Annotated in this window: 44 protein-coding genes and 6 pseudogenes (1 of these 50 running past the window's edge); 16 read left to right on the top strand and 34 right to left on the bottom strand. The window is 62.9% G+C overall.

Features of this window, described 5'->3' with window-relative positions:
• Window positions 1-93 precede the first annotated feature (93 nt).
• Window positions 94-389 (bottom strand): annotated as a pseudogene (locus HDG37_RS30120) (transposase); the annotation flags it as partial.
• A 70-nt stretch (window positions 390-459) separates the two neighbouring features.
• Between HDG37_RS30120 and HDG37_RS39640 the strand changes: the two are divergent.
• Window positions 460-579: pseudogene (locus HDG37_RS39640) on the top strand (LysR family transcriptional regulator); the annotation flags it as partial.
• A 42-nt stretch (window positions 580-621) separates the two neighbouring features.
• Here HDG37_RS39640 and HDG37_RS30125 read toward each other — a convergent pair.
• The 5 genes from HDG37_RS30125 to nirB are packed head-to-tail and all read right to left on the bottom strand — an operon-like array spanning window position 622 to window position 7,902.
• The gene (locus HDG37_RS30125) at window positions 622-876 is read right to left on the bottom strand and encodes a hypothetical protein (protein WP_184054054.1); all 255 of its coding nucleotides are present in this window, start codon (window positions 874-876) and stop codon (window positions 622-624) included.
• 16 nt (window positions 877-892) lie between these two features.
• The gene (locus HDG37_RS30130; RefSeq protein ID WP_184054056.1) at window positions 893-3,700 is read right to left on the bottom strand and encodes a nitrate reductase; all 2,808 of its coding nucleotides are present in this window, start codon (window positions 3,698-3,700) and stop codon (window positions 893-895) included.
• Between the two features lie 13 nt (window positions 3,701-3,713).
• The gene (locus tag HDG37_RS30135) at window positions 3,714-4,985 is read right to left on the bottom strand and encodes an NAD(P)/FAD-dependent oxidoreductase (RefSeq protein WP_184054058.1); all 1,272 of its coding nucleotides are present in this window, start codon (window positions 4,983-4,985) and stop codon (window positions 3,714-3,716) included.
• Entirely contained in the window at window positions 4,982-5,329 is a 348-nt protein-coding gene (gene nirD / locus HDG37_RS30140) for a nitrite reductase small subunit NirD (protein WP_090812420.1), read from the bottom strand. The genes HDG37_RS30135 and nirD overlap by 4 nt, the downstream gene beginning before the upstream one ends.
• Window positions 5,330-5,361: 32 nt before the next feature.
• Complete coding sequence (gene nirB, locus HDG37_RS30145) at window positions 5,362-7,902, bottom strand: nitrite reductase large subunit NirB (RefSeq protein WP_184054060.1); 2,541 nt, start codon at window positions 7,900-7,902, stop codon at window positions 5,362-5,364.
• A gap of 759 nt (window positions 7,903-8,661) precedes the next feature.
• On the opposite strand from nirB, the gene cobA reads away from it, so the two are divergent.
• Window positions 8,662-9,474, top strand: coding sequence for a uroporphyrinogen-III C-methyltransferase (gene cobA, locus HDG37_RS30150; protein WP_184054062.1), 813 nt, complete (start codon window positions 8,662-8,664; stop codon window positions 9,472-9,474).
• Window positions 9,475-9,724: 250 nt separating this feature from the next.
• Here the strand turns inward: cobA and HDG37_RS30155 are convergent, their stop codons facing one another.
• The 3 genes and pseudogenes from HDG37_RS30155 to HDG37_RS30165 form a co-directional block, all read right to left on the bottom strand.
• Window positions 9,725-11,125 (bottom strand): MFS transporter, encoded by a 1,401-nt coding sequence (locus HDG37_RS30155; protein WP_090812418.1) that lies wholly within the window; start codon window positions 11,123-11,125, stop codon window positions 9,725-9,727.
• Between the two features lie 23 nt (window positions 11,126-11,148).
• A complete protein-coding gene (locus HDG37_RS30160; protein ID WP_090812417.1) occupies window positions 11,149-11,847 on the bottom strand; it encodes a methyl-accepting chemotaxis protein in 699 nt (232 codons plus the stop codon).
• Window positions 11,848-12,545: 698 nt separating this feature from the next.
• Window positions 12,546-13,157, bottom strand: a pseudogene (locus tag HDG37_RS30165) (transposase); the annotation flags it as partial.
• 59 nt (window positions 13,158-13,216) lie between these two features.
• Here HDG37_RS30165 and HDG37_RS30170 point away from each other — a divergent pair.
• Window positions 13,217-13,427 (top strand): annotated as a pseudogene (locus tag HDG37_RS30170) (transposase domain-containing protein); the annotation flags it as partial.
• Window positions 13,428-13,813: 386 nt separating this feature from the next.
• Here the strand turns inward: HDG37_RS30170 and HDG37_RS30175 are convergent.
• From HDG37_RS30175 to HDG37_RS30255, 18 genes and pseudogenes are all read right to left on the bottom strand, one after another.
• Entirely contained in the window at window positions 13,814-15,448 is a 1,635-nt protein-coding gene (locus tag HDG37_RS30175; RefSeq protein ID WP_184054064.1) for an NADP-dependent glyceraldehyde-3-phosphate dehydrogenase, read from the bottom strand.
• 191 nt (window positions 15,449-15,639) lie between these two features.
• The gene (locus tag HDG37_RS30180) at window positions 15,640-16,668 is read right to left on the bottom strand and encodes a hypothetical protein (protein WP_260335139.1); all 1,029 of its coding nucleotides are present in this window, start codon (window positions 16,666-16,668) and stop codon (window positions 15,640-15,642) included.
• Window positions 16,669-16,831: 163 nt separating this feature from the next.
• Window positions 16,832-18,313 carry a glucose-6-phosphate dehydrogenase gene (zwf, locus tag HDG37_RS30185; protein ID WP_090812414.1) on the bottom strand — a complete coding sequence of 494 codons (1,482 nt, stop codon included), beginning with the start codon at window positions 18,311-18,313 and terminating at the stop codon, window positions 16,832-16,834.
• A 5-nt stretch (window positions 18,314-18,318) separates the two neighbouring features.
• Entirely contained in the window at window positions 18,319-19,251 is a 933-nt protein-coding gene (locus HDG37_RS30190; RefSeq protein WP_184054066.1) for a carbohydrate kinase, read from the bottom strand.
• Window positions 19,238-20,875 (bottom strand): glucose-6-phosphate isomerase, encoded by a 1,638-nt coding sequence (pgi, locus tag HDG37_RS30195; protein ID WP_184054068.1) that lies wholly within the window; start codon window positions 20,873-20,875, stop codon window positions 19,238-19,240. The genes HDG37_RS30190 and pgi overlap by 14 nt, the downstream gene beginning before the upstream one ends.
• Before the next feature lie 31 nt (window positions 20,876-20,906).
• On the bottom strand, window positions 20,907-21,854 hold the full coding sequence (locus tag HDG37_RS30200; protein ID WP_090812411.1) for an ABC transporter substrate-binding protein: 948 nt from the start codon (window positions 21,852-21,854) through the stop codon (window positions 20,907-20,909).
• A 104-nt stretch (window positions 21,855-21,958) separates the two neighbouring features.
• Complete coding sequence (locus HDG37_RS30205; protein ID WP_184054070.1) at window positions 21,959-22,996, bottom strand: ABC transporter permease subunit; 1,038 nt, start codon at window positions 22,994-22,996, stop codon at window positions 21,959-21,961.
• Window positions 22,997-23,037: 41 nt separating this feature from the next.
• Complete coding sequence (locus tag HDG37_RS30210) at window positions 23,038-24,588, bottom strand: sugar ABC transporter ATP-binding protein (RefSeq protein ID WP_184054072.1); 1,551 nt, start codon at window positions 24,586-24,588, stop codon at window positions 23,038-23,040.
• Window positions 24,575-25,825, bottom strand: coding sequence for an ROK family transcriptional regulator (locus HDG37_RS30215; RefSeq protein WP_184054074.1), 1,251 nt, complete (start codon window positions 25,823-25,825; stop codon window positions 24,575-24,577). Before HDG37_RS30215 ends, HDG37_RS30210 begins: the two co-directional genes overlap by 14 nt.
• Window positions 25,826-26,771: 946 nt before the next feature.
• Entirely contained in the window at window positions 26,772-27,419 is a 648-nt protein-coding gene (locus HDG37_RS39650) for an aminotransferase class V-fold PLP-dependent enzyme (protein WP_311541626.1), read from the bottom strand.
• A gap of 26 nt (window positions 27,420-27,445) precedes the next feature.
• Entirely contained in the window at window positions 27,446-27,955 is a 510-nt protein-coding gene (locus tag HDG37_RS39655; RefSeq protein ID WP_260335142.1) for an aminotransferase class V-fold PLP-dependent enzyme, read from the bottom strand.
• A 232-nt stretch (window positions 27,956-28,187) separates the two neighbouring features.
• A pseudogene (locus HDG37_RS30225) lies at window positions 28,188-29,166 on the bottom strand (M14 family metallopeptidase).
• Window positions 29,163-30,635 carry an NAD-dependent succinate-semialdehyde dehydrogenase gene (locus HDG37_RS30230; RefSeq protein WP_090812476.1) on the bottom strand — a complete coding sequence of 491 codons (1,473 nt, stop codon included), beginning with the start codon at window positions 30,633-30,635 and terminating at the stop codon, window positions 29,163-29,165. The pseudogene HDG37_RS30225 and the gene HDG37_RS30230 overlap by 4 nt, the downstream one beginning before the upstream one ends.
• A gap of 19 nt (window positions 30,636-30,654) precedes the next feature.
• On the bottom strand, window positions 30,655-31,737 hold the full coding sequence (locus tag HDG37_RS30235) for a tartrate dehydrogenase (protein WP_184054076.1): 1,083 nt from the start codon (window positions 31,735-31,737) through the stop codon (window positions 30,655-30,657).
• A gap of 265 nt (window positions 31,738-32,002) precedes the next feature.
• A complete protein-coding gene (locus HDG37_RS30240) occupies window positions 32,003-32,500 on the bottom strand; it encodes an Lrp/AsnC family transcriptional regulator (RefSeq protein ID WP_184054078.1) in 498 nt (165 codons plus the stop codon).
• Window positions 32,501-32,544: 44 nt separating this feature from the next.
• Window positions 32,545-33,954, bottom strand: a complete 1,410-nt coding sequence (locus tag HDG37_RS30245; protein WP_184054080.1) for an aspartate aminotransferase family protein — start codon at window positions 33,952-33,954, stop codon at window positions 32,545-32,547.
• A gap of 150 nt (window positions 33,955-34,104) precedes the next feature.
• Entirely contained in the window at window positions 34,105-35,031 is a 927-nt protein-coding gene (locus HDG37_RS30250; protein WP_184054082.1) for a glyoxylate/hydroxypyruvate reductase A, read from the bottom strand.
• Window positions 35,032-35,035: 4 nt separating this feature from the next.
• Window positions 35,036-35,917: a GNAT family N-acetyltransferase gene (locus HDG37_RS30255; protein WP_184054084.1), complete on the bottom strand. Its 882-nt coding sequence runs from the start codon at window positions 35,915-35,917 to the stop codon at window positions 35,036-35,038.
• A gap of 226 nt (window positions 35,918-36,143) precedes the next feature.
• On the opposite strand from HDG37_RS30255, the gene HDG37_RS30260 reads away from it, so the two are divergent.
• From HDG37_RS30260 to HDG37_RS40470, 10 genes are all read left to right on the top strand, one after another.
• Window positions 36,144-37,622, top strand: coding sequence for an aldehyde dehydrogenase (locus tag HDG37_RS30260; protein ID WP_184054086.1), 1,479 nt, complete (start codon window positions 36,144-36,146; stop codon window positions 37,620-37,622).
• A gap of 434 nt (window positions 37,623-38,056) precedes the next feature.
• A complete protein-coding gene (locus tag HDG37_RS30265) occupies window positions 38,057-38,725 on the top strand; it encodes a haloacid dehalogenase type II (protein WP_184054088.1) in 669 nt (222 codons plus the stop codon).
• Between the two features lie 53 nt (window positions 38,726-38,778).
• Complete coding sequence (locus HDG37_RS30270) at window positions 38,779-40,053, top strand: FAD-binding oxidoreductase (protein ID WP_184054090.1); 1,275 nt, start codon at window positions 38,779-38,781, stop codon at window positions 40,051-40,053.
• A 57-nt stretch (window positions 40,054-40,110) separates the two neighbouring features.
• Entirely contained in the window at window positions 40,111-41,709 is a 1,599-nt protein-coding gene (locus HDG37_RS30275) for an ABC transporter substrate-binding protein (RefSeq protein WP_184054092.1), read from the top strand.
• 78 nt (window positions 41,710-41,787) lie between these two features.
• Window positions 41,788-42,744: an ABC transporter permease gene (locus tag HDG37_RS30280; protein WP_184054094.1), complete on the top strand. Its 957-nt coding sequence runs from the start codon at window positions 41,788-41,790 to the stop codon at window positions 42,742-42,744.
• Entirely contained in the window at window positions 42,741-43,697 is a 957-nt protein-coding gene (locus tag HDG37_RS30285; protein WP_184054096.1) for an ABC transporter permease, read from the top strand. Before HDG37_RS30280 ends, HDG37_RS30285 begins: the two co-directional genes overlap by 4 nt.
• Window positions 43,697-45,526, top strand: coding sequence for an ABC transporter ATP-binding protein (locus tag HDG37_RS30290; RefSeq protein ID WP_184054097.1), 1,830 nt, complete (start codon window positions 43,697-43,699; stop codon window positions 45,524-45,526). Before HDG37_RS30285 ends, HDG37_RS30290 begins: the two co-directional genes overlap by 1 nt.
• 238 nt (window positions 45,527-45,764) lie before the next feature.
• On the top strand, window positions 45,765-46,499 hold the full coding sequence (locus HDG37_RS30295; RefSeq protein ID WP_184054098.1) for a cupin domain-containing protein: 735 nt from the start codon (window positions 45,765-45,767) through the stop codon (window positions 46,497-46,499).
• Window positions 46,500-46,501: 2 nt separating this feature from the next.
• Window positions 46,502-47,827: an FAD-binding oxidoreductase gene (locus tag HDG37_RS30300; protein ID WP_184054099.1), complete on the top strand. Its 1,326-nt coding sequence runs from the start codon at window positions 46,502-46,504 to the stop codon at window positions 47,825-47,827.
• Between the two features lie 411 nt (window positions 47,828-48,238).
• On the top strand, window positions 48,239-48,490 hold the full coding sequence (locus tag HDG37_RS40470) for a DUF2848 family protein (protein WP_409260254.1): 252 nt from the start codon (window positions 48,239-48,241) through the stop codon (window positions 48,488-48,490).
• 153 nt (window positions 48,491-48,643) lie between these two features.
• On the opposite strand, the gene HDG37_RS30310 is transcribed toward HDG37_RS40470, so the two are convergent.
• The 7 genes and pseudogenes from HDG37_RS30310 to HDG37_RS30340 form a co-directional block, all read right to left on the bottom strand.
• Entirely contained in the window at window positions 48,644-49,504 is an 861-nt protein-coding gene (locus tag HDG37_RS30310; protein WP_184054101.1) for a transposase, read from the bottom strand.
• Between the two features lie 128 nt (window positions 49,505-49,632).
• Window positions 49,633-50,043 (bottom strand): annotated as a pseudogene (locus tag HDG37_RS30315) (transposase); the annotation flags it as partial.
• A 269-nt stretch (window positions 50,044-50,312) separates the two neighbouring features.
• The gene (locus HDG37_RS30320) at window positions 50,313-51,278 is read right to left on the bottom strand and encodes a branched-chain amino acid ABC transporter permease (RefSeq protein WP_184054102.1); all 966 of its coding nucleotides are present in this window, start codon (window positions 51,276-51,278) and stop codon (window positions 50,313-50,315) included.
• The gene (locus HDG37_RS30325; protein WP_184054103.1) at window positions 51,275-52,168 is read right to left on the bottom strand and encodes a branched-chain amino acid ABC transporter permease; all 894 of its coding nucleotides are present in this window, start codon (window positions 52,166-52,168) and stop codon (window positions 51,275-51,277) included. Before HDG37_RS30325 ends, HDG37_RS30320 begins: the two co-directional genes overlap by 4 nt.
• Window positions 52,165-52,899, bottom strand: a complete 735-nt coding sequence (locus tag HDG37_RS30330; RefSeq protein ID WP_184054104.1) for an ABC transporter ATP-binding protein — start codon at window positions 52,897-52,899, stop codon at window positions 52,165-52,167. Before HDG37_RS30330 ends, HDG37_RS30325 begins: the two co-directional genes overlap by 4 nt.
• Window positions 52,896-53,654, bottom strand: coding sequence for an ABC transporter ATP-binding protein (locus HDG37_RS30335; protein ID WP_184054106.1), 759 nt, complete (start codon window positions 53,652-53,654; stop codon window positions 52,896-52,898). Before HDG37_RS30335 ends, HDG37_RS30330 begins: the two co-directional genes overlap by 4 nt.
• A gap of 138 nt (window positions 53,655-53,792) precedes the next feature.
• Entirely contained in the window at window positions 53,793-55,067 is a 1,275-nt protein-coding gene (locus HDG37_RS30340) for an ABC transporter substrate-binding protein (RefSeq protein ID WP_184054108.1), read from the bottom strand.
• Window positions 55,068-55,815: 748 nt separating this feature from the next.
• Between HDG37_RS30340 and HDG37_RS30345 the strand changes: the two genes are divergently transcribed.
• The 3 genes from HDG37_RS30345 to HDG37_RS30355 all read left to right on the top strand — a co-directional run.
• Window positions 55,816-56,010 carry a hypothetical protein gene (locus HDG37_RS30345; protein WP_184054110.1) on the top strand — a complete coding sequence of 65 codons (195 nt, stop codon included), beginning with the start codon at window positions 55,816-55,818 and terminating at the stop codon, window positions 56,008-56,010.
• A gap of 374 nt (window positions 56,011-56,384) precedes the next feature.
• Window positions 56,385-56,984, top strand: coding sequence for a TetR/AcrR family transcriptional regulator (locus tag HDG37_RS30350; RefSeq protein ID WP_184054112.1), 600 nt, complete (start codon window positions 56,385-56,387; stop codon window positions 56,982-56,984).
• A gap of 83 nt (window positions 56,985-57,067) precedes the next feature.
• A protein-coding gene (locus HDG37_RS30355) for an oxidoreductase (protein ID WP_184054114.1) crosses the window boundary here: on the top strand, window positions 57,068-57,671 show its 5' portion. 209 nt of this gene lie beyond the right edge of the window; the window shows 604 of its 813 coding nt (coding positions 1-604); the start codon lies at window positions 57,068-57,070; its stop codon lies off the right edge, out of view.

Here is a 57,671-nt window from a genome sequence, read left to right on the forward strand (position 1 = left end):
ACGGCGTCAGTGTTCTCCCGTGCGCCTGCTGCGTCGTTAGCTCCGGATCGTGGCGAGGCATCTCGTGTGTCACTGTGCTCGGCGCCGTCGGCGCGCTCGATAAAGATAGACCCACTTGCCGCGCAGCTTGAGGTAAGTCTCGTCGACACGCCACGTTTGGCCAGTAGGCCTACCAAAGCGGTTCCACCGTTTGACGAACTCCGGCGCAAAGCGCCGCACCCAGCGCAGGATCGTCGTGTGCGCCAGCGACAGACCCGTTCCGCCATCATTTCGACCAGATCGCGCAGGCTAAGCTTGTAGCGCAGGTACCAGCGAACACACAGAATGATCACATCGCGGTCAAAGTGACGGCCTGCGAACAGTTCGTCAAGGCTCTTCGGCTTGCTCATCGTCGGCTCTCAATTCGTTCAGCCCGATACCTTAACCGATTTGCCCCCGCGCTATTTGCACCAGAGCCGCCATGCGCAGGGCTCGCCCGAAATTGCTGCGCTGGAGGTCGTACTTGCGCGGAGCGCCAAATCGAAGCGGCCGCCATGCGACTTTCTCGCCGAAAAGATCATGTCGGAGCTGCGGCGTTAGTCGCACAGCGCAGCGTGTCGATACCGCTCCCCTTCAACGCAATCAATGGCGATGCGAACACGGCGTGCCAGGGTGCGCCGGCCCCACGGCTGCGCCCGACTTGCGGGTGCGGCGCCGCGCACGGTCATACCGCTCTCCTTCGCTCGGATGTGAGGCGCGAAGATTCGCCGTATGTCGCAGGTGTCCCTCTCCGACACCTTCTGAACCTGACGGCGTGACGTTGGTGTCGTCATGGCAAGCGAAGAAAGGATCGCCAGGTTTGATCACGGCCAGCATGGTTTTAAGTCTCTTCAGCATGAAACGTTAGTCTCCTTCAGGCGATGCTCAATCGCGCCAGTTCGGTGTCCACCAGCAGCTTCTTCAGTTCCGGCACGCAGGACCCGCAGTTGCCGCCGGCTTTCAGGCACGCGGTAATCTCCGCGGCGGTCTTCAGTCCCTGCTCGCGAATTGCTGCACAGATCGTATTGCGCCCAACACCGAAGCACGAACAGACTGTGGGTCCCGTATCGGTGCCCTTACCGATCGGTTGGCCAGGCAGCAGGCCAATGCGGTCCGCCTCGTCGAGCCGGTCCTTCGCAAACAGGCTCGCGAGCCACGCGCGCGCCGGCAATTCGGATTGCGCCGACAGGAAAATGCAGTTCTCGATACGGTCGTCGACCAGATGAACCGCGCGATACACGCCCGCGGCACGGTCCTCGTATTCGAGCCAGTCGGCATGAGCATCGTCGATGCCGAACAGCGCGCGCGCCCAGACGCCAGGATCACCGTGATCGGCGAGCGGGTTGCGGCCCGCGAGTTCGTAGCGCACAAACTGCGTGCCGTGAATGCGTGTCCAGTACGTCACGCTGTCCAGCACCGGAATGTGCCGGCTCAGTGAGAAACCGTGCCAGGCAACGTGGAACCTGTCGACCCGAACCGGAGTGTGTTTGAACTCAGGCTCGCCAGAAACCGGATCGACTTCGGGATTCACCACCGCACCCACGCGTGCATCGGAGGCAACCTGATCGTTCCAGTGAATGGGGATGAACACGCTGCCGCGCGGCATGCCGCCGCCGTATTGCACGCGTGCGACCATCGCACCCCAGCGACTCGACACGCGCGCGAGGTCGCCTTCACGCACGCCGCACGACAGTGCATCCTGCGGATGCATGTCGACAAACGCCTCCGTGACATGACTGGCAAGTTTCACCGACTTGCCCGTTCGGGTCATGGTGTGCCACTGGTCGCGCACCCGGCCGGTATTCAACGTCAGCGGATATTCGTCATCCGGCGCATTGACCGGGGCGCGGGGTGGCGTGGCGACGAAACGCGCCTTGCCGTCCACGTGGCTAAAGCGACGGTCACCAAAAAGACGCGCGGTGCCCGCCAATGCCGCGTCTTTCTGCGTGAGAACGGGCCACTGGATAGGCTGCAACGCAGCGTAACGTTCGCGACCGAGGCCAACAAGACCAGCCAGGTTGAACGCGCGACGCAGGTCGCCGTCGACAAGTTCGTCGCCGGTTCCGTCAGCGCTCTGGCGACCCTCGTTACGCCACGCACTCAGCCGCGCATGCTCATCGAAAATCTCGTACTGGCTGGAGAACTCGAAGCCCGGATAGCCCATCCGCTGTGCAACGTCGCAGATGATCCGCCAGTCCGCGCGTGCTTCTCCGGGCGCCGGAAGAAACGCACGCTGGCGCGAGATCCTGCGCTCGGAATTGGTGACGGTGCCGTCCTTTTCTCCCCAGCCGAGCGCCGGCAGCAGGATATGCGCAAACGCATTGGTGTCCGTGTTCTCGACAATGTCGGAGCAGACGACGAGTTCACAGCGCGCGAGCGCGCGCTTCGCCTGGTCGCCGTCGGGCAGGCTGACGACCGGGTTCGTGCCCATGATCCAGACCGCCTTGATCCGGCCGTTCCCGATCGCCTCGAAGAGTTCGACCGCCTTGAGTCCTGGCCGCGAAGCGACGACGGGCGATCCCCAGAATGTCTGGACCAGTTCGCGATGCCGCGGGTTGTCGAGTTCCAGATGGGCGGCCAGCGTGTTCGCCAGACCACCGACCTCACGCCCACCCATCGCATTCGGCTGTCCGGTGAACGAGAACGGCCCCATGCCTGGTCTGCCGATACGGCCCGTCAGCAGATGACAATTGATAATGCTGTTGACCTTGTCCGAGCCGGAGCTCGACTGGTTCACTCCCTGCGAATACACCGTCACCACCCGCTCGGTGCGCGCGAAGAGTCGATAGAACTCGAGGAGATCGTGCGGATCGACCTTGCAGGCCTTTGCACATTGCGCGAGGTCGAACGCGGTTGCTGCGCCGGTTGTAGCGGCATCGAGCGCCTGCGCATAGCCGGCCGTATGCGCGTCGACGAACTCCGCATCGATCGCGCCGTGTTCCGCGAGAAAACTGAGCAAACCGTTGAACAGCCAGACGTCGGTGCCCGCGCGCAGCGGCAGGTGCAGGTCAGCCATTTCGCAGGTCGCGGTATAGCGCGGGTCGATCACGACGACCTTCATATCGGGGCGCGTCTCCTTGATCCTGATGATCCGCTGGAACAGGATCGGATGGCACCACGCCGTATTCGAACCGACCAGCACGACGAGGTCCGCCAGTTCGAGATCGTCGTAGCACACCGGCACCAGGTCTTCGCCGAAGGCCCGTTTGTGACCGGCGACGGAGGACGACATGCACAGGCGTGAATTGGTGTCGATATTCGCGCTGCCGATATAGCCCTTCATCAGTTTGTTCGCGACGTAATAGTCCTCAGTCAGCAACTGTCCTGAGACGTACAGGGCGACAGCATCCGGGCCGTGTTGATCGATAATCCGGCGAAAGCCGTCAGCGACCGTGTCGAGCGCATCGTTCCATGACACGGGGCGCAACGCGCCGCTCGCCGGCTCGCGCAGCTTCGGATGGAGCAGCCGTCCATCGAGTCCGATGGTTTCGCCGAGGGCTGAGCCTTTCACGCACAGCCGACCGAAGTTCGCCGGGTGGAGTTCGTCACCGGTGATGTCGTGCTGGCCGTCTGGGCGCGCGCTCGCGCGTACGCCGCAACCGACGCCGCAGTATGGACAGGTGGTCCTGACAGCGTCGCGGCTACCGTCAGGCGTACTGGAAATGACGATGGGAAGACTCACGTTGGGTTCCGGTTCAGGCGGGCTGAGCCTCGCAGAGGGCCCGGCCAAATAGCAGCTGGCTGCGCAGCGGAGAAATGTCGGTGCGGTTCTGGATCAGTTCGAAATACCACGCGCCCTCCCTGACGTCGCCATAGAGGACTGCGCCGATCACCCGGTTATCCTCGATCACGAGGCGCTTGTAGACGCCGCGTCGCGGATCGCGCAGCACCAGGTCTTCACTGTCCGGACCGCCGGTGAAGTCGCCAGCGGAATACAGCTCGACGCCGGTGACTTTCAGCCTGGTCGCCGTCGCGCTCTGCACGTAACGGCGGTGGCCGGCGCCCGCCAGGTGGGCGCCGCACACGCGCGCCTGGTCCCAGATCGGCGCGACAAGACCGAAGGTTGCCGTCCGGTGCTGCACGCATTCGCCGACGGCGTAGACACGCGGATCGTAGGTCTGCAGCGTGTCATCGACGACAATCGCACGCTCGCAGTGCAGCCCGGCCTGTTTCGCGAGGTCAATATTCGGGCGCACCCCGACCGCCATGACAACCAGGTCGGCGGGGATCTCCGCACCGTTGTCAAAACGCACTGCAGTCACACGATCCGGCCCGACGATTTCGACGGTGTTGGCGTTCAGCAGGAAACGCAACCCTTTGCGCTCCAGCGTCTGCTGCAGCAGGGCCGCCGCGCTCCGGTCGAGCTGGCGCTCCATCAGGCTGTCCATGACGTGCACCACCGTGACCGACATGCCCTGGCGCATGAGCCCGTTCGCGGCCTCCAGCCCGAGCAGACCGCCGCCGATCACCACTGCGTGACGGTGACTGCGCGCTGCGGCGAGCATTGTTTCGACGTCCTGGATGTCGCGAAAAGCGATCACCCCGGGCAGCTCGTGACCCGGCACCGGAACCACGAAAGGCTTGGAGCCGGTCGCGATCAGCAATCGGTCGTAGCCCACCTCGAAGCCGCTTTGCGAGCGCACGATGCGGCGCCTGCGATCGATCGCGGCCACCGGGTCGCCAGCATGCAGCTGGATACCGTTGTCTGCATACCAGTCACGCGTGTTGAGGATGATGTCGTCGACACTCTTCTCGCCCGCCAGCACCGGTGAGAGCAGGATGCGGTTGTAGTTGCCGTACGGCTCGGCACCGAATACGGTGATGTCGTAGAGGCCCGGTGCGAGCTTCAGCAGTTCCTCGACGGTGCGCATGCCCGCCATGCCATTGCCGATGACAACGAGGCGCGGGCGCGAAGGCGCGTCGAACGCTGCGCCTCCTGAGGTCTGCGCGTCGATTGGGTGTCTCATGCCGCGACCCACACCTTGCCGCTCTCGACACGCACCGGGTAGGCGCTGACGGAATGCTCGGGCGCCTCGAGGCACTCGCCGGTGCGCAGATCGAAATGATGCTTGTAGATCGGCGAGGCCACCACGATGCGCTCGCCGAGGTTGCCGATCAGCCCACGCGAGAGCACCGCCGCGTGCGAACCCGGATCGAAGTTGTCGATTGCGAACACGCTGCCCTCACCGTGCGCGACATGAAATACCGCTACCTGCTCGCCGTTGACGAGCGCACAGACGCCCGTATTGGGAACAATGTCGTCGAGCGCGCACACGGGCATCCAGGCTTGCGGAGTTTGATCGTTACTCATGCTGGCTTCCTCACGGTCAGGGTGGTGGATGGTCAGACGGTCTCGGCGACCACGGGAATCGGGAACTGCCGCGCTTGCCGCTCTTCCTGCGTTGCGGGACGGATCTGGCCGCGCTCCTCGACGAAGGTCACGTTGTCGTCGAGCTTGTCGCTGTTGACGAAATGGCGGAAGCGCTTGCGCGTTTCGGGATCGGTCACGGCCCTCTTCCACTCGCACTCGTAGGTATCGATCACGTGCTGCATTTCCCCCTCCAGCTCCGCCGCGAGTCCGAGCTTGTCGTGCACGACGACGTCGATCAGGTATTGCAGCCCGCCCTCGAGGTTGTCGCGCCAGACGCTGGTGCGTTGCAAACGGTCGGCGGTGCGGACATAGAGCATCAGGAAGCGGTCGATGTAGCGCACCAGCGTCTCGCGGTCCAGATCCGACGCGAGCAGTTCGGCATGTCGCGGCTTCATCCCGCCGTTGCCGCACACGTAGAGATTCCAGCCCTTCTCGGTGGCGATGATGCCGACGTCCTTGCCCTGCGCTTCCGCGCATTCGCGGGTGCAGCCCGACACGCCGAACTTGATCTTGTGCGGCGAACGCAGGCCCTTGTAGCGGTTTTCCATCGCAACGGCGAGGCCCACCGAATCGCCGACGCCGTAGCGGCACCACGTCGAGCCGACGCACGACTTCACGGTGCGCAGCGACTTGCCGTAGGCATGGCCGGATTCGAAGCCGGCCGCGATCAGTTCTTCCCAGATCAGCGGCAGTTGATCAACACGCGCGCCGAACAGATCGACGCGCTGGCCGCCGGTAATCTTTGTATAGAGGCCGTACTTCTTCGCCACCTGGCCGATGGCGATCAGGCCTTCCGGGGTGACCTCGCCCCCCGGCATGCGCGGCACGACCGAGTAGGTGCCGTCACGCTGGATGTTGGCGAGGTAGTAGTCGTTCGAGTCCTGCAGGCCTGCATGTTCCTTCTTCAGCACGAACTCGTTCCAGCACGACGCCAGGATTCCGGCGACCGCGGGCTTGCAGATATCGCAGCCGAGGCCATGGCCGTGCTTTTCCAGCAACGCGCCAAAGGTCCTCACGCGCTCGACGCGGACGAGGTGATACAGCTCCTGGCGCGAGTACGGGAAGTGCTCGCACAGGTGGTTGTTCACCGCGAGGCCCTGCTTCTTCATCTCGGCCTTCATCACCTGCGTGACAAGCGGCACGCAGCCGCCGCACGCGGTGCCGGCGCATGTCGCGCTCTTCACCGCGCCAATACTGGTCGCGCCCGCGCACACCGCCGCGCAGATTTCGCCCTTGGAGACGTTGTTGCACGAGCAGATCTGCGCGGCTGCGGGCAGCGCGTCGACCCCAAGTCCGGGTTTGGCCTTGCCGTCGCTTTGCGGCAGGATCAGGAACTCCGGCGCTTCGGGCAGCTCGATGCTGTTCAGCATCATCTGCAGCAGCGTGCCATATTCGGCCGCATCGCCCACCATCACGGCGCCGAGCAACTGCTTGCCGCACTCCGACACCACCAGCTTCTTGTAGACCTGTTTGAGTTCGTCGCTGAACTGGTACGTGCGGCTGCCCGGCGTCTTGCCGTGCGCGTCGCCGATGCTCGCGACATCCACGCCCATCAGCTTGAGCTTGGTGCTCATGTCCGCGCCGGCGAAGCCCGCATCATCGCCGAGCAGGTGCTTCGCGGCGACGCGCGCCATGTCGTAGCCAGGCGCAACCAGGCCGTACACCATGCCGTTCCACGCCGCGCATTCGCCGATCGCGTAGATGTCGGGGTCGCTGGTGCGGCAGTTCGCATCGATCGAGACGCCGCCACGCGGACCCAGTTCCAGGCCGCACGCACGCGCGATCTCGTCGCGCGGACGGATACCGGCGGAGAACACGATCATGTCGGTGTCGAGATGCGTGCCGTCGGCGAACTGCATGCGGTGCGTGCCCGCTTTGCCATCGACGATGGCGAGCGTGTGCTTGGCCGTATGGACCTGCACGCCCAGCTCCTCGATCCTGCTGCGCAGAACCCGACCGCCGCCGTCGTCGACCTGCACCGCCATCAGCCGCGGTGCAAATTCGACGACATGCGCGGCCAGTCCCATGTCATGCAGCGCCTTCGCGCATTCAAGCCCCAGCAGGCCGCCGCCCACCACGACACCCGACTTCGCCCGCGCGCCGCACGCCTGCATCGCTTCGAGATCTTCGATGGTGCGATAGACGAAGCAGTCCTGACGATCACTGCCTGCCATTGGCGGAACGAACGGCGAGGAACCGGTCGCGAGCACCAGTTTGTCATAGGAAAGCGTCTCGCCGCTCGAGACGCTCACGGTGTGGGCCTCCCGGTCGATCGAGACCGCCTTCGTGTTGAGCTTGAGCAGCACGCTCTCGCGCTCGAAGAAACCTGGCTTCACGAGCGACAGATCCTCTGCGGACTTGCCGGAAAAGAATTCGGACAGATGCACGCGGTCATATGCGGGACGCGGCTCCTCGCACAGCACGGTGACGTGCAGCGCAGACCTCGCGTCGTCCACAAGACATTCAAGAAGCTTGTGACCCACCATCCCGTGGCCAATGACGACAACGTTCATGACGGGTGTCTCATCCATTCCCAGCGCGGTTCGCGGCATGATTTTCGTCCGGCAAATAAAAAGGCGTCCCGCGGATCCAGTCGTCAGATGACTGAATTCAGGGGACGCCGTTGTCCAAAAAACAATGACCTACAGAATGACTTTTGCTGCGTGCTGGCCGGATCATCGTTGATCCGCTGCCTTGATTTATGCAAAGGCCGTGCCAGGCGGCACATCGGCCGTAGTGGCCCGAGCCACAGGCGTTATTGGATCTGAGCCCTGGTTTGGGGCGCAACAGGAAGATGCATTTTGCCGGGCATGGCACGACGGTGGTGCAATGCAGCACATCATCCGTGCAGCGGGTCGGGTGAAGATGGCCTGCTTTGGCTTTGCTCGTGAACCCAGATTAGTGAGCAGACCAGAGGTTTTTCGCGGTGTGTTGCGCGGCCCGATGTGATAGCACCCGCGAGCCGGCCCGGCCTCGCAGTGCATCGTCACATCTGGCTTGCATGGATGGCGTCGTCGCGCGTTCTGCGCTGCTGCCCGCGTCGGCACTGTCTGGCGTGGATATTGCCTCTATCGATGCGCGCGGCAACGGTGCCGGCACATGGAATCACGCTGCAGATGGTGCGCAATGCGCCCCCGGCAGCGCAGGCAACCCAGATCAGGACAACGGCGTCCCCTCGTTAAACACGACGAGCGGACGCCGTTTGCATTTGGCGCAGCGCTCGTCCAACCGGCCATCGAACCGGCCGCCTCAGGACGTACAAGGACATCACCATGGCAACGGGCAAGGTCACTTTACTCAGCGCGGGTCCAGGCGACCTCGATCTGCTCACGATCAGGGCAGCAAGGCTGCTGGCAAGCGCCGATGTCGTGCTGCTCGACGACCTCGTCAATCCGGAGATCGTGTCGCTTGCGCCGCAGGCGCGCGTGATTCGCGTTGGCAAGCGCGGCGGCTGCAAGTCGACCCCGCAGGCGTTCATTCAGCGCCTGCTACTGCGCTACGCGCGCGCCGGCCGTCACGTGGTACGCGTGAAAGGCGGCGACGCCCTGCTGTTTGGACGCGCCGGCGAAGAACTGGCGGATTTGCGGCGCGCACAGATACCGTTCGAAATCGTCAATGGCATTTCGTCGGGTTTTGCCGCGGCAGCAGGTCTCGGTATTTCGCTCACGCATCGCAATCACTGCCCGGGCGTGACGTTTATCACGGCGCACCTGCGCGACGACAGCGAGCCAGACTGGGCCGCGCTGGCCGCCACCGGCACGACGCTCGCCATTTACATGGGCATGAGCCGCATCGACAGCCTGTGTGCCGCGCTGATGTCAGCCCTGCCGCACGACACGCCTGCTGCGGTGGTGCAATCGGCGGGCAGCGCTGCGGAGCGGCACGTGCTCGCGACGCTCGACACGCTTGAAGCGCGTGCGCATGCCGCCGGCTTCGGCAGCCCGGCTGTCATTCTGGTTGGCAAGGTGATTGGCGAGGCCGTGGCGCATGCTATGCACGAGTCGGTGGCGGACGTGTCTATTGAATTGCCGTCCACTTCTCACGTGCAACGCTACGAGCGCGAGGCGGTCTTGCGCAGCGCATGATCCAGACGTCAAACGCTAGACGGCTTAGGCCCGCGTCGTCTGACGCGGGCCGTTTTACATACGGCGTTGGGATATGACAGCGGCGATCCGCTTTGCACACACCGGTCGCCTCACTCAGCAATAGAACTGACGATTCACACCTTCAGGCTGAGCTCCCGCATTTATCCGATTCTTTGCGAGCGAGGCGAAACGGGAAGCGCGCGCCGCGACTTACAGCCAATGCAGGCACGTTTCCCGCCCAACGCCCAGCTCACACTCCACTATTCGCACGCGCGCCCGCAGCCGGGATCGGGCTCGCAACCACCAGACTCTCCGCAGGCAGCGCCCAAGTGAGCCAGCGCGTGCGATGCAGGACAACCAGCGCGAAGGCCAGCGCCGAGATGACGCCAAAGGTCGCGAAGCCCATCTGATAGCTGCCGGTGCTTTCCTTGGCCATCCCCATGATCACGGGAAGATAGAAGCCGCCGATGCCGCCCGCTGCGCCGATGATCCCGGACATCAACCCGGTCTTGCCCTTCCAGCGTTGCGGCACGAGCTGGAAGGTCGCGCCGTTGCCGAGCCCGAAGCACAGATAGGTGGCTACCAGCAACGCGATGCCGGCGGGCAGCGGCGGCATCCACGCGGCGAATGCGAAATCGCACAGCGAAATACCGGCGAGCAGCAGCACCAGCGCGCGCACGCCGGAGATGCGGTCGGCGATCAGGCCGCCGAGCGGCCGCACCAGCGCACCCGTGAAGGCAAGGAGCGACATGAAGAGCCCCGCCTCCAGCTTTGGCAACTGATACAGCGAAACCAGCAGCGTCGTTACATAGGACGACATGCCGACGAAGCCGCCGAACGTGATGCTGTAGACCAGCATCACGACCCACGTGTCGCTTTCCGCGAGCACACTGCGATAGTGCTTCGGCAGCACCGCAATCGCCAGCAGCGCGCCGAGTACCGGCAGCAGCAGCACGCCTGTCTTGCCGGCGCCGAAGACACCCGCGTGCACGGCAAGCACGAGCGCGATCAAGCCGCCCAGCGTGACGCAGAAACTGCGCAACGCACGCGGTGCGCTGCCGGACTTCGGCCCCAGGTCCTTCGCCCACAAGAACAGCGCCGTAGCCGCGAGCGCGAGCAACGGCAACGCCGCGCCTGCGGCCTTGGCCCAGCCGAAGTGATCGGCGAGGCTCGGGAACAGAAAACCATCGAGCACTGCGCCGATATTGCCCGCCGCAGCGAGCCCCAGCACCAGCCCCTGCACCTTGGGCGGATAGTTGCTGCCGGCCATCGGCAGCGCCACCGCAAAGCTCGCGCCGCCCACACCGAGAAACACGCCCAGCACCAGCAGCATCACATATGAAGGCGCGGACGGTGACAGCAGCAGCACGATCGACGGCAACGCCGACAGCACGACGCCGCAGAGCGCAATGCGGCGGCCGTCATAGGCCTGGTACAGGTTGCCGAGCGTCACGCGCAGGATCGCCGCGCCCAGCACCGGAACCGCGACGAGAAAGCCCAATTCCGCCGGCGACATCGCGATGTCCTTGTGGATGAACGGGGCGAGCGGGCCGAACATCACCCACACGGTGAAGCCGGTATCGAAGTAGAGGAAGCACGCCAGCAACGCGCGCCAGTTACCGCTCGTCAGCGAATTCAACAGATGTTTCATGGGTTTCTCTCGCAGGGGAAAAGCTATTGAAGAGCGCGGCCGGCACTGGCGTGCCGACCTTGAAGGGGCATGCCGCGCGTGTCGACGACACTTTTGATCAGCTCGTCCATCTCCTTAATGATGTCGGCGAGCACGGTCGTGATCACCGCGAATTCCCGCCCGAACTGGCCTGCTCGTGCGGCCGAGATGCGCGCGTTGAGCGCGACGATGTTGGCCTGCATTGAGATGCTGCCGAGCCGCTCGGCGATGTCTGTCTGTCGCTTGAGCGCGGCCGCTTCGATGCCGCGCATCTCGTGCTGATAGGCGAGCGTGATGTCCTGCAGCAGTTCGAGCAGCGGCGTCGCCTGAGTGACGAGTGCGTCGAGTTGGGTCCGATCTTCCGCGCGGCCCGACTCGACGCACGACACCGCGCGATTCACCTGGACGATGAATTGCTGAATCCGCTCGTCGGCTCTGCGGTTGCCGAAATACATCTCGCGCAACGCTTCGGAAAACACGCCCGGTAGGCGCTCGTTGCCCCTCACCAGATCGGAATGCGCTTGCGCAAACGTGACAAGGCATGATTTGGCTACGGACAGCGCGCCACTGTTGCCGAGCGACGCGAGCAGCACGTGCAGCACGATGCGCTGTGAGAGCATCCGTTGCCGGCCCCCCAGATTGATGAGCTCGCCGATGACCTGTCCAGAGACGGCATCGGGATCTGAATGTATCGGCTGTTTCATCGTGAATGTGGGCGTGAAGACCCTGCACCGTTGCTCCATTCGCACGGCACGCGCCCCATGACGAGACTCGCGGCGACAAATGAAGCGCAAAAAAAAAGCGCCCCGAGCGCAACCGCGCGTCCCGATTGCTCGGTTGCACAGTTGGCACTCGGGACGCCGTTGTCCCTGCGGGTCGCTCAAAGCGAGCGGCCGGTAAAGATTCGATACGTTGGGACCTCCGTTGGTCCCACGCCCGATCTATGCAATAGCCGTGCCACAGATCCGTGTAACGCTAATCCGGGGCGGTCTCTCCGGCGGCTTCCAGCCACGCCCCATTCGGCTAACAGCGCGTCCAGCGGGGCCGGCCAGTTCAACGACGGATCGCACCTTCGTCAAATTTCTGGAACGCCGGAACGTTCATCTCGACGCAAGTGATGGGATTTCAGTTACAGCGAAGCGCGGCGTCGCCGCGTGGCATGAACGGGGTTGGTGCGACGCGTTGGTGCAGTGCACTACAGCTGTGCACCGCGCCGGCTCAAGCTACGGTGCGAGCGTCGGTAGGAGAACCATTCCGGAGCGAAGCTGACGTTGGCGCCGGGCGGTAATCTTGGCAACTTCCGCCTGCAAGGCGGATTCGTGTTCGGCGCGGGCAGCCAGCAATCCGTCGAGTTCGCACGCATGCGCGGACCGCGCATCGCGTAGTGCCTGGTCCGATTGCGCGCCAGATACACCGCCTTGTTCCTGACCGTGCCTTCGTCGCGAATCTTCAGCCGCAGGGCATCGAAATACACGACCGGGTACATCGCCTCGAGCGGGCGTTGCTGCCATTGCTCAACTTCAGCCAGCACTTCATCGGTGACGGTGGAAATCAGGTCGGGCGAGACTTGCAGCCCGTACAACTCCAGCAAATGGCCCTGGATCTCGCGCACGCTCATGCCGCGCGCGTACATGCTGATGACGTGGTCGTCGAATCCCGGCAGCCGACGTTGATACTTGCCAATCAGTTGCGGCTCGAACGTCGCCTGACGGTCACGCGCAATATCGAGGTGCAGCTCGCCATTGGGCGTGATGACCGTCTTCGAACTGGTGCCGTTACGGTGGTTGCCGCTCTTGCCTTGCCCGCCCTCGGTTTCGAGGTGATGCGTCAGTTCGGCCGCCAGCATGCGCTCGGCCAGGCTCTTCTTCAGTTGCCCGGCCAGGCCCGATTCGCCGAGGATCGACTCGGCATCCTTGTTCTGCACCTGCGCCAGCAGTTGATCGATCAGCTCATCGGGGAACAGCTTCGGCGCCTTCAGGTTGTTGCTTTTCTTGATCACTGTTGTGTCGGTCATAGGACGTTATTTCCGTTATCGTCTCATGACCTCGACACACTAAATTTCTGAGAGGCTCCAATTTTATGTTCGCGGTCTCCGACAGCGGTGGTGGGCGAGCCGCCGCAATGTACAGCCTGATCGGCTCGTGCAAATTGAACAACGTCAATCCAAGCCTACCTGGAATACGTGCTTACGAACATTGCAGATCACCAGGCCAACCGCATCGACGAACTGTTGCCTTGGAACGTCGCGAAGCATCTGCTCCCATCTACACCTACCTCGCTTTGATCCCTTCTGCTAGCGGCACGCTGTGTCTGCCGTGCTCTTCAACGCTTGTCTAGAGGTTTCTCAACGGCCCTCACGCGACGCACACAATCCACCACCAGGTTTGTGATCTGATGTTCGTCCAGACAGCGGTGCAGCCAGAAGCCGTCACGCCCGGCTTCGTAACAGCTCCGCACCGGAGCATCGGCCGCCAGATGACATCGTGACTCGCGGTCCCACCCGGCTCATCGCGCGCCGCTTGGGTCTGCAGGTTCCCATGGGGCGGCTACCGAAGTGCTGTACGGATTGAATGCGTCGCAACACTCCAGTCATCAACGTTGTCAGCTCCACGGGAGCAGCGGATTTTTTCTGATCACGTCGTCATGGCGCTCGATCTCCGCATACCGGGATCACAGAATGAACCCGGTATTGACAAATTTGGAGTCGCGGTCAGTAACAATTGCTTCCAACAGCGCCTTGCTGTTGTCCGTCTGTTTGGCAGCAACCATAGAACGGATCGAGAAGGCCCGTAGTGCGTCTGTCACAGACAATGTGCCTTCTGCCGAATCTTTCCGTCCGGCAAACGGAAACACATCTGGACCACGTTGACACTGGCAATTGAGGTTCACTCGGCACACCTGATTGACGAGTGGATCGACCAGCGCGCCGATCTGGGTCGGATCCGAACCGAAAATACTGACCTGCTGGCCGTGATCGGAAGCCGTCACGTACTCAAGTGCGGTTTCGACGTCATCGAACGGCGCCACCGGAATGATCGGACCGAACTGCTCCTCCCGGTACAGCATCATGCCCTCGCTGACCGGATAGACCACTGCCGGATAGAACAGCGTCTTGCAGAACACTCCACCTGAGTTGTTGACCACGCCTGCGCCTTTGGCTTTGGCATCGTCGATGGCCTCGGTCATGTAGGCGGTGCGGTGCATGCCGGGCAATGGTGTGATACTGACGCCGTGTTCCCATGGCATGCCCACCTTCAGCTTCGCCAGTTCCTCAGTGAAGCGCTTCAGGAACGGCTCGACGATCGACCGGTGCACCAGCAGCATCTTCAATGCCGTGCAGCGCTGGCCATTAAACGACAACGCCCCGAGCAGGCACTCCTTCACGGTCAATTCAAGATCCGCGTCGGGCAAAATGATGGCGGCATTCTTCGCATCGAGACCGAGGATGGCACGCAGCCGATGCGACTTCGGATGCTGTTTCTTCAGATGGTCCGCCACCTTGCTCGAGCCGATCAGCGCCAGTACGTTGATCTTGCCGGACGCGAGCATGTGCGGCACGACAACCGCACCAGGTGCGTAAATCGTGTTGATCACGCCTTTAGGAAACGCGTCGCGGAACGCCTCGAGCAACGGATAGAACAGCAACGTGCCGTATTGCGGCGGCTTGAATACCACCGTGTTGCCCATCAGCAGTGCAGGAATCAGCGTCGCGAAAGTCTCGTTCAGAGGATAGTTGTACGGGCCCATGCACAGCACGACACCTAGCGGTGTGCGCCGGATCAGACCAATGGTGCCCTCCGCGATCACAAAGCGCGAGTTGCTGTTGTCCAGGTCCTTGAGTGCATCGATTGTGGCGAGCATGTAGGTGACTGTGCGGTCGAACTCCTTCTGAGAGTCAGTGAGACTCTTTCCGATCTCCCACATGATCAGATTCACGATCTGAGCGCGCTGCGCAACCATGCGCTTGATGAAGTCCTGCATGCAGCCAATCCGCTGGGCCACGGTCATTGTCGGCCACTCGCCGCGGCCCGCGTCGTAGGCACGCACGGCGGCGTCGAGTGCCGCGTCGCTCTCCAACTCGCCCATCACAGGGTAGCTACCGATTGCGAGTTGCTGTACCTCGCCGTCGGGTTGCCTCACGCAAACCGGCGACAGCACGGTTTTGCACGTGCCGACCCACGGTCTGAGCTCGCCGTCCACGAGCGACACACGCTGATGGATCGGTGAGGACAAACGGGCTTCTACCGGCACCTCGTCGGTGGACGGAAACAATTTCTGCAGACTTTCAAAATCGATCGTTGACATGGATTTTTCTCCGTGCGCCTGGCATCGCATCCTGTCTCACACGCATGTGATCCGGATCGTAAAGAAGGAGAGCGGGTGTCCAGGGAATATTGAAATGGCACTTTCAGGGCAAATTCCGGGCGGCGTTCTGCCAAAAATCGTCAGCTAGCTTCTCCAATGGCACAACATTTCCCAAAATCGCGTCGCCCTGATTATTGAGTCAAGACCTCAAACCGGTAGGCGATTTCGACAGGCTCGCCTGGTTCGATCACGACGGCGGTCGGCACGCCACGCTCATTGATGGGGTTCACGGACAACGCGGCGCGGCAGCCGAGTTCAAAAGCACTGGCAACTGGCTCGACGCCAAGACACAGGTTCCTGCTATTCCAGGGACTATGGCTGCGGCCGCGATTGCTGATCCACAACAGCAGGGATGGAAGTACAGCGGCGTCCCAACTGAGCCGATACGCGACCTGCGATTCGTCATCGGTCAGAACGACAGATCCGTCAGTACCACAAAGCTGGACGATTTCTTCGGTATCGTGGGCGAATGGAAAACGATCAAACCCACCCGTGCCGCCCGTGCGCAGTGGCACCTTGTCAAGCTCATTGAAAATCGCGCCAGGATCCGCGCGCGACACGCCGGGTTCGGGGCCGCCCGGGTGAACGACACCAAACTGGAACGTGCCCGGTTGGATCTGAAATGCACCAGCGACCGACGGCAGCGCCAGATTGGGATGCAGACCGATCGGACGGCGCGTTCTTTTGCGCGCCTGAACCTTCAACACGAAATCGATCGCGGGCCCATCGGGGTCGGCGCGGATCACCCGTACTACGCGGGCGATCGACGAAGCAGGCGGATACTCGAGCGCGACCTGGATTTCCAGTTCCGTCTGTCGCAGGAGAGTCCAGTCGCCCGTACACGCGTAACCGTGAAGCAGATCGTCGCTCGCATCGAGCGGGTAATCGTGTTCGCGGACCGGCGTCGCAAGGCTCTCCTGCCAGCTGTCCACGACGGTCTCGGCAGCCCAGGGAGTGCCGAAAGGCACACACGGAAATTCGCTTCTCATATGCCCGAGCAAACCTGGCGGATGGGCTGAGGCGTCGCCGATCCATGGCGCCTCGTAAAACGGCTGCAGTTGCCGCTTGCCTCGCACAAGCGTCACGTCGCTGAGCATCCCGCCTTTTGCATGAACATCAAGATGGCCATGGGGCCATTCAAGGTGCCAGACTGTATCCATGATTGTGGTTCGCTTAACAGATCAGCTGGACATAAGAGTCGTCACTGAAGATTTTGAGTGCGTTGATCGTTGCAGTAGGCGCATCGGGGCGTCACGAGTGCGGCACCGTCGTGCCTGCGCACCTTAAACTCAAGGGCGGGCTGACCACGGGTTTGCTTGGCGCTCAGTTTTCTTCCTCCTGCCAACAGGTGCTGTGCCGCGCAAGCAGCGCGCTTGCCGCGGCCGGGCCCCAGGTGCCGGCTGCGTAAGGTTTCGGGGGGTTGTCCTGGCTTGCCCAGTCAGCGAGGATCGGCGCAACCCATCGCCATGCGGCCTCCTGCTCGTCACGCCTTACGAAGAGTGCGAGCCGTCCCGCGATCACATCGAGCAGCAGGCGCTCGTACGCCTCCATCCGCTCCTGCTGGAAGAACTGGTCAAATGCGAGGTCGAGATGCACGCCTTGCAGCGTCATGCCAGTCCCTGGCTGCTTGGCGAGCGCGCTGAGCCGGATCGATTCGTTCGGCTGCAGCCGGATCGTCAGCCGGTTCGAGCCCGGGCGTAATGCCATCGGGCCCAAAGCCGAGTGAGGTACGGGCCGGAAGTTGATGACGATCTCTGCCAGGCGGCCCGCGAGCCGCTTGCCGGTGCGCAGGAAGAACGGCACGCCGGACCAGCGCCAGTTTTCGACCTCGACCTTCAGGGCGACGAACGTTTCTGTCGTGCTGTGCTCACCGACACCCGCTTCGGCCTGGTAAGCCGGCACCGATACCCCCTTGATGGCACCGGCGTGATACTGGCCACGCACGACACTCTGCCGGATCTGCTCGCTCGTGACCGGTTTGAGCGCGCGCAACACGCGCAGTTTCTCGTCTCGCACCGCGTCTGCATCCATGGAGTGAGGCGGTTCCATGGCGATGATGGCGAGCAACTGCAGCAGGTGGTTCTGCACCATATCGCGCAGCGCGCCAGTCTGGTCGTAGAAGTTGCCGCGGCCTTCGACGCCCAGTTCTTCGGCGACCGTAATCTGGATGCTCTCGACCCAGTCGCGACGCCACAATGGTTCGAACAGCGAGTTGCCGAATCGCAGCGCGAGCAGGTTCTGGACCGCTTCCTTTCCCAGGTAGTGGTCGATCCGGTAGATCTGGTCTTCTGCGAAGATCTGGCCCACCGCATCGTTGATCGCATTGGACGATTCGAGATCGTAGCCGAGCGGCTTCTCCAGCACTACGCGCGAGCCTACGGTCAGTCCGGCCGACGCGAGAGCGCGGCAGATCGGCACGAACAGTGCAGGCCCGGTCGCCAGATAGAAAATCCGCCGGCTGCGCCCTGTCGCAAGCGCTTCGCGTAACAGGGAGAACGAATCGGGCTGACTCGCATCGAGCGCGACATACGTAATGCGTTCGAGAAAGCCTTCCCACACAGCGGGATCGATCGCCGTTCCGGGCAGGTGGGGTTTGACATGCTCCTCGACCCATTTCAGATAGCCGCCATGATCGAGGGCTGTCTGTGCAACGGAGACGATCCTGCCGTCCGGTGCGAGCATGTCGTCGCGGTGCGCGGCGTAGAGTGCGGGCAGGATCTTGCGCATCGCCAGATCACCCGTGCCGCCGAACAGGACGAATGCGAATCCGTCGTGCTCGGGTGGGCTGTTCCGTGGAGTTCTCATGGTATTCAATTGTGGGAATTGATAAACGGGCCTGACGAGCCGGTCAGGATCGCCACTTCGTCCGTGGTGGGTGCGTAGGCGCCCTGCTGTGCACACGCCACGGCTGCACAAGCCGCCGAGAACCGCAGATGGGATGCCTGCGGCGCATCCGGCCGGCTAATCAGGCTCGCGATCCATCCGCCTACGCAGGCGTCGCCACAGCCGACGGTGTCGACGACCTGTGCGGCGAACGCCGGCTGGAAAAGCTCCTCGTCCGAGGTGAGCAACGCCATGCCTGCTGCGCCGCGTGTCACAAGAATGTCGGCAGTGGGCGCCCACGAGCGAAGTTTGGCAAGTGCCTGGGCTTCATCCAGTTCCGGGAACAGGCCTCGCAGATCCTCGTCCGATACCTTGATATAGCTGGCCAGTTCCGCCATGCGGCGCAGCGTAGGGCGGTAGCCGGGGCTCGCCATCAGATCCCGGTAGTTCGGATCGAACGAGATCCGCTTGCCGGCGGCGTGCGCGGCTTGCGCGATATCCAGCAGATGCTCCGCGAGTGGATCACGTACCAGGCTAAGCGAACCGAAGTGCACGATCTTCGCAGCCTCCAGCCACCCGGACGGCAATGCGTTGGCGTCAAAAGCCAGGTCGGCGCTGTTGTCGCCGATAAAAAAATATTGCGGCGGATGTTTCGATACGACCATGGCAAGGAGCGGCGGCCGCTCCACCTGTCTGGTGAAACGCATGTCGAGTCCGGCCTGCGCACTCTGTACCATCAGTTTGTCGCCAAACGTGTCGTGGCTGACGGTGCCCGCGAAGCCGGTAGGCACGCCCAGCCGTGCGCCCACGCGGGCGACGTTCCAGCACGAGCCGCCCGACGCGCTGCGCCAGTGCTGATCGTCTTCACGGATAAAGTCGGTCAGCGCCTCGCCGAATACGACCAGTTCAGGAAGATTCATGGTCACTCCGATCTCCGATTGCCGGGTCAGCCTTCTTCATCCGCCGTTGCCTGAAGCGCTCGATCAGACCGTTGGTGGAGCTGTCGTGAGTACTTGCCGCGCTTGACTCGCTGATTTCGCTCTCAATCACCACGGCCAGTTTCTTGCCGAGTTCGACTCCCCATTGGTCAAAAGAATTGATGTTCCAGATGATCCCCTGCACGAATACCTTGTGCTCGTACAGCGCGAGGAGGGCGCCAAGTGCCGCGGGCTCAAGGCTGTCCATGCAGATCGTGTTGGTTGGGCGATTGCCGTCGAAGCTGCGGTGCGGTGTCCCCGCCACCTGCAACCCGTTCATCAGCGCTTCGGTTTGCGCAAAGCAATTGGCCAGCAGGACGTCATGGTGAACATCCAGCGCACGCTGCGGCTGCATGCAAGCGATGAAGTCTGCCGGGATCAGGGCGGTTCCCTGATGCAACAATTGAAAAAAGGCGTGCTGACCGTTGGTCCCGGGCTCTCCCCAGATGACCGGTCCTGTCCCATAATCGACACGCTCGCCCGACAAGGTGACGGACTTCCCATTGCTCTCCATGTCGAGTTGCTGCAGGTAGGCTGGAAGGCGGTGCAAATAGCGGTCGTATGGGGCAATCAGCTGGCTGTTCGCGCCAAAAAAATTCGTGTACCAGATGCCAATCATGCCGAGCAGGACGGGGAGGTTCTGTTCGAGCGGCGCCTCGGCAAAGTGCCGGTCCATTGCATGTGCGCCGCCCAGCAGCGCCTCGAATCCGTCCATGCCGATCTGCAGCGCAATAGGCAGCCCGATCGCGGACCACAACGAATACCGGCCGCCGACCCAGTCCCAGAATTCGAACATGTTGCTGAGATCGATGCCGAATGCTGCAACCGCGTCAGCGTTGGTCGAAACCGCGACGAAGTGTTTTGCGACGGCTGATTCGGGCGCGCCGCTGCTCAGTAGCCAGTTGCGCGCGGTGCGTGCGTTGAGCAGAGTCTCCCGGGTCGTGAAAGTCTTCGATGAAATCACGAAGAGCGTCGTCTCCAGATCGACGCTCTGCAGCACTTCGGCAATGTCGGCGCCATCGACATTGGAGACGAAGTGCGTCGTCGGCCCCTTGTCGCCATAAGGCTTCAAAGCTTCGCAGACCATGCGCGGACCGAGATCCGAGCCGCCGATGCCGATATTGACTACATCGGTGATCGCGTGCCCCGTGTAGCCGCGCCACTTGCCTTCACGGACGGCGTCGGTAAAGCGCCGCATTTTAGCGAGGACTGCGAACACGTCCGGAATCACGTCCTTCCCGTCCACGATAATCGGCTTCCCGCTTCGCTCGCGCAGTGCGACGTGCAGCACCGGCCGGTTCTCGGTGGTGTTGATGCGCTCACCCGCAAACATGGCGCGTCGCCGATCTTCCACACCGGCCTGGCGCGAGAGCGCGCCGAGCAGGCCCAGCGTTTCAGTCGTGATCAGGTTCTTCGAGTAGTCGACGAAGATGCCGGCCGCCTCCATCGAGAACCGCTCGAAACGTCTGTCGTCCTGCGCGAAGAGCCCGGAGATCGAGGTGTGCGCCATGTGGTCGCGATGGTCTGCGAGAGCCCGCCATGCGGGCGACTGAGTGAGATGTGACATGATGATCCGGCGTGTAATTGACGGGTTGAGCTTAGTGCGACGACCAGCCCTTGTAGCTGTTGACGTTGTCACGCGTCACGAGCGTGGAGGGCAGCAGGATCATCGTGTTGGCCGGCTTCTTGCCGTTCATGAGCCCGTATCCGACCGTGACGGCCGTTTGCGCCATAGACCACGGATCCTGGCTCGCGGAGGCCTGAACCAGCGTGTCGGTTTTCAGCGCGGTTTCGATGTCCGGTGCGCCGTCGACGGACGTAATGAAGAGGTTCTTGCGGTTCAACTGCTTGGCCGCCAGATCGCTGCCCACCGCCTGCGGGTCGTTGATTGCGAAGACGGCATCGACTTTCGGGAAGCGCGTCAGATAGCCCTGCATCGCATTCATACCGCCTTCGCGGGACCCTTTGGCATCCTGATCATCAGACAGCACCTTCAGTTCGGGATGCTTCGCGAAAACCGACTTGCAGCCCTTCACGCGGTCGACCACCGCCGACACCGGCGGCCCGTTTTCGATGATGACATTGCCCTTGCCGTTGAGTTTTTTGGCGATGTAGTCGCACGAGATTTCGCCGGCCTGCACGTTGTTGGTCTGCACCGTGGCGTCGGCGCCGGCGGCGGCCACATCCACGGCTACGACCACGATGCCGGCGGCTTGAGCCTTCTTCACAGCAGGCTCGATAGCCTTCGGGTCGGCTGCGTTGAGCAGGATCATGTCGACGTGAGCGGCGATGAAGTTGTCGATTTGCGTGAACTGCTTGTTCATGTCGTAATCAGCCGACACTGCGGTGACATTCACGCCGGGATTGATCTGCTTGGCCTTGGCCTCAGCGCCTTTGACGATCGTGACGAAGTAGGGGTTGCCAAGCGAGCCGACGGTGATGCCAATCGCCTTGAGCGGCTTGTCGGCGGCGTTCGCCGCGGGCAGCGTGAGGCTGAGACCCATCGCAAGGGCAGTGCTGGCGATAGCAATTTTCTGCTTGAACATTTTCGTTGTCTCCAAGGTGGTCCGTTGGGTGAGTGGGGCGCAAGGGGACCGGTTTGCGCCCATGGGTTTGTGAGGCAAGTAGGAACGGCGTATGAAGGCGTAGTTCAGGTGCGAGCTGATCCGCGTTGACGGAAGCGGTCGAGCGCTACAGCGCCGATGATGACGAGGCCCTTGATGATGTATTGCCAGACGTCGGATACGCCGAGCAAAACCAGCCCGTTGGTCAGGACAGCGATGATCAGCGCGCCAACCAGCGTGCCGACGATCGAGCCCACACCGCCGACGAAGCTGGTGCCGCCGAGAATCACTGCGGCAATCGCGTCCAGTTCGTACGACTGACCCATCTGCAGACCGTTCGCCGCATACAGGCGGGCCGCCGACATCACTGCGCCGAGGCCGGCAAGCAGACCTGACATGGCATAGACGAACATCTCGATGCCCCACACCTTGATACCGGAGAGGCGCGCGGCTTCGCGGTTGCCACCGACCGAATAGATGCGCAGTCCAAGGACAGTGCGGCGCAGGATGAACCAGGAGACCACGACCACTGCGCCGGCGATCACCACGAGCCACGGGACGCCGAGGATCGTGCCGTTGCCGATGAAGGCGAACGACAGTTGGGGATTGAAGACGGTCGTGTCGTGGCCTAGCAGCCGGGCAACGCCGCGCACCGCAGTCAGCGCGCCGAGCGTGACGATAAAGGGCGGCAGTCTGAGTAACGCTATCAGCGCACCGTTGATCAGGCCGAAGCCGATCCCGACGGCAAGCGCGGTTGGGATGCCGAGCCAGCCCCAACCCGGAATGTTCGATGCCAGCAAGGCCGTCACTGCGGCGGCCGACAGCACCGAGCCGACTGACAGATCGATCCCGCCCGTCAGAATGACGAAGGTCATCCCGGCGGCCAGAACGATGTTGATTGACGCCTGCTGCGTGACAATCGACAGGTTCTGCAGACTGAAAAAGCTGTCGGTGCCTAGACCGAAGCCGATGCACAGCAGCACGAGCACGGGCAGCATGCCTGCCGTTCGCATCAGGGACTGCATGCGTTCGCGGTGTTCGATAAGCGATTGCCGTTGCGCCTGCGTGGGTGCCTTAGGGGCCGGCACTGGGTCGGCGTCGTGGTGTTTGGTGGTGTTGCTCATGTCGTCCTCCTGGATACTCGAGATCCTGTCTCTTATAGAAATCAGGCCGCTTCGCCCAGCGCGGGACGAGAGCCCGTGGCCAGCGCGATGATGGTTTCCTGAACAATCGGCGTGCCGGTATGGCCCCCGAGTTCACCCGCAAATTCGCCTTCGCGCATCACCAGCACGCGGTCGGCGACACCGATGATTTCCGGCAACTCGCTCGATATGACGATGATGCCCACGCCCGTGCGCGCGAGTTCGTTGATGATCCGGTAGATCTCGGACTTCGCGCCGATGTCTACGCCACGCGTCGGCTCGTCGAGAATGAGGACGCGCGGTTTGGTTTCGAGCAGGCGCGACAGCAGGACTTTCTGCTGGTTGCCGCCGGACAGCGCGCCCGCGTTGACCTTGGAGTTCGGCACGCGGATGGATAGGGCGGCGATTGCATCGCTCGCGCGGGAAGCTCCGCGTGCCAGATCGAGTACCCCGAGCCGGGCGTCCCGGTTGCAGACGGCGACGTTGATGTTGTCGCGCACGCTCATGTCGAGGAAGAGACCTTGGCCCTTGCGGTCCTCGGTGAGGTAGACGAGGCCCGCGTCGATGGCATCGCGCGGCGTGCGCAGCGCGAGAACCTTGCCGTCCACCGACACTTCTCCGCGCGCCCGCGGTTCCGCGCCGAAGATGAGCCGGGCCAGTTCGGTGCGGCCCGCGCCGACGAGGCCCGCGATGCCGAGCACCTCGCCCGCGTGGAGATCGAGGCTGCAGCCACGTACGCGTCCCGTGTCGGCGACGTTGCGCACCGACAGCACGACCTTGCCCGGATCGTAGGGCGCGTGCTGTTTCTTGTAGAAGCCGGAGATGTCGCGACCCACCATCATTTTTACGAGGCTCTCGGCAGAGAGCTGCTCGCGCACCAGCGTGCCGACATACGTGCCGTCGCGCAGCACGGAAACGCGATCGGAAAGTTCATAGATCTCAGCCATCCGATGGCTGATGTAGATGATCGCGAGGCCTTCGGCGCGCAACTGGCGGATCAGATCGAAGAGGCGGTCCGTTTCGCGTGATGACAACGGCGTGGTCGGCTCATCCATCACGAGGATACGGGCGCGGGTGTGCACGGCCCGTGCGATCTCGACGAGTTGCCGCTCGGCGATCGACAAATCGCCCACCAGGGTGTGCGGTTTGAAGGCTGCGCCGAGGCGCTTGAGCACGGCTTCGCAGGCGCGCTCCATTCCCGGGCGATCGACGACGCCCCAACGGCCGCCCTTGCGCAATTCGCGCCCCGCATGAATGTTTTCGGCGACCGACAGATTGGGCGCGAGGCTTAATTCCTGGTAAATGACCGCCACACCCAGTGCTCTCGCCGCGAGTGGGCCGTTAATGACCTCGGCCTTGCCGTCGATAAGAATCTGTCCGCCTGAGTCGGCCTGATAAGCGCCCGAGAGGATTTTCATCAGGGTGGACTTACCCGCGCCGTTTTCGCCCATTAGCGAATGCACTTCGCCTGGGTACACGGTGAGATGCACGTTGTCGAGTGCGCGCACACCGGGGAAGGTTTTGCTAATGCCGCGCATCTCCAGCAGCGCGGGCCGGGATTCAGAACTGGACATGGGTCACCTCCTGGGGTGTAGTACCCGCGCCTTTGAGAATTCCTGTGCGCGGCGAAAAGTTGAAGAACATCGGCAGCGTCGCCGCGCCGAGCGCGCTAGCTTCCGGCCCAAAGGTACCTTGGACCAGCTCCGGGGTGCCACGCGCCTCCGGCGCAGCCGCGATCATGGCGGTGCGCAGGCGCGTCATCAGCGTACTGAGCAGGCCGCAGTCGACGTCAGCGTCAAGAATGACCACCGGAACGTCGAGCACGCACAGCATCGAGCGCAGGGCGGGGGCAAGCGCATCGATGCAATCGTCGATCCATTCATTGACGGCTGGCAGATCGCGCGCCAGGCAGGCTTCGAGGTCCGCCCGCTTTTCAATCGATTCGCCGCTGTAGCGCAGATGCCGTGCGAGCGCGTTGAGGGACGCGCGTGAAAGCAGGATGTCCCATTGCCCGCTGGGCTGGAGCGCTGACGGCAGGCGACTAGGTGGAACCGGCATGACGCCGATGTCGCCCGCATTGCCGCTCACGCCGCGCAGACAGTCGCCGTCGACGGCGATGCCGCCGCCGATCGCCGGCCCGATAAACAGGTAGAGGAAATCGTCCGATTGCCGCCCGTAGCCGTAGAACAACTCCGCGATGGCCGCAGCGTTGCCGTCGTTCTCGCTGAACACGGGCAGCGACACGGCCCGCCCCAGCTCGCCCGCGAAGTCCACTCCGTCCCAGGCACGGAACGTGTCAGCCGGCAGGCCAAGCTCGCGCAGCCAACTGCCCAGGTTGTACGGCTGGGCAACGCCGACGCCGGCCAGCCGTTCGCGCTCGTGTGGCGTGAGCACCTGAAGGATTTTCTGAATATCGTCCTGCACGATTTCGAGCACTTTTGCAGGATGAGGCAACACCATGTCGTGTGCGCGCCTAGCCAGCATCTCTCCGGCAAAACTCACCAGCACCGTCTCCATGCTGGTGCGGTCGAGCCGCACGCCGATGCCGAAGGCGCCGCGCGGGTGCAGGCGGATCAGCGAAGCGGGCTGGCCCCGCTGGCCTTCCAGGCGGCGGCCGGTGAATTCGATCAGTCCTGCCTCGCCGAGTGACGCGATGATGCTGCCCACCGCGGTGTTCGTCAGGTTCGCCTGGCGGGCCAGGTCGGCTTTTGAGGCGGGCTCTGTGCGACGTAGCGCCTGCAAGAGGAGACGCTCGTTGTAACGCCGCACATTCGCCGAATTGCTGCCTTGACCGATATGAGGACTTCTCACGCTGCTCCTCCGACGGATACTGCAGTGACGACTAATTAAATCAAGTTGATTTATTTAATACCATCGCAGACGGGCCGTCAGCCAGGGGAACCCCTGGATGGGGCGAGACTAGGCGCTCCTCGGACTGGGCAGGGAGACAGCTTTTGAGGTGGTGCGAAGGACGTGGCCAGCTCTCTTGTATGGAATCCATGGAAGTTCCGCCGGAGACCGAACAGCGCCGGCCCCGCTCTGTCGAGGAGAAACTCGCGACCGCGCGTGTGACCTTCGAGCCCGGAGCGGCCGTCTCTGGAGTTGCCCGTCGTCATCAGGTGAATGCGAATCGGATGTTCGCGGCGCAAGCTGTGTCAGGACGGAAGTGAGGGTTGGCCGGCATTCCCAAATACCTGAAGCTTCAGGTATTAATGAATCCCGGCCGACCCTCATTACCGAACGCCCGCCCGGATCGTGGCTGCTATGCGTTCGACAATTCGCTCGGGAATCGTATTCACTCTGCCCGATAAACAGTTTTCAGTCTGGTTGACGACACGCGTGAGCGCCGGGGTGGCGGCTCGCCGACATTCGCAACGGAATACAGCCCGACGAACTTTTGTGCGCGGTGGCTGCCCTGTGCGCTCCGCTTGAATGTCCCGATCCTCCCGACGCCCGGAGGTTGGTGGCTCTGTTTGTCGACGGATTGCGCTATCGCGCCGACCCACAGGCTTCTATACCCGTGCAGAAGTGAAGCCGCACGAAAAGACCAGGCTTCGACTTCTACCACAACAGTCAGAGCGGCATGCGCTCGCGGTGATGAAATGAGATCCGAATGCTCAACCTAACGCCGCGACGAGCGACTATTTTTGATGTGCATGCATGCCTCATGCAAGGGCGCATGCGCCGGGAACCTCGCAAGGCAGTGACCGGCAGCGCGCGACCGGTCACTCAGACCAGTGCGGCGACAACGACCGGCTCAGTCAGCGTCCTTGACGCCCGCGTGCAGTGCATCAACGAATACATCCAGGTCCGCTTCGTTCATGTATATATGCGGCGACACACGCAGACCTTCCAGCTGCCCGACGCGCCGGTATTTAACATGGACCGAGAACGATTGCCGCAAAGTGCGTTCGAGGCGCGCCGCATCGATGCCGTCGATAGAAAACAGGCTCACCGCGCCGAGCGTATCGGCCTCGAGCGGCGTGTGAATGCGCAAGCCATCAATGTCAGCGGTGCGCGATGTCCAGTAGCGGGTGAGCGCACTTAACCTCGCATGAATATTCGCGACACCGATCGCCTGATGAAAACGAATGGCCGGTTCGATGCCGGCCTGCAACGCCGAGTTATAGGTGCCAAGATTCCAGTGATCGAACTTATCCACGGTGGCGGGCGTGGTATCGAACGGTGCGAGCAACGGCCAGGTTTCGCTTATCCGTTGACGATTGACGATCAGCATGCCGTTGCCGACGGGCGCGCCGAGCCATTTATGCAGGCTCGTCACAAAGAAATCACAGCCGAGCTCGCGAAAGCTGATGGGCATCTGCGCGAAAGATTGCGCTGCGTCGACGATGGTAATAATCCCGCGCTCCCTCGCGAGCGCACACAGGCGCGCGACAGGAAGCACTCTGCCTGTCCAGTGAATCATATGCGTTAGGTGTGCAGCACGCGCGTGGCAGGACGGATCGCGGACGAATACGCGGCGACGATTTCTTCATCGCTTGCTAGCAGATCGAACGTCACTGTGTCGACGACAACGCCCTCGCGCGTCTGGCGCTGTTGCCATCCGCCCAGTGCGCTCGGGTAGTCCCACGGCGACACGAGCACGCGTTCGCCAGCCGATAAGGCGATGCCGAAAATTGCAACGCTAAGGCCTTCACTCGCATTGCGGTTGAGCGCGATCTCTTCCGCGCAGCAATCGGCGAGTGTCGCCAACTGCCGCTTGATGTCCGGAAGCTTCGCGTCGAGGCCGGTCCACATGTTGATGTCGGGATTTTTGCTGACGAAGCGGTAGGCGTCGATGACCGCCTGCTCGACGACGAGCGGTGGCGGACTGACGGCTGCATTGTTCAGATTGAGCAGCGGATGCTGCGCGGGATACGACTCGCGCACCTGTGCCCAGTCTACGCCGGCGTTCATTTCGCATGTAGTACCTGCAAGCATGTTTCTGGTCCTGTTCTGATTTCGGCGCGGGTCGCATCTGCAAAGCCGAAGCCAATTGACCCTTTAACAGGCGGCCTGTGCCGTTGTTCAGGCAGATCAAACCGCACGGATGATGGGTTTTTTCCATCACATGCAGAAGATCGTGCCGCGCTGCCGTCAGCGCCGCTGAGCCCGCTGCTTTGCTTGACCTGCTGATTTTCGACGTTGATTTACTCAGACGACGGATAAAGGATCAGTGCGAAGTCGCGGTGCGTTGCGCGATCCTGCCGAGCCGCACGACGGTCACGCCAGGGCGCAATTGCCTGAGCGAGGGCATGACGAGAACGCAGTGATCGTAAGGCGTGCGCACCGGCTCGCCGTTCGACCAGCCGATCACGCTACCCGCCTTCTCGAACACTTCGAGACCGGTGTAGGTGCCCGCAAACTTGACGTCGACGCTGTCGGCGACAACCGCCTAGGTCACCCGCACAACGCGCATTTCGTTGGGCAGCGGGGCAAACCACCGTTGCGGTAGGTCTTCCGCATCGACCACGCCCGAGAGCTTGAGGAAGCGCGCGGTGACGTCGCGGGCGACGGCAACGGCGCTCGCTTCCCAATGCTGGCCGCATTCGATCAGCAGGGCGTTCTTCTGACTGCCGGGGTCTACGAACGCTTCGTAATCGCGCATGCGGCGGCCTTCGCGGTGGCCCTCGTCGCATATCACGGTGGCGGGCGCGCCGAGTTTCAACGACAGTTCGATACCCTTGTCGAGCGGACCGGCGACGATGAGCGGCGCGCTTTTTTCATGCATTGAATGCAGGTCGAGGAGCAGATCGACCGAATCGATCACCGGGCGTATCTCGCGGGCTCTTTCGAGTTCGCTTGAGCTTCGCGACGTATCGTCCAGCACCGCGCGCGTCCACACGCGGTTGAAATCCTCATCGACGAAACGCGCGGCGTCGGGCTTCGCCGCATCGAAACGCCTATAGGCTGCAACCTTCGCGAAGGCGAGCGTAAGACGCCCGCGACGCGGCCGCAATTTCGCCGCGCAGCAGCGCATCGACCGCGATCGCGCCGCATACCTCGTTGCCATGCGTGAGCGCATTGATCATCACATGCGCTCCGGGCACGCCCGAGTCGAAGCTGTGCAGGTAGGGAATGCCGGTCCCGCTGCATTCGTGCATCGAGATATCGGGGAACGCGACTTCGATCGGATAGGCGGGCGTGCTCATTCGAGACCACCCTGGCAAAGATATTTGATCGACAGATAGTCGTCGAGCCCATACTTGGACCCTTCGCGGCCGTAACCCGATTCTTTCACGCCGCCGAAGGGTGCGGCCTCGCTCGCAAGCGCGCCCTCGTTGATGCCGACGATGCCGGCTTCGAGCCGTCGCGCGACGCGGTCGATGCGGCGCACGTCCTGGCTATAGAAATAAGAGGCGAGGCCAAACGGCGTGTCGTTGGCGGCGCCGATGGCTTCGTCCTCGGTATCGAAGCGAAAAAGCGGCGCCACCGGCCCGAACGTCTCCTCGCAGCTGAGCTGCATCTGCTTGGTTGCGTCCGCCAGCACGGTGGGCGCGTAGTAGTTCGGGCCGAGTTCCGTGAGGCGCCTGCCGCCCGTCAGCACCCGCGCGCCGCGGCTCACGGCATCGTCGACGTGTTGGCCGATCTTGTCGATGGCGCGCGCGTTGATCATCGGGCCGATCTGCGCGGCCGCATCGGTGGCGGGTGCGACTTTCAGGGCCGCCACGCGCGTCGTGAGCAGATCGGCGAACTTCTCATACACGCCCGATTGCACGTACACCCGATTCGGGCACACGCAGGTCTGTCCGCCATTGCGGAACTTGGCCGCCATAAGACCGGTTGCGGCCGCGTCCAGGTCGGCGTCGTCGAAGACGATGAACGGTGCATTGCCGCCGAGTTCCAGCGAGAGCTTCTTGAGCGTGCCTGCCGACTCGCGAGCCAGATACTTGCCCACCGCGGTCGAGCCGGTGAACGTGATTTTGTGCACGCGGCTGTCGGCGAGCCAGTCGGCCACGGCGGGCACGGCGTTCTCCCGTGATGCCGTGATCAGGTTCAGCACACCCGCCGGCACGCCGGCCTCGTGCGCGAGCAGCACGAGCGCGAGCGCGGTGAGCGGCGTATCCTCGGCCGGCTTGCCGACGACTGTGCAGCCCACCGCAAGCGCGGGCGCGATCTTGCGCGCGATCATCGCCAGTGGGAAGTTCCAGGGCGTGATCGCAGCGACGATACCCACGGGCTCTTTCACCGCCGTCATGCGCTTGCCGCGCTGCTGGTTCGGAATGATGTCGCCGTAGACGCGCGTGGCTTCCGCGGCGAACCACGCAACATACGAGGCGCCGTACAGCACTTCGCCGCGCCCTTCTGCAAGCGGCTTGCCCTGTTCGAGCGAGATGAGTCGGCCGAGTTCGTCGGCATTCTCGATCATCAGGTCGTGCCAGCGGTGCAGCACCGCCGCGCGCTCCTTCGGCAGCGCGTCGCGCCATGCGGGGAAGGCGCGTGCGGCGGCGTCCGTCGCGGCGCGCGCGTCGGCGGGCCCACTGTCGGCCACCTCGACGATCCGTTCGCCTGTGGCCGGGTCGGTCACCGCAAAGCGCTTGCCGCTCGCGGCGGGCACCCATTGGCCGTCGATGAAATTATCCGCGCGAATCAGATCGCTCAGTGCATATGTCTTGCTCATCAGAAGCTCCTTTGCAATGTCAGGCAAGCCGTGCGGCAACCGCCTTGCCTACATCCGTCGTGTTTGCGCGCCCGCCGAGGTCGCCCGTATGGGGCCCTTCCTTCAGCACGGCTTCGATCGCAGCGAGCATCGCATCGTGGGCCTCGCGCTCCGCGCCCTGACCTTTGCCGAGGAAGTCGAGCATCATCGCCGCCGACCAGATCATCGCGACCGGGTTGGCGATGTTCTTGCCGGCGATGTCTGGCGCCGATCCGTGCACGGGCTCGAACAGGGATGGGAACGCGCGGTCCGGGTTCAGATTGCCCGACGGCGCGATGCCGATCGTGCCCGTGCAAGCGGGGCCCAGGTCCGACAGGATGTCGCCAAAGAGATTGGTTGCCACGACGACATCGAAGCGGTCCGGTTGCAGCACGAAGCGCGCGCACAGGATGTCGATGTGCTGCTTGTCCCACGCCACGTCGGGATAAAGCGCGGCCACTTCGGCGGCACGCGCGTCCCACCATGGCATGCTGATCGAAATGCCGTTGCTCTTCGTCGCCACCGTGATCTTCTTCTCCCGGCGCTGTGCGAGATCGAACGCGAACTTCAGCACGCGCTCGGAGCCCTTGCGCGTGAAGATCGACTGCTGCATCACGACTTCGCGCTCGGTGCCTTCGAACATCGTCCCGCCCACCGACGAATACTCGCCCTCGGTGTTCTCGCGCACGATCATGAAGTCGATGTCGCCCGGCTTGCGATTGGCGAGCGGCGACGGCACGCCGTCGAACAGACGCGCGGGACGCAGATTGATGTACTGGTCGAACTCGCGGCGGAACTTCAGCAGCGAGCCCCACAGCGAGACGTGATCGGGCACGGTGTCCGGCCAGCCGACGGCGCCGAACAGGATCGCATCGGCGTTCGCGAGCTGCGCCTTCCAGTCGTCAGGCATCATCTGGCCGTGCTGTGCGTAGTAGTCGCAGCTCGCCCATTCGATATGCGTGTATTCGAGTCCGATGCCGAAACGCTGGCTGACGGCGTCGAGCGCGCGCAGCGCTTCGGGCATTACTTCCTTGCCGATGCCGTCGCCAGGAATCACTGCAATACGGTATGGTTTGCGATTCATGCGAGTCTCCGCTTCAAGTCGTTAGAGATCAATTTCAACAAAGTCAGTCAACAAAGTCAGGTTCGTGCTTTTGACTAGCATCACTACGGATCGGCGCAAAGTCACCGCTCGTCGCAAATGGACTGCCGAGGCACGGCGGCTGCGCGCCGAGGCACGCCGTTCCCGTAAGACCAACGCATGAGCGGTATTGCCGTGCGGCTCGCATGGTGTGTGAGGATTGACGCGGGTTTTCGCAAGGACAGCGCCAGTGCCCAATCTTTACGCCTTACCGGTCGTTGTGCGAAAAGAGCGTCTCGAGCGGGTAGTGCGTCTTCACGAACGGCGACTTGATGACCACGTAGCTGAAGTACTTCTCGATGCCAATATTGCGTTCGAGCAGTTGTTCGATAATGTTCTGATAATGACTGACGCTGCGCGTCACGAACTTGAGCAGGTAATCGTATCCGCCGCTCACCAGATGGCACTCGACAATCTCGTCGACATTGCGGATTGCCGCCACGAACTCGATGAAGTCCTCGCGATGATGGTCCGTCAATGTCACTTCGGTGAACACCACCTGCAAGTCGCCGAGCTTTTCCAGCTGGATCCGCGCGCCATATCCAACGATATAGCCCGCTTGCTCCAGCCGCTTCACCCGAATCAGGCACGGACTCGGCGATAGACCCACCGCGTCGGCAAGCTCGACGTTCGTGATACGGCCGCTCTTTTGCAGTTGCGAAAGTATCCGTAGATCGAGGCGATCGAGCTTGCAGCCAATGCTCATGGTGATGGTCTCTATGCCGCATTTCGAAGTTGTTCCCGGTCTTATCACGCAACCGCGCGGGTTGCGGCCTCGGGGCAGGATCGCAACGCGGCACGCACGTCGGGTTGCGCGAGCACGTCGTCGAGCGTTCTCTCGAGCCGCTCGAACATCAGTTCGAAATCGCTTTCCGCATAGCAAAGCGCAGGTGCAAAGCCAAGCACGTTGTCGCCGAATGCGCGGAACACCAGGCGGTTCTTATAGGCGGCAGCAGCGATCCGGTCAGGCAGGCCGAGGGACGGATCGAAGCCCTGCTTCGTCCCCTTGTCCGACACGAGTTCGAGTGCGCCGAGCAGCCCCCGGTGACGCGAATCGCCGACGAGCGGATGCGCGAGCAGCGCGTCGAGCCCCTGTGCGAAGCGCGGCGCCTGTGCGACGCCGTTGGCGAGCAGGCCGCCTTCCTGATAGAGCCGTATCACTTCCAGGCCGATCGCGGCGCTCACCGGATGCGCCGAATAGGTGTGGCCGTGGCCGATCGCCGCCGACGCATCGCCGCCATCCGCGATGCCCTGGTACACGGCATCGGACATCAGCACCGCGCCCATCGGCGCATAGCCGGCGGTGAGCCCTTTCGCGACTGTCATCAGGTCAGGCTCGACGTCTTCAGCTTCGCACGCGAACAACGGGCCGGTTCGCCCAAACCCGGTGATGACCTCGTCGGCGACGAACAGAATGTCGAGCTTGCGGCACGCTTCGCGCATCGCCTTGAGCCAGCCGACGGGCGGCACGATGACCCCGCCGGAGCCCTGGATCGGCTCGCAGAAGAACGCGGCGACGTTCTCGGCGCCGAGTGCTGCAACCTTCGCTTCCAACGCGGCGACCGACGCGGCGATCAGCGCGGCGTCATCCTCGAACGTATTGCGGTACGCATAGGGCGACGCGATGTGATGCTGATTCGGCAGCGGCATGTCGAAGTTCCGATGGAACACCGGCAGCGCAGTCAACCCCGCACCGATCGACGACGAGCCGTGATAGCCGCGCTCGAGCGCGATGATGTGCTTCTTCGATGCACGGCCTGTCGCATTGAAGTAATGCGTGATGAAGCGCAGCGCGGAATCGACGGCGTCGGAGCCGCCGAGCGTGAAATACACGTGCTGCAGCGAAGCCGGCGACAGTTCGACGAGCCTGGCGGCCAACTCGATTGCAGGCCTGGAGCCGAAGTGGAAGTATCCGGTCGCATAAGGCAGGCGCGCCATCTGCTCGTTGGCGGCTCTCACAATGCTTTCCTGCCCGTAACCGACGTTCACGCACCAGAGGCCTGAGAACGCATCGAGCAGTTCGTTGCCCTGAATATCACGCAGGAACACGCCGTGCGCGGAATCGAGGATGGTTACGCCACGCGCTTCGTGCGCGCGATAGCTGACTACCGGGTGGATCAGATGCCTGCGGTCAGCGTCGATGAGTGATTGAATCGGCATGGTTGGTTCCGTATCGGGGCGGGCTGTGGAGGATTCCATCATACCGAGTGAGCGCATGTGAACGTGCCGTCAAAACATCGCTGTAAAAGCGCGGATGCCGCGTTTTATGATGCGCTCGCAGCATTTTCTGCTGCGAGCGTCCTGGCGGATCTAATAGCCGCGGCTGCGGTCGATTTCACCCAGCAGCGGCTCGCCGGCGCAATGGCGGCGGATGTTGTCGAGCACCACGTCGACTGCGGTGTCAGGCCGCGTCGCGCTCGCGATGTGCGGCGTGATGCGCACGCACGGATGCCCCCACAGCGCATGCGTGGCAGGCAACGGCTCGGGATCGGTGACGTCGAGGATTGCGTTGCGAAGCTGGCCGCTCGCAAGCGCAGCGAGCAGATCGTCCTGATTCAGATGCGGTCCGCGCCCGACATTCACGAGCGACGCGCCTCGCGGCAACGCAGCGAAGAGCTTCGCGTTCAGGAGTCCGCGCGTCGCCTCGGTGAGCGGCAGCAGGCAGACCAGCACATCCGTGCGGGCGAGGAACGCGGTGAGCGCTTCGCTTCCCGCATAGCAATCGATGCCGTCCAGCGTGCGCGGTTTGCGGCTCCAACCCGCACACGGAAAGCCGAAGAGTCGCAAGCGTTCCAGCACGGCGGTGCCGAGCACGCCTAGCCCAAGCACGCCGATGCGCCGCGAGGCGGCCGCGCGCACCGGCATCTCGCGCCACTCGCGTGCCGTCTGGTACTGCGCGTAATCGAACAGATCGCGGTGGATCGTCAGCACCGCCTGGGTCACATACTCGACCATCCCCTCGACGATGCCCGGCTCGATCATGCGCACGACTGGCAGATGCTGCGGCACACGCGACAGATCGAACTGATCGATGCCTGCGCCGACGGAAAACACCACTTCGAGATTGGGCAACGTGCGCGCCAGGTCTTCGGGCGGCTGCCAGGCTGCAAGGTAGCGAATCGAAGCCGGGTCGCCGATGTCGGGCCACAGGCGAAACTCGATTTGCGGCGCTTTCTGCGCAAAGAGTCGCGCCCATTGTTCGCCACGCGCCGGATCGGCTTTGTAGAGAAACGTCATCGCGTTAGCAGAGCGCCTGATTGATGATCGCGAATTGCCTCACGTCATCATCGGCGCACAGCGAGCCGTTGCGCGCCATCTTCGCCACGGTATCGACGCGCATGAGGCCGAGCCCATCGAGCCATTCGGAAAATGCGCTTTCGCCCGGCGTATCGATGCGCACGAACACCCCCTCATTGCGTGCGAGCCAATGGCTGATGAGGGCCTTCGCGCGGCTCGAATCCTCGGAGTCGGGCGCGACCACCGGCCCGATCACGTAGCCGCGTCCGAAGCGCCGGAACAGCGCGAAACCGAGCAGTTCGCCGTCGCGATCCAGCGCGATACCGTCGGAGAGTTCCAGCAGCGACGGCAGCAGCGCACTGCGATCGAGGCCGCTCGCACGCGAGGCGAGCGCGATCAGCTGGGGGGTGTCGTTCGCCCCGAGCGGGCGCAGCCGTTCGCCCGGCGGCAGTGAAACCAGCGGTGGCTGAAAGGCGGCGCCCTGGTGCTGATTGATCGTACCGATCTGCGCAAAGCCAAGTTTTTCGTACAGCGGCTTGCCGGCGACGGTGGCGTGAAGCAGCGTGGTTCTGTCGCCCAGTGCTTCGAGCAACAGTTCCATCAGCTTGCGCCCGATGCCGTGCCCCTGGCGTTCAGGCGACACGATCACCATGCCGAGCGAAGCATGGTTGCCTCCGTATTTCCAGCACAGCGCCGTGCCGACGACACCGCTTGCGTCTTCGGCGACGAACCCTTCGCCCGCCTGCGCGACGAAGCGCCAATCATCCACGCGATGCGGCCAGTTGATCTGGCTCGATAGCGCATAAGCCGCGGCGAGGTCGTTGTCGGTGAAGGGCCGATATGAGAGCGCGAGCTTCTCCGTGCGGGTTTCCGTTGGGTCGGACATGCCGGCCTCCTTGCAAAAAATCACGCCGCCACTCTCGCATTACGATGCGGCGTTGTCTACGACCTTGACTGAGCTCGCGCAAATTCGATGCAAAACGCGCTGTTGCGGCATTCAAAACCCGCGGGATCTGCTGAATCTCGCTTTTTGTCAGTGACATATGGGGACCCGCCGGGCATATGATTTCTTCGACATTCACAGCATGAATCAAAGGGAACGGGAGACTCAAATGGACAGTTTCGATCCGGGCAAGATCGTGGTGCGCAGGGGACACTTCATCGGCGGGCGCTATGTCGATGAAGGTACTCAGCGGATCGACGTGGCGCGGCCGTCCGATGGCGTCGTCTATGCCACAGTGCCGCTCGCCGATGCCGCTATGATCGACCGTGCCGTAGAGGACTCGTGGGCCGCGTTCAAGACGAGCGGCTGGGCCAGCATGGCGCCGCGCGAGCGCGCCGGCATCCTGCGCCGCTTCGCGGACCTGGTTGCCGCCGACACTGAAACGCTCGCCCCGCTCGAAGCGCTCGGCTCGACCCGCCCGGTCCGTGATGCGTTCGCTTGGGACGTGCCGTTCACGGCCGAAGGCATCCGTTTTTACGCGGAGTTCGCGGACAAGATCGGCGGCGACGTGGCAGCAACCGATCACGACCATCTGGGCATGACGATCGCCGAGCCGTATGGCGTGATCGCCGCGATTGCGCCGTGGAATTTTCCGCTGGTAATGGCTTCGTGGAAGATCGCGCCCGCGCTGGCGGCGGGCAACGCGGTAGTGCTGAAGCCTTCGGAGATGACGCCGTTTTCGGCACTGCGCCTGGCCGAACTCGCGGTCGCCGCGGGCGTGCCGGCGGGCATCTTCAACGTTGTGCAGGGCGACGGCCGCACCACGGGCGACGCGCTCGTGCGGCACCCGCGCATCGGCAAGGTGACGTTCACCGGCTCCACCCGCACGGGCGCGGCAATCATGGCCGCGTGCGCCGAGAGCGGCACCAAGCCCGTTACGCTCGAGCTGGGCGGCAAGAGCCCGCAACTCGTTTTCGCGGATGCACCGCGCCTTGACGACGTGGCGCGCCGCATCGCCGGTGCGATCTCGGGCAACGCAGGACAGGTGTGCAACGCGGGCTCGAGGCTGCTGGTCGAACGCTCGATTGCGGACGAACTGACCGCACGAATCCAGCAGGTGTTCGCGGAGCTAAGGGCTGGCGCGACCTGGCGGCCGGACACCACGCTGGCACCGATCATCTCCGAGGCCCAGGCAGCGCGCGTCGAAGCGATTGTGGAGCGCACCATCAAGCATGGCGCGACTCTGTGCTACGGCGGCAAACGCATGGACGGCGGAATGTCCGGCGCGTTCTACTCGCCGACGATTCTTGCCGACGTCACGCAGCAATCCGAAGCCGTGCGCGAGGAAGTGTTCGGGCCCGTGCTCACGGTGCAAACCTTCGATACGGACGACGAGGCGCTCGAACTCGCCCAGCACGCCGACTACGGTCTCGCGGCGGGCGTGCATACCGCGGACATCGGCCGCGCGCTGCGCTTCGTACGTGGCATCGAAGCGGGCACGGTGTGGGTCAACCGCTATGGACGAACCAGCGACTTCATCATCCCGACGGGCGGCTACAAGCGCTCCGGTATCGGCAAGGATCTCGGTCGGCAGGCTTACGAAGCGAATCTGCGTTTCAAGAGTGTGCTGATCGACATGCGGTCGTGATCTTGTTCTGTGGTCTGAGAGACAGCGGATCGGAATCGCACGCGCTCGACAGGGCGATCGACGGTGCGTCCGTCTCTCCGGCAATGGCTGTGAGCACGGTTGGTGGAAGCCTTGCAGGCGCTGCGGCAGTTTCATCCTGACTCGCAAGAGGCATTGCAGCCATGGTTCATCCAACGTGATTCGCCCTGGCGCATTGCAGTGCGTTCGACGGTCTCGATGGAACCTTCACTCAGTACAAACCCGACACAGCAACCGTCTTGGGCCGTTCACCGCAGACTGTGCTGTTAGAGTCCCTAACAACAGATGGATTGTGTTTTTTGCCCACTCAAATCAGCGACACCCTGACTTTTTGCGCTGGTTAAATACTCGACAGGAAGAAGGTTCTTTTACTCGCCACCGAACTTCAACGTTCACCTTACGATAGGACTATCACCATGATCGATTTCGAGCCGAAGTACATCACCTTTGACTGCTATGGCACGCTGACGAAGTTCCGCATGGCCGAGCTGGCTCGCGAGATTTACGGGGACCGTTTGCAAGGTGCGCAGATGGAGAGGTTCGTCGCGTTCTTCGCCGGCTATCGGCTCGATGAAGTGCTCGGTGCATGGAAGCCGTATCGCGACGTGGTCGTGAATTCGGTGCGCCGCACGTGCCAGCGGATGGGCGTTGCATTCAACGAGAGCGAGGCCGAGAAGTTCTATCGGGCCGTACCGACCTGGGGCCCGCACCCGGACGTCCCGGAAGGTCTCTCGCGGCTCGCGAAGAAGTACAAGCTCGTGGCTCTGTCGAATGCCTCGGACGACCAGATCCAGAGCAACGTCGACAAGCTCGGTGCGCCGTTCCATAAGGTGTTCACCGCGCAGCAGGCGCAGTCGTACAAGCCGCGCATGCAGGGCTTCGAGTACATGTTCAACCAGTTGGACTGCAATCCGGAAGACGTGCTGCATGTGTCGTCGAGCTTGCGCTACGACTTGATGACCGCGCACGACCTGGGTGTGAAGCACAAGGCGTTCATCAACCGCGGCCACGAACCGTCCACGCCGTATTACGACTACTACGAGGTCAACGACATCGGCGGTCTTGCCACGCTGCTTGGCCTCTGAGCACGCATCCGGGAACGCCACTGCGCAAGCCATCGCCATACCGAGGACGCACGATGAAGCTCGATTCCTACTGGCTCGACACCGCGCCAGCCTGCCACGCGGTGAGCGAGGGACCGGCCGAAGGTCCCGTCGATGTCGCGGTGATCGGCGGCGGCTTTACGGGCCTCTCAGCGGCGCTGGCGCTCGCGAAGCGCGGCGCGGCGGTTGCCGTACTCGAGGCGGGCCGCATCGGCGGCGGCGCCTCGGGGCGCAACGGCGGCCAGTGCAACACCGGCGTGGCGCAGGATTACGTCGCGCTTCATGCGCAGCTCGGCGCAGAGCGCGCACGTGGCTGTTACCAGGCGTATGTCGCAGCGGTCTCTACGGTGGAGCGCCTGATCCGCGAGGAGCAGATCGACTGCGACTACCTCGCTTCGGGCAAGCTGAAACTTGCGTCGAAGCCGCATCATCTGGCGCACCTCGAAAAGACCGCCGAACTGATCCGTCGTGAGGTCGATGCCGATGTCGAGCTGATCGGCGGCGAGCGCATCCGCAGCGAAGTCGGCTCGGATAATTTCTACGGCGGCTTGCTGCAAAAGCGCGGCGGCCAGATGCACATGGGCAAGTTCGCGGTGGGGCTGGCGAACGCGGCAGCCCGCAGCGGCGCGCGCCTTTTCGACAACGCAGAAGTGACGCGCATCGAAAAGGAAGCCGGCGTCTATCGCATCGTATCGGCGCGCGGCGAACTGCGCGCGAGCCAAGTGCTGATCGCGACGGGGCCGTCGCGCCATGGGCCGTTCGGATGGTATCGGCGGCGCATGGCGCCGGTCGGTTCGTTCATCGTCGTGACCGAACCGTTGCCGGCGGCGGAGCTCGCGCAGCTTTTGCCGAACCGTCGTTCGTATGTGACGAGCCGCCTGATGCACAACTACTTTCGCGTGACGCCGGACTCACGGCTTCTATTTGGGGGACGGGCGCGCTTCACGGCATCGGAGCAACCGTCTGACGCGAAGAGCGGGCGCATCCTGAAGGCGAACCTCGCGCAGATGTTCCCGAGCCTCGCGAATGCGCGCATCGACTATTGCTGGGGCGGGCTGGTCGATATCACGGCGGACCGCCTGCCGCGCGCAGGTCAGCACGACGGCATCTACTTTTCGATGGGCTACAGCGGCCACGGCACGCAGATGTCGACGCACATGGGCCAGGTCATGGCCGACGTGATGGGCGGCGATGCGGCAGCCAACCCGTGGCGCGACTTCGCCTGGCCGGCGATTCCGGGACATACCGGCAAGCCGTGGTTTTTGCCGCTCGTGGGCGCTTATTACCAGATCAAAGATGTCTTTTATTGACAGACAGACAGCGTTAGAGCTGTCGAATCCCCCAAGACCGTCCTATCCGGAGAGACCATGAAAATCGATAAATCGCAGCAGGTGCAGCTCGAAGAACTGACGCAGCGCGGCGCCTCCCGGCGCGACGTCCTCCGTGCGCTCGCCGCGGGCGGCGTGATGTCGCTGACCGGCGCGGGACTCCTCGCGAGGACCGGTGCGGCATTCGCGCAGGGCACGCCGAAGCAGGGCGGCAAGATCCGCGTGGCGTCGCAGTCAGCATCGGCCGCCGATACGCTCGATCCCGCGAAGGGCGCAAACAGCACCGACTACGTTCGCGCCAATATGGTGTACAACGGGCTTACCGAACTCGACTCACACCTTGGCGCGAAAATGGCGCTCGCCGAATCGGTGGAGACGAAGGACGCGGTGGTCTGGGTCGTGACGCTCAGGAAAGGCGTGCAGTTTCACGACGGCAAGCCGCTCGCACCCGCCGACGTCATCTATTCGATCATGCGCCACAAGGACCCGGCCACGGCATCGAAGGCGAAGACGCTCGCCGACCAGATCAAGGACGTGAAGGCCACCGGCCCCAACCAGGTGACGATCACGCTGGAGGGTGCGAATGCCGACCTGCCCGTCATCCTTGCCACGTCGCACTTTCTGATCATCAAGGACGGCACGAAGGATTTCAAAACGGCTGTCGGTACGGGTCCCTACAAGGTGAAGGAATTCTCGCCCGGCGTGCGTACGGTCGGCGTGCGCAACCCGAACTACTGGAAGAGCGGTCTGCCGCATCTGGACGAGATCGAACTGATCGGCATTGGCGACGAATCGTCGCGCGTGAATGCGCTGCTATCGGGCGACGTGCAACTGATCAACGCGGTCACGCCGAACTCGACCGAGCGCATCAAGAGCACGCCCGGCTATGCGGTGCTGGAGACGAAGACGGGCACCTATACGGACCTGATCATGCGCGACGAAGGTGGCATTACCGGCAACGAGGATTTCCGCCGCGGCATGAAGTACCTGCTGGATCGCGAGCAGATCCACCGTGCGGTGTTCCGCGGCTTCGGCACGATCGCCAACGACCAGCCGATCGATCCGACCAATAAGTACTATCTCGCGGGCCTGCCGCAGCGGACGTTCGATCCGGACAAGGCCAGGTTCTATTTCCAGAAGGCCAAGCTCGGCAGCGCGCCGCTGCAGATCTTCGCGTCCCCGGCCGCAGACGGTTCGGTCGAAATGGCGATGCTGCTCCAGCAGGTCGCCCCGCAGGCGGGCCTGAATCTGCAGGTCAGCCGCGTGCCAGCGGACGGCTACTGGTCGAATCACTGGATGAAACATCCGCTGGGCTACGGCAACATCAACGCGCGGCCTAGCGCGGATGTGGTGTTCACGCAGTTCTTCAAGTCCGACGCGCCGTGGAACGAAGCAAACTGGAAGGATCCGAAGTTCGACCAGATGCTGGTCGCCGCGCGTGGCGAACCCGACGAGGCCAAGCGCAAGAAGATCTACGGCGACATGCAGGTGCTGGTGCATGAAAGCGGCGGCGTCGGTATTGCGCAGTTCGACAGCTCGCTCGATGCCCACACGACGAAGCTCAAGGGCCTCGGCTCGATTCCGATTGCGGGGCTGATGGGCTTTACCTTCGCCGAGCACGTCTGGCTCGAAGCGTAAATCGAAGCGTAAAGCGGTTCGTTTGGTGCGATGGCGCGCCACGGGTTCGCGCCATCGGTTTTAGCCCAGGAGGCAATCTTGAAAGCACACGCGCAACGACTCATTGCCGCGCGCCTTGGCCTCGCGCTGCTCACACTGCTGATCGTATCCGCGATGGTGTTCGCGCTCACCGGCCTGTTGCCGGGTGACGCGGCGCAGCAGGCGCTCGGCCAGGCCGCGACGCCCGCGCAGGTCGCGGCGCTGCGTCACCAGTTCGGTCTCGATCAGCCGGCCGTGCAACGCTACGCTCAGTGGCTCGTGCACGCCGTGAGCGGTAACTTCGGCACTTCGCTGTCGAACAACCTGCCGGTGCGCGAACTGATCGCCACGCGCTTGCCGAACTCGCTGGTGCTGGCCGGACTGACGACGCTCGTGTCGGTGCCCATCGCGCTCGCGATCGGCATTACCTCGGCGATGTTCCGCGGCTCGCTGCTCGACCGCGCGCTCAATGTGCTGACCTTGTCGACCGTCGCGGTGCCCGAGTTCCTGATCGCTACGATCGCCGTGTTGATCTTCGCGGTGAAGCTGCGCTGGCTGCCCGCGCTGTCGTATCTGTCCGACGTGTCGTCGTTCGGGGCGCTGCTGCGCATCTACGCGATGCCCGTGATGACGCTGTGCTGCGTGATCATCGCGCAGATGGCTCGCATGACGCGTGCGGCCGTGCTGGATCAGCTCAACGCGTCGTATGTCGAGATGGCCATCCTGAAGGGCGCATCGCCGATGCGCGTCGTGCTGCGCCATGTGCTGCCCAATACGATCGGGCCGATTGCCAACGCAGTCGCGCTGTCGCTGTCGTACCTGTTCGGCGGCGTGGTGATCGTCGAGTCGATCTTCAACTATCCCGGCCTGGCCAGCCTGATGGTCGATGCCGTCACGAACCGCGACATGCCGCTCGTGCAGGGCTGCGTGATGGTGTTCTGCGTCGCGTATCTGGCGCTCGTGCTAATCGCCGACCTATGTCAAATCGTATCCAACCCGAGGTTGCGTCAACGATGAACCGACCTGCCACCCAATCCCGTGCCGCTACCGCGCTTTACGCGGTTTCGGAGAACGACGCTCCGCAAGGCGATCCCAGCGTGCAGGAACCGTTGCCCCAAGTCACCGCCAGGCGGCGCAGTGTGCTGCAACGTCTGGTCAGACGCTTCTCGGTGCTCGGCCTGCTCGGCCTTGTGATCGTGGTCTTCTGGCTCGCCGTCGCGTTTCTGGGACCGCTCGTCGCGCCGTATAAGGGCGGGGCGATCACATCGACCGAGGTTTTCGGCTCGTATAGCGCGGCGCATCTGCTCGGAACCGACTATCTGGGCCGCGATCTGCTGAGCCGCGTGCTGTACGGCACCCAGTACACGGTCGGCCTGGCGCTCGCGTCGGCGGTGCTCGCCAGCAGTATCGGCACATTCTTCGGGCTGCTCGCCGCCGTGTCCGGACGCTGGGTCGACGAGGTCCTGAGCCGTCTGTTCGACGCCGTGATCTCGATTCCGAGCAAGGTGCTCGCACTCGTGGTAGTCGCCGCATTCGGCTCGTCGATCCCGATACTGCTGGGGGTCGCTGCGTTTGCCTACATTCCCGGCGCGTTCCGCATCTCGCGCTCGCTCGCCGTCAACCTGATGACGCTCGAATACGTGCAGGTCGCGAGGGCGCGCGGCGAAGGGCTTTTCTACATCGCGCGGGTCGAAGTGCTGCCCAACATGATTCATCCGATGCTTGCCGACTTCGGCCTGCGCTTCGTGTTCATCGTGCTGCTGCTGAGCGGCCTGAGCTTTCTCGGCCTGGGGGTGCAACCGCCCAATGCCGACTGGGGCTCGCTCGTACGCGAGAACATCGGCGGTCTCTCGGAAGGCGCGCCGGCCGTGCTGATGCCGGCCATCGCGATTGCAACGCTGACCGTCGGCGTGAACCTCTTGATCGACAACCTGCGGCGCCGTGGTGGCCGTGGACAGGGAGCCGCGTGATGAACATGATCGAAGTGAAAGGCCTGCGCGTCGTCGCAGGCGTGGCGCCGGACCCGGTCGTCGAGATCGTCAAGGGCGTCGATTTCTCCGTGAAGAAGGGCGAGGTGCTCGCGCTAATCGGCGAGTCGGGCTCGGGCAAGACCACGATCGCGTTGTCGCTGCTCGGTCACGCACGCATGGGCTGTTCGATTGCGGGCGGATCGGTGCGCATCGGCGACGTCGAGGTGCTGTCGCTCGATGCGCGCGGACGCCGCGCGCTTCGGGCACGCAAGGTGGCCTACGTGGCGCAGAGCGCGTCGGCGGGTTTCAATCCGTCGAGAACGATCATCGATCAGGTCACCGAACCCGCGCTGTTGCACAAGCTGATGACGCCGGCTGCTGCACGCGCGAAGGCGGTCGCGCTGTTTCGTTCGCTGGCGTTGCCTTCGCCGGAGACGATCGGCGCGCGCTATCCGCATCAGGTGTCGGGCGGGCAGTTGCAGCGCGTGATGGCGGCCATGGCGCTGATCACCGATCCATCCGTCGTCGTGTTCGACGAACCGACGACCGCGCTCGACGTGACCACGCAGATCGAAGTGCTGGCGGCGTTCAAGAAGGTGATTCGCGAACTCGGCACGACCGCGGTGTATGTGTCGCATGATCTTGCCGTGGTCGCCCAGATGGCGGACCGCATCGTCGTGCTGAACGGCGGCGCCGTGCGCGAGAACGGCACGACGGCGCAGGTGCTCGATGCGCCCGCCGACGACTATACGCGCCAGTTACTGGCCGCGACGCGACGGCAGGAACCGGAGGTCGCTGCGGCACCCAACGAAGCCGCGCCGCCGGTCCTCGAAATCCGCGGGCTGCACGCGGGCTACGGACGCATCGGCCGTGATGGCATTCCGGCCGTGTGCGTGCTGGACGATGTGAGTCTGGCGATCCCGCGCGGTTCCGCGCTCGGTGTGATCGGCGAGTCGGGCTCGGGCAAAACGACGCTCGCGCGCGTGGTAGCGGGTCTGGTGGAACGGGCGCGCGGTGAAGTGCTGCTCGACGGCGTGCCGCTGCCGTCCAAGCTGTCCGATCGCACGCTGGATCAGTTCCGGCGCGTGCAGATCGTGTTCCAGAATGCGGACACGGCGCTCAACCCGAGCCGCACGATCGCCGATATCCTCGCCCGGCCGATGAATTTCTATCACGGCCTGCGCGGTGCGGCGGCGCAAAAACGCATGTTCGAACTGCTGGATCTGGTGAAATTGCCGGCCACTATCGCGAAGCGCCAGCCGGGTGGGTTGTCGGGCGGGCAGAAGCAGCGCGTGAATCTGGCGCGCGCGCTGGCCGCCGATCCCGCGCTGATCCTGTGCGACGAGGTCACTTCGGCGCTCGATACGGTCGTCGGCGCGGCGGTGCTCGATCTGCTCGCGGAACTGCGGCGCGAACTGGGCGTGTCGTATATGTTCATCAGCCACGATATCTCCACTGTGCGCGCGGTCTGTGACGAAGTGATCGTGCTCTACGCCGGACGGCGCGTGGAAGCGGGTCAGCGGGACGTTCTCGCGGCGCCGCCTTATCACCCGTACACCGGCCTGCTGGTCGACTCGGTACCGGCATTGCAACCCGGCTGGCTCGATGCGCGGCGCGCGCTCACGCTTGCGCAACTACCGGCAATGGGACCGTCGAGCGAGAACAATGCGCTGTGCAGCTTCCGCTCGCGCTGCCGGATGCGCATCGACGGCCAGTGCAACCTCACGCCGCCGCCGCTCAAAAAGCTGCCATCCGGCGCCGAGATTCTTTGTCACCACTCGGCTGCGGAACTCAGCCGCATGCAGACCACCGGGACGGTAGCCGCATGAGTGCGCGTTTTGCACGTGTGGCGCAGACGGGCCACAAGACCTTTGCGACTTCGCGCCCCGATGCCCCTTTCGGCGGATACAAGCGGTCAGGAAGCGGCCGCCAACATGGAATAAAAGGCATCGACGGGTATCCGGAAAGCAGTGCGATCCCTGGCTTCCAGGTCCCGAGGCCGAGTGCCTCCCGTACTGCGTTCCAGCTTTTCAACGAAATCATCGCGCAACCCGCAGGAGCAAAAAAATGACCGTGGCCTTCGTGCTGCACCGTGCCGACGGCGCACCCCTTTTAACGTCGTTCCGCAGGGCGGCGTTCGGCAAGGACGACCCCTTTGCGCGACATCGCGAAATCGCCTGGGAAGGACCGGACTCGATGATCGCGGGTCGGGCCAGCTTTATTGGTGAACTCGACGTGGCGAGCTTTCCCCACATCGAAACCATCGTCGTAGTGGAAGGAGAGCTCACTCTGCAAGCAGCCGGCGAGGCACCGCTGGTGCTGGGTCCGCAAGCGGGTGCTGTCATGGGGGCGGGTACGGCGCTGCGCGTGCTGGCCGAATCCCGCGTGCGTTTCGTGTTTTGCGCGGCCGCTTGCGACAAACCGACGAAGCGCGGGCTGATCCCGCTGCGCGCCGACGCCAACTTCAAGCCGTCCGCTTCGCTACCGGCGGAGGTGCTGCTGGGCCCGGTCCCGCAGTGCCGTAGCGATAACGTCTTCACCGACGACGGCGTGGCGTACCTCGCGGGCACGTGGGATTCGACGCCCTACCACCGGATCGTTCGCGCGCATCGCGTGAACGAGTTCATGCATCTTCTCGCCGGCAGCGTGCGCTTCGCGGCGCCTGATGGCAGCGTGCTGTCGCTAGGCGCCGGCGACGCGCTTTTCGTGCCGCAGGGCGCACCGATCGGCTGGGAAAGTAGCGAGCGGGTGGCGAAGTTCTACGTTGTTCAAAGCGTCCAGGCTTCAATCGAGCGAAATTAATCATGTCTCCTCCGCTGAACCACATCCAAACTTCGCCCACGTTGCCGGCCGCGGCTGACGTGGTCGTGATCGGGGGCGGCATCATTGGCGTCTTTACCGCCTACTACCTGGCCAAGCGCGGGCTTTCAGTCGCCCTGGTCGAGAAGGGGCGGATCGGCGCGGAACAGTCGAGCCGCAATTGGGGCTGGTGCCGGCAGCAGAACCGCGACGCTCGCGAATTGCCGATGGCGAGCAAGAGCCTTGATCTGTGGGAACGATTTGCCGCCGAAAGCGGTGAAGACACTGGCTTTCATCGCTGCGGGCTGTTGTATCTGAGTAACGACGACGCCGAGCTGTCTCGTTGGTCCAGTTGGGGCGACTTTGCGAAGACCGCCGGAGTGACAACCCACATGCTCGATAGCCGGCAAGCCGCCGAGCGGGGGCAGGCGACCGGCCGCGCCTGGAAAGGCGGCGTCTTCTCGCCCAGCGATGGCACCGCCGATCCCGGCAAGGCTGCGCCGGCCGTGGCAGCTGCGCTCATGAAGCTCGGTGGCAGCGTCCACCAGCACTGCGCGGCGCGCGGCATCGAGTTGGAGGGCGGGCGGGTCAGCGGCGTCGTCACCGAAGCCGGGGTCATCAAGACCAGGACGGCTGTGCTTGCCGGTGGCGCCTGGGCGTCGTCGTTCTGTCGCCAGCTCGGCATCCGTTTCCCCCAGGCCTCGGTCCGCCAGTCCATCCTTAGCGTGGCCCCTGTGGAGCATCGTTTGCCGGATGCCCTGTTCACCGCGGGCGTGTCTGTTACGCGCCGCAACGACGGACGCTACGCACTGGCCATCAGCGGCCGCGCGCGCGTAGACGTGACGCCGCAGTTCATGCGATTCGCCCCACACTTCGTGCCCATGTTCGCCAAGCGCTGGCGCAACCTTCTTCCGGGAGGCCTGGAAGGTATTCGGGGTGGCCACGAAACGCTGAAGCGGTGGCGGCTCGATGCGCCGACTCCCATGGAGCGGGTGCGCATTCTGGATCCGAAGCCCGATCTGGCGGCGGTGAAAGAAACCCACCGCCGCGCCGTCGAACTGCTGCCCGAACTTGGCCAGGCAAAGATCACGCACGCGTGGGCCGGCTTCGTCGACAGCACGCCGGACGGTGTTCCCGGTATTGGCGAAGTGCCGGGCATGCCGGGATTGATCCTGGCAGCGGGCTTTTCCGGACACGGTTTTGGCATCGGCCCCGGCGCGGGCCACCTGATCGCGGACCTTGCCACCGGTGCCGAACCGATCGTGGATCCCATACCGTATCGGCCAGGTCGATTCGATGACTCCGCATGGGGCAAGGTCGCTGATTTCTAGGTCGCACCCCAGACGCGTTGGAGAGTCGAACCTCCAGCGCAGCCAGTCAACCCCGCAAGCTCTGCCTGGGAGACAACCATGAATGATCAGAGCAGCGAACTGAAAGGTACGCTGCTCGCCCGGGGCCGCCAGGAATACAACATTGCCAGGCGCACAGGCCGCGGACCCAGCACAACCTCAAGTCGACACCAATGACCTCAGACATTACGAGTCGAATCAAACCATGACTACAATTGCCGTGATTCACACTGGACCGGTCACGGTCCAGCCGATCGAGGAGCAAATCAGCGAGCATATCGTTGGCGCGCGTGAGCGAAACCATCAACGTTCCCATCAACCGCTTGATGATTGCAGGCTGGACCGGACGTGATCAAAAGGCTGTGCGTCACCAAATTCTGTAACTCGCAAAGCGTGGCACGGCTGGTCAAAATAGGAGTCCCTGCTTTTCACCGTGTACCGTCGGCCCGGCTGACCCGTACCGCCGCAATCGACCTACCGTGCAAAGGGAATACCGGCGGGGTCGACTTCGTACTGTTTCAGCACGGCGGCGAATTCTATGTATCGATCGGTTCGGACCACACTGGGAACGAGGTCGAGGCAAATGAGGTAACCATTCAACTGGTTGCGCGTTTCCGTCCATTGCGAACGGAAGAACTACGATGACCGTGGGTAATCGTGCGAAGCCAGGAACATCGTTGTGAAAAGCGACTGGTATCTCGATATCGGAGTTTGCATTATGATCAGGAATGCGAATGCAACAGGCGTGAGCAATCACGGCGCGTACCGCAGTCAGTGAAGTGCGAGCCCCGCGCTGGTTCAGCAGTAGTGGCGCAGGTTAATCATCGTATAGGCAAGCGTCTTGGACGCGTAGTGAACGTCACTGATGCGTTCAAAGCGCAGCAGCAGACGGCGGAACTTGTCCTCCCAGGCGAAGACCCGTTCAATGGTCCTGAAGCGCTCCTCGAAGATGGCCGGATCGTAGCGCTGCTTGCGGCCCCGCTTCGGTATTTTGCGTCCGCGCGGATTCTCGGGGATGTTCGGGGTCATGCCGCGATTGAAGATCGCCTTGCGGTTGGCCCTGCAGTCGTAAATGCCATCCAGGCTGACGATTGAACCGTGCAGGTCCGCGCCAATGGCGCGGGCCACGGCGGTAAGGCTGGGCAGCGCGTCGCGCAACAGCGGTGATTCGTTGCGGTTGCCGGGAGCGCTGATGAATGGAGCAATGACGTTGCAGTTGCGATCGCACAAGGCCACCACCTTGTCGCCCTTCAGATGCTTGTGCCCGCTATACCCGAGATTGTCGCCGCCTTTCTTCGCCGCCGTCGTGGTGCCGTCGCCGTGGATGACCGAAAGGTCAAGCAACTGGTCCTGATGAAGTTGCTGCACCGAGCCCGAAAAGATGGCATCGATGCAACCATCGGCCTGCCAGCGACGAAACGTGCGGTAGATGCGCGTATAGTGAATTTCAGGGTGACCTTCTGCATTCCTGTCGATCGGCAGCATCTTCCATTGGCAACCCATGTACAGTGCCTGCAGGATGTAGTTGAAGATCTTGTGCAAGGCCAGGGTGGGGGGAGGTCCGCGACGGCCCAGGCTCAGATGCGGCCAGACAAATTGCTCGAACTGCTCCAGGCGCAATCTTGTTGGAATCTCTTGCCAGTATGGGCTTCGGGTCATTCGCTGCGTCCAGAAATCTGGACTTTAGCCGATCTGGCTACTCTGACCTGAAATCCAGTCCTGGCGCGGCTTGCAGACAAATTCCACGGCCGTCGAAAACCCGCAACCAGTCAACCAGTTGACTGCGAGATGCCAATCTCGTCGAACAACTTCCGTGTCAGTTCGTGCTCGATCAGCAGGCGCCGGAACTTCGACAGCGTGGTTGCATCAGGCACGTTCTCGACTGCCAGATCGATGCCGGCGAAGGCTCGCAGCGCGATGCTGTCATACGCCCCGCAGGAAGTCCCCTTGGGGGACAGCGCGTCTTCCAGTCCTTCGTCCGACAGCCCGTACTACTGTTGCAGGAAGTAGATTCGCAGCATTCGCTCCAGACCAATTGGCGGGCGGCCTCGCGTGCCCTTCGGATAGTGCGGCTCGATTGCCGACAGCAAGCGCTGCCACGGAACGACCTTCTCCATCTCCGCCAGGAAGCGTTGGCGCCTCGTCAATCTCTTCTTGCCCGAAATTTCCGCTTCTGCGAAGCCGATCTGCCTCTTCATCATCGTGAGTCTGTTCCGTAAGCTGCCTTCTTCTATAACGTCCTCGGCTACGCCAGCGATGACCACCGAGCTGAATAAATCAGCGTTTCCTTAGGTGCGCCGGCTCGTTGCTCGAATGCTCGGCGTGGTGTCACTTACGATCGGCCGATACCTGCCGTTGAGTATCGATGACCCTCCATGAAGACCTGCGGTCCAGCGGGTTCAATCGTGCGACTCCTGAAGCGCCGCTACCTCGTTTCCGTCATCGGCTTTCGCGCTGCGAATACGCGCTACTCCGGTTTGCGCGGGAGCACGTGCGCCTCTCGAGATACCGTCGCTTCCTCTCCGACCAGGCCGCGCGGCCTGAAGATGAGTGTCAGCATGAGCACGAGCCCGATCAGCATGATCTGCGCGGCCCCGCCCTTGACCTGCAGGTGGACCGGCAGTGCGGCCTGAGCCGCGCTGCCGCTCAGTGTCCAGACGGCCCACATCAGTACGGCGCCCAGGATCGCCCCTTTGTTATTGCCGCTACCGCCGACGATCAGCATGGTCCATATCTGGAACGTGAAGACGGGCAAGAAGTCTTCCGGACTGATGAAGCCAATGAAGCTGGCGTAAAGAGCACCGCCCAAACCCATGAGGGCGGAGCCAATCACGAAAGACTGCAGTCGAAAGAGGAAGGGATTCTTGCCGAGCGACGAAGCGGCGGTGTCGTCTTCCCGGATGGCCTTGAGAACCCGGCCCCAGGGGGAGCGCACCATGGCTTCGAGAGCCCGGTAGATGATCAGGACCAGCACGGCCATGAACCCGAGCATTAGCAGGTTGACACCCAACACGGACTGGAACAATCCGGGCAGCAGTCTTGGAATACTGCTGGCTCCCCGGCTCCCGCCCGTCAGGGAGGAAGCGTTCAACGAAATCAGTTGCAGGATGGAGCCGATGCCGATCGTCACGATCGCCAGATAGTCTTCGCGCAGCCGCAGGGTGGGAATCCCGACGATGAAGCCGACCATGGCAGCCGCGCACAGGGCGCCGGCCAGACCGACGACATACGGCAGGCCGAAGCCGCCGAGATGTGTGTCGTAGGGCGGTCCGCACAAGATGGCGAAAGCATACGCTCCCACCAGAAAGAATCCGGATATGCCGATGTTGAAGAGCCCGGTGTAACCCCATTGCAGATTCAGTCCCAGGCAGACCACGGCAAAAATCGATGCCTGGATGAGGAAGAAAACGAGATAGGAGATCATCCCGCTCATGAACGCTCTCCCAGAATCCCCTTGGGATAGACGAGGAGGATTAGAAACATCAGGAAGAACCCGACCGCCGGCTCGTATGCCGACCCGAGGATCGGCACCGACATGGATTCGGCAAGGCCGATTGTCAGCCCCCCCAGCACTGCGCCGTAAATGCTGCCCACGCCGCCGAGGATGGCGGCGGCAAACATCGGCAGGATGAGATTGAAGCCCATCTCCGGGGAGATTTGCACGGTCAGGCCGTACAGCACGCCGGCGATCGCCGCCAGGCTGCCACCTACCACCCAGGTCCAGCGAATGATGCCCTGCACGTCGATGCCGGTGACGCTCGCCAATGAGGGGTTATCCGACACGGCGCGCATGGCCTTGCCCAGCCGCGTGCGCGTCAGGAAGAGATGCAGCGCGATCATCAGGGCGAGCGTCAGCGCAACGACGAAGACCTCGTCGGCGGTCAGTCGCACGCCGGGAAGAATTTCCCTGGCGATGGCGATGCTGCGCGTGTAGTACTCCGGCTGTGGGCCCCAGATGAAGACCACGAGGTTGCGCAACATCAGCGAGGCACCAAACGATGCGATCACCAGCGTGACGGCCACTTCGCTTTTTCGCAGCAGCCGGTAAAGCAGCCAGTCGAGCACTAGCGCCAATCCGAAGGTCAGGATGCCGGCGACGACGATCGCCACCAGGAAGGGCGCACCGAAGGTCACCGGACCCAGCGCGGCTCCTGTGCCAAAGAACGCGGTCCACATCAGCGCGAAGTAGGCGCCGAAAGTCAGGAATTCGCCGTGGGCGAAGTTGGCGAAACGCAGAATGTTGTAGGTTAGCGTGAGACCAATGGCTCCCAAGGCCAAAGTCGACCCCAGAATGACGCCGTCGGCGACGTATTGCGCGATCATGACAAACCTCGCCGAATGCCCAGATACAGCTGACCCACTTCGGGGTTCGCAAGCAGTTCGCTGGCGTTGCCGGTCACCTGGTCGCGGCCCTCGGCCAGCACGTAACCCCGGTCGGAGATCGCCAGGGCGGCCTTGGCGTTTTGCTCGACCACCAGAATGGTGACGCCCAGGTCGCGCACCTCGCGCACCTTGCCGAATACGACGCCGACCAGTTTGGGCGACAGTCCCGCCGAGGGTTCGTCCAGCATCAGCACCTTGGGGTTCGCCATCAACGCACGCGCGACGGCCACCATCTGCCGTTCACCGCCTGAGAGTGTGCCGGCCGCTTGCCTGCGCCTTTCCCGAAGCCGCGGAAACAGCTCGAACATCTGTTCGATGCCGCGCCGGATGTCGGCTCGGTTGCCTTGAATGTATGCGCCCATTTCGAGGTTTTCCTCGATGCTGAGCCTGCTGAAGATGTTGCTGGTTTGCGGCACGTAGGCCAGACCCCGCTCCACCATATGGTGCGCGGCCACGCCCCCGATATCCTGCCCGAACAGTTGCACTGTGCCCGAGCGCACCGCCACCAAGCCGGCGATCGCCTTGATCAGCGTGGACTTGCCCGCGCCGTTGGGACCGAGCACCGTGACGATTTCACCGCGTCCGACCATGAGCTCCACGCCGCGCAGAATGTCCACGCCTGGCACATAGCCGGCCACCAGCTCATGCACGTAGAGCGCCGGGGCGTTCATTCCGGAACCCCGCCGAGGTAGGCATCGAGGACGCCCGGGTCGCTTCGCACCGTCGTCGGCGATCCTTCCAGGATCAGCTTGCCTTGTGCCATCACGAGGATCGGATCACACAACGTCATGATCAGGTCCATGTTGTGCTCGATGACAAGGAACGTAATGCCCCGGGCATTGAGTTCATGCAGCTTGTCCATGATGGTCACGAGCAACGTCGGATTGACCCCGGCCCCAGGTTCATCGAGCAGGACGAGCTTGGGGTCCGCCATCAGCACGCGGGCCAGTTCGAGAAGCTTCTGCTGGCCGCCGGAGAGATTTTTGGCGTATTCGCCCGCTAGCGGCGAGAGGCCGACGAAGGCTAATACTTCCTGAGCGCGGTCGCGGCAGGCACGTTCTTCGGCGCGCACCTGCGGGCGGCTGAACCAGTTGTTCCAGAAGCGCTCGCCGGCTTGGCGGGTCGGCACGAGCATGCAATTTTCGAGCACGGTCATTTCGGCAAACGGGCGGGGAATCTGAAATGTCCGTACCAGTCCTTCGCGGAAAATCCGGTGGGGCGACAGGCCGTCGATGCGCCGGCCGAGGAACGAAATGTCGCCCGACGTCGGCCGATGCACGCCGGCAATGGTGTTGAAAAGCGTGGTCTTGCCGGCGCCGTTCGGCCCGATCAGGCCGGTGATGGTGTTAGCGCGCAAGGTGAAGGACACGCCGTCGACCGCACGCAATCCTCCAAACTCCTTGACGAGCTGTTTGACTTCCAGCATTCGTGCAGTGTCCTTCCCGAAACGCCGCCGGCCAGCCGCGGATGCCTCGAGGGGTACGGTGCGTTACCGCCTGGAGGAATCGCGGTTTGATCGGCGTCATGCCTTGCAGCAGGCTCTTTTGTTCAAAGCCTGGTGCCGCTACTGGATCTTGCTGCGTAGTTCCTTGATCTGATTCACCGTGACCATGCCCGTTGGCTTGACTTTTCCGCCGCTGTCCACAGACCAGACCAGCATGGGGGCGTTGATGTCTCCGTACCGGTCAAACTGCAGCGGCCCCGAGGCGCCCACATACTGGATGACCTCGTGTTGCGCGATCATCTTTTCCGCCTTCTTGAGCTCGGCCGCACCGGCATAGACTTTCTTGCCGTGAGGATCGGTCACCTTGGGGATGGCGTCGCGGATGGCCGTGCCACCGGCACGCTTCGCGTAATCGATGGCGAGGCCGATGATGACCGTCGCGTCATAAGCGTTGGGGATATAGGCTTGCGTAGGCAATTCGCCAAACTTGGTCTGGAACTCCTGCTTGAAGGTCGCAAGCGAAGGCGTCGTCTCCGAGCCGGCCGCCGTGCCGTGTACATGCTTCATGTACTGCGTGCCCACGTCATTGACGAAATCCTGGGATTCCAGCCCGTCGGGCAGAAGGAAATTCTGCGGACCTCCGGCTGAAATCCATTCGCGCGCGATGGTCGTGCCGTCGCCCGGATAGCCGATCAGGAACAGCGCATCAGGTGCCGGATCCATTGCCTTGCTGACTTCCGCGCGATAGGAGGCCTGGCTCGGGTTGTAGACGACGTTTTGGGTGACCACGCCTCCAAGCTTCGTGAACGCGTTGGCGAATTCGGAGCTGAGCCCCTGTCCGTAGGCATTGTTCAGATAAAGCACAGCGACCTTCTTTATCCCGGCATCGAGTGCAACCTTAGCTATCGCTACGCCCTGCAGCGCATCCGAGGGTGCCGTGCGGAACCAGTAGCCGTCTGTCTTGCCGTCCTTCGCGAGCTGGGTGAAGGTCGGCGAGGTGGAGGCGGGAGAAACCAGCACGATCTTACCCGGCACCGCCACGGATGTCAGGATGGCTCCGCTGACACCGCTCGAAAGCGCGCCGACGATGGCCGGCACGTGCTGCACATCGACCAGCTTCTTGGCTGCATCCACTCCAACGGAGGGTGCGGTCTGGTCATCTAGCAGAGCCAGGTCCACGGTGCAGCCATTGGCACCGCCGGCCGCGTTGAGGTCCGACACAGCCAGTTGCACGCCTTTGGCAATCTGCTGGCCGAGGACGCCCAGCGATCCGGTCAACGCCATCACACTGCCGATTGTGGTGGTGCAGGCCGCATGAGCAGCGCCGCAACTCAACACGCCAAGGAAAGCGGCACTGACAATCAAACGTTGCTTTAACACGGCGAATTCCTCCATTCGTTCACCTTCGGTTAGCGAGAAAGTCAGCCATCGCATTGTCAACTGCCAAGGATGAAGTTACCGGACGAGATGCATTGAGGTGCGGTTGCACTGTCGATGCGCGCCCGACGCAGTGGTGTGGTTGCTTACCTCATGCGCGACGGTGGGCCCCGATCAAGGGAAATGGATTGCGCACGGTTTGTCCTTGTGAGGTGAGGGTGAAGGCCATGGTGCGCTCCTCGGCGTCAGCCCGCGCCGCCAGCTAGTGCTTGCGATGCATCCAGCTCATATGATGCGTGTCGAGCCACTGACTCAGGCTCTCTCCCGGGTGATCGCGCCTGTAGCGCCTGGACAAGGCCGATGCAACGACAACGAGAACCACAAGGCCAACCCAAAAACTGATCATTGATTGAGTCATGGCAGCCTCCTTGGGAATGCGACCATCCCTAAATTGTAGTCATTGGCGGCCGAACTGGCTCAACTCAAGAAGGCGGGTTACAGCCCGAACGGCTACGTCAATGATCCTCCCAATCTCCGGCGTGCCGAAACCCGTTTTTGCGTGATCGCCACCGCATCTGTTGCAGTGCGGCACTCCCCAATCGACCCAATATGCGGGACGACCCTGGATTGCCGCGCCGTTGCGCTGCCTCTACCATCAACTCCCCGCGCCATTGCAGCGAGTGCGCCATCGGCAGGCGACGTCAAAAGCGAGTGCCACAGCCTACACAATCCACACAGCACCTACTCAAGCTATCAGGAGGCAAGCATGCTCAGCGCCCATGAATTTGCGACATTGATGCTGGTCAGGGATTCGGCTGACCACATTGCCGAGCGGGAAGAACTCGATACGCTGCTTGAACGTCAGCTCGTCACCATGGAGAGGCTTGCCGGCGGGGCAGTGCGACCTCGCGTGACGCAGGACGGCGATTCGCTCCTTCGTAACCTCGCGCGCATACACTGAGAAGTCGAAACCTGCCGCGTGTCGGCTGGGGCTCGAGCGAGCATCTAGGGGTCGCTTCAGAAAACGGAAAATAAAGCACGTTAGCGACAGGCCAGCGTCGCAAGTCGACCTCAGGCCGTACTCTTCCGAAAGCACGTAGATCGCTTTGGCACGGAACAGCGAGCGCCGATTATCGTCGGAAAAGTCGAAGCGACCTGCCGGGCCGGCAAGGGATAAATCGCGGCGTCACTCTGTTCCACTGCACCTTAAACCCCGACTGAAAGCGCGGTGCCTCCCAACAGGTGCACGATCCGCAAAGCATCTGACCAAAACAATCGCAAGCAAGTGGATGGTTTCGCCCAAAAACGTAACAACACATTTTTTTGAAACTGTGTATGATGACCATCATGCGAAATACAAAACTCAGCACCAGAACGGCAGCCAAGGAAGCCTCACACGAGCGCATCGTGTGCGTCGCTGCGCGGGCGATCCGTCGCAGCGGCTACGACGGAACCGGAGTTGCCGACATCATGAAGGAGGCCGGCCTGACCCATGGCGCCTTCTACGCCCACTTCGCCTCGCGCGAGGCCATGCTGGCGGAAGCAGCGGGGCGGGCCTGTGCGGAGGCGGCGGCCGCAGCGGCAGACGGCGTTGCCAGCGTGCCCCCCGAACAGGCTTTGACCTACATGTTCCACGCCTACCTCTCGCGAGAGAACCTGGAGCAGGTGGAGCGGGGATGCCCCCTAGCCGCGCTGGCCTCGGAAACCGCACGCCAAACGCCCGAAGTCCGGCGCGTGTCCACCCGGTACATCAAGGAAATGGTCGATCTTGTTGCCCGCCAGTCGCCAGATTGGGGGCAGCCCGGGTCCCACGAACGCGCCCTCGTGTCCGTCGCCACGATGGTTGGCACCTTGCTGTTGGCCCGCATCGCCGACGAGCCTGCGCTATCGGACGGCCTGCGCGCGGCCGCCTTGCAGCACCTGCCCATCGCCTGACGCCATTTAATCCCATCGATTTTTCGCTCGCACATTCATATGATTAGCATCATTCGAGATTCAAAAACCAAAGGAAAAACAGCGTGAACACGAAGAACAAAGTGGCCCTCGTAACAGGGGCCTCGTCGGGCATAGGCGAAGCCACTGCGCAGCAGCTGTCAAAAGCTGGTTACAAGGTATACGGCACCAGCCGGCGCGACGGCCGGGTGGGCCAGCGAGCGTTCGAGATGCTGCCGCTCGATGTGACCCAGGACGCGTCGGTCGATGCTTTGGTCCAGCAACTGATCCAGTTGGAGGGCCGCATCGACCTGCTGGTCAACAACGCTGGCTTCGGAGTCGCTCCAGCCGGCGCGGAAGAGAGTTCGATTGCGCAGGCCCAGGCTATCTTCGACACCAACTTCTTCGGCATGGTACGGATGATCCGGTCCGTCGTACCGCATATGCGTCGCCAGGGGAGTGGTCGCATCATCAACATGGGCTCCGTGGTGGGGTTCCTACCCGCACCTTATATGGCGCTGTACTCCGCCACCAAGCACGCGGTCGCCGGCTATTCGGAATCGCTAGACCATGAACTGCGCACGCAAAGCATTCGCGTCTCGGTGGTGGAGCCGCCCTATATCAACACGCCGTTCGAAGCGAATCTGATGCAGCCCGATGCACCGCTGGACATGTACCGCGAAATTCGTG

This window comes from Paraburkholderia sp. MM5384-R2 (assembly GCF_014201025.1).
GTDB lineage: Bacteria > Pseudomonadota > Gammaproteobacteria > Burkholderiales > Burkholderiaceae > Paraburkholderia > Paraburkholderia tuberum.

Bases quoted from the DNA above. Each gene is read 5' to 3' on its own strand.
- pgi (WP_184054068.1), bottom strand. From the start codon at position 20,875: ATGTCACATCTCACTCAGTCGCCCGCATGGCGGGCTCTCGCAGACCAT.
- HDG37_RS30325 (WP_184054103.1), bottom strand. From the start codon at position 52,168: ATGATCGCGCAATACGTCGCCGACGGCGTCATTCTGGGGTCGACTTTG.
- HDG37_RS30285 (WP_184054096.1), top strand. From the start codon at position 42,741: ATGAACCGACCTGCCACCCAATCCCGTGCCGCTACCGCGCTTTACGCG.
- HDG37_RS30160 (WP_090812417.1), bottom strand. From the start codon at position 11,847: ATGAAACAGCCGATACATTCAGATCCCGATGCCGTCTCTGGACAGGTC.
- HDG37_RS30255 (WP_184054084.1), bottom strand. From the start codon at position 35,917: ATGTCCGACCCAACGGAAACCCGCACGGAGAAGCTCGCGCTCTCATAT.
- HDG37_RS30275 (WP_184054092.1), top strand. From the start codon at position 40,111: ATGAAAATCGATAAATCGCAGCAGGTGCAGCTCGAAGAACTGACGCAG.
- nirB (WP_184054060.1), bottom strand. From the start codon at position 7,902: ATGAACGTTGTCGTCATTGGCCACGGGATGGTGGGTCACAAGCTTCTT.
- HDG37_RS30210 (WP_184054072.1), bottom strand. From the start codon at position 24,588: ATGTCCAGTTCTGAATCCCGGCCCGCGCTGCTGGAGATGCGCGGCATT.
- HDG37_RS30205 (WP_184054070.1), bottom strand. From the start codon at position 22,996: ATGAGCAACACCACCAAACACCACGACGCCGACCCAGTGCCGGCCCCT.
- HDG37_RS30240 (WP_184054078.1), bottom strand. From the start codon at position 32,500: ATGAGCATTGGCTGCAAGCTCGATCGCCTCGATCTACGGATACTTTCG.
- HDG37_RS30155 (WP_090812418.1), bottom strand. From the start codon at position 11,125: ATGAAACATCTGTTGAATTCGCTGACGAGCGGTAACTGGCGCGCGTTG.
- HDG37_RS30200 (WP_090812411.1), bottom strand. From the start codon at position 21,854: ATGTTCAAGCAGAAAATTGCTATCGCCAGCACTGCCCTTGCGATGGGT.
- HDG37_RS30340 (WP_184054108.1), bottom strand. From the start codon at position 55,067: ATGGAGGAATTCGCCGTGTTAAAGCAACGTTTGATTGTCAGTGCCGCT.
- HDG37_RS30125 (WP_184054054.1), bottom strand. From the start codon at position 876: ATGCTGAAGAGACTTAAAACCATGCTGGCCGTGATCAAACCTGGCGAT.
- HDG37_RS30320 (WP_184054102.1), bottom strand. From the start codon at position 51,278: ATGAGCGGGATGATCTCCTATCTCGTTTTCTTCCTCATCCAGGCATCG.
- HDG37_RS30350 (WP_184054112.1), top strand. From the start codon at position 56,385: ATGATGACCATCATGCGAAATACAAAACTCAGCACCAGAACGGCAGCC.
- zwf (WP_090812414.1), bottom strand. From the start codon at position 18,313: ATGAGAACTCCACGGAACAGCCCACCCGAGCACGACGGATTCGCATTC.
- cobA (WP_184054062.1), top strand. From the start codon at position 8,662: ATGGCAACGGGCAAGGTCACTTTACTCAGCGCGGGTCCAGGCGACCTC.
- HDG37_RS30190 (WP_184054066.1), bottom strand. From the start codon at position 19,251: ATGAATCTTCCTGAACTGGTCGTATTCGGCGAGGCGCTGACCGACTTT.
- HDG37_RS30270 (WP_184054090.1), top strand. From the start codon at position 38,779: ATGAAGCTCGATTCCTACTGGCTCGACACCGCGCCAGCCTGCCACGCG.
- HDG37_RS30290 (WP_184054097.1), top strand. From the start codon at position 43,697: ATGAACATGATCGAAGTGAAAGGCCTGCGCGTCGTCGCAGGCGTGGCG.
- HDG37_RS39655 (WP_260335142.1), bottom strand. From the start codon at position 27,955: ATGCTTGCAGGTACTACATGCGAAATGAACGCCGGCGTAGACTGGGCA.
- HDG37_RS30245 (WP_184054080.1), bottom strand. From the start codon at position 33,954: ATGCCGATTCAATCACTCATCGACGCTGACCGCAGGCATCTGATCCAC.
- HDG37_RS30260 (WP_184054086.1), top strand. From the start codon at position 36,144: ATGGACAGTTTCGATCCGGGCAAGATCGTGGTGCGCAGGGGACACTTC.
- HDG37_RS30345 (WP_184054110.1), top strand. From the start codon at position 55,816: ATGCTCAGCGCCCATGAATTTGCGACATTGATGCTGGTCAGGGATTCG.
- HDG37_RS30265 (WP_184054088.1), top strand. From the start codon at position 38,057: ATGATCGATTTCGAGCCGAAGTACATCACCTTTGACTGCTATGGCACG.
- HDG37_RS30310 (WP_184054101.1), bottom strand. From the start codon at position 49,504: ATGACCCGAAGCCCATACTGGCAAGAGATTCCAACAAGATTGCGCCTG.
- HDG37_RS30230 (WP_090812476.1), bottom strand. From the start codon at position 30,635: ATGAGCAAGACATATGCACTGAGCGATCTGATTCGCGCGGATAATTTC.
- HDG37_RS30300 (WP_184054099.1), top strand. From the start codon at position 46,502: ATGTCTCCTCCGCTGAACCACATCCAAACTTCGCCCACGTTGCCGGCC.
- HDG37_RS30330 (WP_184054104.1), bottom strand. From the start codon at position 52,899: ATGAACGCCCCGGCGCTCTACGTGCATGAGCTGGTGGCCGGCTATGTG.
- HDG37_RS30295 (WP_184054098.1), top strand. From the start codon at position 45,765: ATGACCGTGGCCTTCGTGCTGCACCGTGCCGACGGCGCACCCCTTTTA.
- HDG37_RS30135 (WP_184054058.1), bottom strand. From the start codon at position 4,985: ATGAGACACCCAATCGACGCGCAGACCTCAGGAGGCGCAGCGTTCGAC.
- HDG37_RS30250 (WP_184054082.1), bottom strand. From the start codon at position 35,031: ATGACGTTTCTCTACAAAGCCGATCCGGCGCGTGGCGAACAATGGGCG.
- HDG37_RS30180 (WP_260335139.1), bottom strand. From the start codon at position 16,668: ATGGATACAGTCTGGCACCTTGAATGGCCCCATGGCCATCTTGATGTT.
- nirD (WP_090812420.1), bottom strand. From the start codon at position 5,329: ATGAGTAACGATCAAACTCCGCAAGCCTGGATGCCCGTGTGCGCGCTC.
- HDG37_RS30235 (WP_184054076.1), bottom strand. From the start codon at position 31,737: ATGAATCGCAAACCATACCGTATTGCAGTGATTCCTGGCGACGGCATC.
- HDG37_RS30335 (WP_184054106.1), bottom strand. From the start codon at position 53,654: ATGCTGGAAGTCAAACAGCTCGTCAAGGAGTTTGGAGGATTGCGTGCG.
- HDG37_RS30175 (WP_184054064.1), bottom strand. From the start codon at position 15,448: ATGTCAACGATCGATTTTGAAAGTCTGCAGAAATTGTTTCCGTCCACC.